This is a genomic window from Buttiauxella izardii, from assembly GCF_003601925.1.
Classification (GTDB): Bacteria; Pseudomonadota; Gammaproteobacteria; order Enterobacterales; family Enterobacteriaceae; genus Buttiauxella; species Buttiauxella izardii.
On record NZ_QZWH01000004.1, the window covers coordinates 115343 to 173013 of the forward strand.

A 57671-nucleotide genomic window follows, 5' to 3' on the forward strand; every position below is an offset into this window, starting at 1 on the left:
GTAACACGCTGTTTAGCCGTTTCACACGCTACAGCGGCGAGCAAACTCAGCATGCGGTTGCGGCTTATGTGGATGTGGCGAAGCGTCACAACCTCGACCCGGCACAGATGGCGCTGGCATTTGTCCGCCGTCAGCCGTTCGTTGCCAGCACGCTATTAGGCGCGACCACGCTTGAGCAGTTGAAGACTAACCTTGAGAGCCTGCATCTGGACTTAAGTGAAGACGTGCTTGAGGAGTTGGAAGCGGTGAACCGGATTTATACTTATCCGGCACCGTGATTTGAAAATCTCCTCTCCGATGGAGAGGAGAAAAAACTATTTCTGGCGAATCTGCCAAATCCACAACCCGCCAATAGCCAGTGCGAACACGGCACCAAAACCAATACCAATGCCGACGATCGACGCACCCGTTTTTACCGCCAGCGAGTAAAGCCCAAGCATCAGCAACATCGCAGTATTTTCACCGAGATTTTGCACCGCAATCGCATTCCCCGCACCGACTGAATGCTTGCCGCGTTCCTGAAGCAGCGCATTGAGCGGCACCACAAAGAACCCGCCCATAATCCCGATCAACACCAGGATCATGTACGACGGTAGCAACGAATGTTGTATCGAGAAGAACAACACGCCGACGCCAATCAAGATGCCTGCGGGCATACAACGCGCCACAGTTTTGAGCGTCACCAGTTTCGCTGCCGCACCGGCTCCCACTACGATTCCAACCGCGACCATCGCGTTTAAATAGGTTGGTGTCGCGTTATCGGTAATCCCCAGCGCCACCGGCACCCACAACACCAATAAGAAACGTAGCGTGACGCCCGCCCCCCAGAACAAACTGGTGCCGACTAACGAGAAGCGCGTTTCACCGTTGTGCCAGAGCATGCGGCAAGCATTGAAGAAGCTGCGCGTCATTGGCGTAAAGCGCCATGACTGACCAGGGCGAGCAGGTGCAAGTTTTGGAATAAAGATATTGGCGACAATCGCCCCGGCATACATCAAAACGCACACGCCAAGTGCGGCAAGAAGGTGCCAGTCAGCCAGCACGCCACCCGCCATCGAGCCAAGTAGAATGGCGGCAATGGTCGAGGATTCCATCAGGCCGTTGGCTTTCACCAGGCGGTCGCCGGTTGTCAGTTCGCCCAGAATCCCGTATTTAGCTGGCGAATAAGACGCCGCACCAATGCCCACCAGCGTGTAACCCACAAAAGGATTAAGACCGAAACAGATCGTCGCCGCACCAATCAGCTTGAGGCTGTTGGCAAACATCATCACGCGCCCTTTGGAAAAACTGTCAGCCACCTGGCCGACAAAAGGAGCAAACAAGATGTAAGCGCCAACAAATACCATCTGTAAAACCGGCTGGCTCCAGTCGGGATAAAACTGTTGTTTCAGCACCGCCAGCGTGGCAAACAGCAACGCATTATCACCGAACGCCGATAAAAATTGCGCGCAGGTTACTGCCATCATACCTCTGGACCAAATCGAGGTATCGTTTACGGCATTATCACGCATGCTCTGTCTCCGGTTGGTCTACCAGCGCTTTTAAGCTGACGAAATCAGGTTTACCGCTGCCTAAAAGCGGCAACTGCTTCATAAAGCGAATGTCACGCGGCACCGCCAATTCTGGGATCCCATTAGCGCGAGCGTATTGCAGCAGTTTTTCGCGGTTGAGTTCGCTATCAGTCGTGAACATCACCAGCGCTTCGCCTTTTGCCGCATCACTTTTAATCGTCGTGGCATGCATTTTTTCTGGCGAAACGCCGAGCGCCAGTTGCTCCACCATTTCCAGCGAGACCATTTCACCGGCAATTTTCGCAAAGCGTTTCGCTCGACCCTGAATCACACAAAAACCGTGTTCATCAAAACGCACGATATCGCCGGTGTCGTACCAGCCTTGCTCCATTTCGCCGTCCGCATTTTCAGCACTCGGGGTTTCCAGAACACCTGGGTTTTCTACTCGCAGATAACCCTTCATGATGTTCGGCCCTTTCAGTTGCAGCCGTCCGCCCTCTTCAATCCCTGGAACCGCCATCAGACGGGCATCCATCGCAGGGAGAATACGCCCCACAGTGCCGACTTTTGCCGCCATCGGAACGTTAATGGAAACCACTGGCGCACATTCAGTGACGCCATAACCTTCCAGCACGCGCAGGCCAAATTTATCCTGCCAAAGCTGCTTAGTGTTTTCCTGGAGTTTTTCGGCACCCGCCACCACATAACGCAGGCGGAAGAAGTCGTAAGGATTGGCAAAACGGGCGTAGTTACCCAGGAAAGTAGAAGTGCCAAACAGCACGGTACAGTTCCGGTCGTAAACCAGTTCAGGCACGATGCGGTAATGTAGCGGGCTTGGGTAAAGGAACACTTCGGCACCTGTCAGCAGCGGTGTAAATAACCCCACCGTCAGACCGAAGGAGTGGAACAACGGCAGCGCCGACATAAAGCGGTCGTTCGCCGTGAAGTCCGCAATGGTGCGAATTTGCTCGACGTTCGCCAGCAAACTTTTATGGCTGTGAACCACGCCTTTTGGATTGCCTTCGGAACCCGACGTAAACAGCACCATTGCGGCATCTTCCGGCTGCTGTTTTACCTGAGCCAAATGCGGCATCAGCAAGTGAGCGAAAATCCACAACTTATCCGCCAGAGTCACGTCGGCTTTTAAATCTTCCAGGAACACCCAACGCACCTGCGTGAGTTGCTCTGGCAGATGCCATAATTTGCCTTTATCGAGGAACTGGCGCGAGGTGAAAATGGTTTTGAGTTGTGCGGCAGTAATCGCGCTGGTGAGTCCTTTGACGCCCGCGGTGTAGTTCATCATCGCCGGAATTCGCCCACGGGACGACGCACCAAAAATCACCGCCGCGCTGATTGCCGCATTCGGCAGCATCAGGCCAATGGTTTCGCCCGGCGTGCTGTATTTATTGAGAATACGCCCGACAAACAGAGTTTTGGTGAGCAAACTACGATAGGTATCGGGTTTAAAATTAATGTCTTCGATGCAGTTTTTGCGCTCGCCGTAACGATGTTGTGCGGACAGCAACGCTTCATACAAAGTTTCACGCGGACGCACCGCCATACGCGCTTCCATCATGATCTGATGCAGCATTTCACCGGCCATTTTACGGCGGTCACGCGCTCGCGGAGCATCTGGCATTGGAATTGAGGTCGGCGGCAGAATATGCAAACGAATGCGCGGGAATAAACGGCGTTTGACCAGGCCTTTCAGGCGGCTGAAGAAAGTGAATTCAGCACCATCAATACGAATCGGGATCACCGTTGCATTGGCCTTCGCGGCAACAAATCCGGCACCTTCATAGATTTTCATCAACGAACCGGTCACCGAAATACGCCCTTCCGGGAAGATAACCACCGGACGCCCCTGCTCCACCAGCCGCACCAGGTGTTTAATTGACATCGGTTTGGTCGGGTCAAGCGGCACGAAATCAATCAGCGACTTCAGCCAACGCATATACCACTGCTGACTGATAGAGGAGTAAACAGCAAATACCGGGCGACCGGGTAAAAACAGCGCCAGCAAAATACCGTCAATAAAGGAGACGTGGTTTGGAACAATCAGCACGCGTGATTGAGTGAGCGTTTGCTGGTCGCCATAAAGACGAACCCGAAACAGGATTCGAAACAGCGCTCGAAAAAAACCAAAAAGCATAGCAACTCCCTTTGTCATTAATAAGCCGCAGGTATTTAAGTGTAGTGGCAGCAGATTACATGACTAGCGAAAAAGGAGCGATAGTTTGGCAGGAAGCAATATCTGAAAAAAAGGCAAAAAAAACCTGCGCATCTGCGCAGGTCGGTGCAAAGAATTGTACTCAACAACGTAACTAGAATTCTCACCAATCAATACCTCTGGGATTTCAAATGTAGCAGTGCCGGGTGACTTTTCGCCATGGCGAAATAGCAACAGCGCGCTGCAAACTGTAAGCAAAGATTTACTCTGAAATCTTTAAAAATCCAGAACATGCTACCTTCTGCCGCTACGCTTCATTTTCCCGACGCCAGACGTGTAACGATTACACTCAAATTGGTTTTATTTTAGAAAGGTTTGCGACGCTGCCAACAGTTGCGCCCTTGAAGTAACGCGGCTTTTCCGTAACACTTAAAACTGTGTAAACGCTTACCCACTCAGGAAAACTTCAATGGCGACAATAAAGGATGTAGCAAAACTGGCAGGCGTTTCTGTCGCCACGGTGTCTCGCGTCATAAATGACTCACCAAAAGCCAGTGATGCCTCACGCCAGGCGGTTACCAGTGCGATGGAAGAGTTAAACTACCATCCGAACGCAAATGCTCGCGCGCTCGCTCAGCAAACCACTGAAACTATTGGTTTAATTGTCGGGGATGTATCGGACCCATTTTTTGGCGCGATGGTTAAAGCCGTCGAGCAAGTCGCTTATCGTACCGGTAACTTTTTGCTCATTGGTAACGGTTATCACAACGAACAAAAAGAGCGCCAGGCCATTGAACAACTTATTCGCCACCGCTGTGCTGCGCTGGTGGTTCATGCGAAAAAAATCCCTGACGACGAACTCATTTCATTAATGAAGCAGATGCCTGGCATGGTGGTAATCAACCGTATTTTGCCGGGTTTCGAGCAGCGTTGTGTGGCGCTTGATGACCGCTACGGTGCGTGGCTGGCGACCCGTCATCTGATTCAGCAAGGCCATACCAAAATTGGCTACTTGTGTTCCAACCACCAGATTTCGGATGCCGAGGATCGTTTGCAAGGATATTACGACGCGCTGACGGAGCACGGTTTGCCGATTAATGACCGCTTAGTCACATACGGGGAACCGGACGAAAGTGGCGGCGAACAGGCGATGACCGAACTGCTGGGTCGCGGGAAGAATTTCAGCGCGGTGGCCTGTTACAACGATTCAATGGCGGCGGGCGCACTGGGCGTTCTCAACGATAACGGAATTGATGTGCCAAAAGAAATCTCGCTGATTGGTTTTGATGACGTGCTGATTTCACGCTATGTTCGCCCACGTCTGACAACCGTTCGTTACCCCATTATTACCATGGCGGAACAGGCGGCAGAACTGGCTCTGGCGCTGGCCGAAAAACGTGAGCTGCCAGAAATCACCCATATGTTTAGCCCTACGCTTGTGCGCCGCCATTCGGTTATTGCGTACGTGGGTGAGTAAAACTGTCGAACAAGCCAGATATCAGTATCTGGCTGAAAAGAACAAGCGCAATAATTCACACCACAAATAACAATCAAATAAATTAATTATTAAAACTTATAATACAAATAAATAAAGTAACAAAACCCTCAAAAATATTATTATTGCATTTGATTTATATTAAGGCCAAAGTTCCGGGTTAATAACATTAACACGTTCTTATTATATAACTCAGGCCAATAATATTAAGGGAGTAATATGTCAAACTTAGCTTATCTCACGATTAATGGAAAAACACAGGGGTTGATCTCTGCCGGATGCTCATCACTAGATTCTATTGGTAACAAAGCACAAATCGCTCATCTTGACCAAATTATGGTTTATGCCGTCACTCATTCTATGTCACGAGCACAAAACGTGAATCATCATGAAATGGTGATCATCAAACCCATTGATAAATCCTCACCTTTACTAGCCAAAGCAATAAATGATAATGAAATGCTGGTTTGTGACCTCGACTTGTACCGCACCAATCGAGTGGGAATGAATAATCTTTATTACACAGTCAAACTTACCGGTGCCAGAATTGTGAACACTGAATTCATTGTGCCTCATAACCTGCTGGATAACGGTGCAGAGCCTCAGGAAAAAATAACATTCAGCTATGAGACAATAACCTGGGAGCATTGCGATGCAGGAACAAGTGCGTATAGCCTGTGGAATGAGCGTGTATTTTAATTCTCAATATTGATAAACAAGGAGGTTGCTATGTCTGAATTAAGAGATCCAAATCAGAAACCACAGGATTACTTGCGTGACGGGCATCAGTTTCAAACCTATCCGAGCATGAACCCTGTGTTACGTGATATGGCGGCTATCAATGGAAATTTTATTACTGAAAATCGATACATACTGTTGCTAACTGTCGAAGAGGCTCAGGAGATAACGGATGAACTACTTGGCGGGTTAGATAACTTTTTCTCCTACAAACTTGGGCCAGGTAACATTAAAGATGGCCTGGATGGATTTCGTACCCTCAGCAAATTAACCACTTATACAAACCCTGTAGGACAGTTGATATTTAGTTTCAAATCTTTAAAAATCAAAGCTATTGAATATAAATACAACGGCAAGTCGTATATCAAAATAACGGGTTATGCCGGTATGCGCCGTATCTTAAATGGGACTCGTTATGGAGCGACAAACCCACAAATGCTGGAAATGGCTATTGGCATGCGTGGCTTTGGTGGAGCCATTATAAAAGGAGTTAAGTTCTGTATCTATTGTTCACTAGGATTACGTGTTATAGAATTAATATTTAAATCAGACTATGACCTTGTTGATTTTATGGTTGATATTCCAATGGATATAGCAAAGATAATTGTCTCGAGTATTTTAATTGGCATTGTCGGCGGAGTGATGACATTTTTCAGTTTTCCAATTATTATTACAGCTGGATTTATCATTGGATTAGGCATAATATTAAACAATAAATTAAATGATCTTGATAAAGAAACGGGGCTATCTTCAGATCTAAAAAATAAAATTCGCGATGCTATCGTTGCGCAGCAAAAAATGAGTGAATGGGATTATCAAAGGTTGACTTCATTTTCAAAACCCCTACATGAAAGAGGTTTTTGAAATGAGGATATATACTAAACTACAATGGATAGGTTTTAAATTGGCCGGTGTTTTTTTGATGGTAGTATCTGTAGTACTAATATATTACTCTATTTTTTTCATTGAAGAATATCAGCTCTACTCTCTGGTCACACTGGGTAATACTATTGTATATGACGGAAGAATCATTACCGCCATTGGTGCGACACCAACTTTCATTTATGTATTCTTTTTCGCATTCCGCACAATTCTGCAAAAAGGTGTTGAACGACTAAAAAAGGGAACGCTGATTGGTACTGTATGGGGATTGTTCAGTCTTGCATGTTTTATTTTTTGCATGGGCATATCTTGGGTAATCCCTTTGGGATTAATAGCGCTAGATTATACGTTATGTGACGAGGAAGGCGATGTTCCTGGACTTTATTACGTTACTAAACCAGAACTCTGTAAAACAATTATTGAGAATCATTAATTTGTTAAAGCGCAATTTTATACAAATGCACAGCCTTATTCGGGTAATCCAACCCTTCGCCAATATATTCCCAGCCAAAACGCTCGTAGTAATCTTTGCAGGCTGAATAAAGATAAAGCTGGGGATAACCCAAAGCACGGGCGTGTTCGATAACGTGCCGTTGCAGTTTTTCTCCAAGCCCGCGACCACGCTGGTTTTCATCGATATACAATGCCGCCAGCCACGGGTATAAATCCTGGCGGCTGATTAAATCACAGCGCCATAATCCGACCGTTCCTACCAGTTTTTCACCTTCGATGGCTACGAACGTCAGTGGTAATTCCCCTTCCCGCTGGCTGGTTGCGACTATCGAGGCGAAGAAGTCGCGGCTGTCGGATATGCCGAACGCTTGCCATATCCAGTCGGTGACCTGCTCTGCGTATTGAGGCGCGGCGTACAACGGCAAGATTTTCACATCAACTTCCCCTGGAAGATGGGAACCGACTCGAACAGATAGCCGTCGAAATCCGGCGCATCGGAATCAGATTGTTCGAGCAGGCTGTTTTTGACGTTTTCTAAATGCTGCCACATCGCCTGCCATGAGCCCATCACATCGCGGCGACGCAGCGCGGCCAGAATGGTTTGCAGGTCGCCGAGCCATTTCAGACGATAGCTGCGGGTATCAATATGCGCACGCAGTTGCTGCCACATCGGGCTGCTGTCTAAATGACGCCAGATACTTTCCACCGTCGCCAGCAGCATCTGGTTTTGCGAAGCGCCTGCCAGAACCAGGTGGAACATTTTGCAGTTGTCCTGGCTCAGGTCGTTTATCGCAATCGCGCGTTGCTCCTGTTCGAGGATACGCTTGAGATTGTCGATATCGGCTTTCGTCGCCATTTTTGCGGCAAAGGCCGCAATGTTACTTTCCAGCAACTGACGCGCTTGCAACATTTCAAACGGGCCAATATCGCTACTGAAAAAAGCTTCTTCTTCCGCTTCGTGTTCCGCCGGGATCCGTGAGACATACACTCCAGAACCCTGGCGAATATCCACCGTGCCTTGCAACTCCAGCATCAGCAGCGCTTCACGAACGATGGTGCGGCTGACGCCATACTTCTCAGCAATATTACGTTCAGGCGGTAAACGCGAACCGACCGGATACATCCCCTGCATGATTTGCGCGCGCAGATCCTCACCAATTTCCTGGTATTGTTTTTTTTCTGGCGAAAGCACTACCTTGTCCACAATATCACCCGCATGTGTTGATTCTCAGTGGCACACTTTGCTGCCGCTGATTTATACCCGCTAGCTTATCAAATTAATCCACTGAGTAGGTCGGATAAGCGCAGCGACATCCGACATCACTGACGCAAATGGTGGATGGCGCTAACGCTTACCCCCCTACAAAACCGGCTTAGCGACGTTATCAGTGATTATTTCCATTCATCGTCAACGTTGAGCTGCAAGGTGCGCGTTTCCCCCAGCGTCCGATACCAGTGGGCTGATTTTTTCGCCCGCCGCTCGCGGTTGTTTTGCAGGTTGATTTCAATTAAACCATAGCGGTTTTTGAAGGCGTTCATTGGCGACACATTATCGGTGAAGGCCCATAACATATAGCCCTGGCAGTTAGCGCCATCTTCGCGAGCGCGTAGCGTCTGATACAAATGCTCGCTGATAAACGCGATGCGATAATCATCTTCAATCACGCCATCGGCGTTACGGAATTGCGCTTCGTTTTCCGTTCCCATTCCGCTTTCTGCGACAAACCACGGAATATTGCGATATTCCGTTTTTATCCGCATCGCCATGTCATAAACAATGCGCGGGTAGATTTCCCAGCCGCGCGACTTATTCATCCGCCGCCCAGGCAATTCAAACGGTTCGTAATAATAAGCCGGATGGAATGGCGTTTCTGGGTTCCAGGCGCGTGACGGCGCTTTGACGCGGTGCGGATAATATAGATTGATACCCAGTTCATCGACGGTGTTTTCACGGATAATCGCCAGCTCTTCTGCTGTGTAATCCCACTGCACATCATGTTTTTCCAGCAGTTCGATTAGCTGTGGCGGATATTCCCCGTGCACCAGCGGGTCTAAAAACACGCGGTTATAGAACAAGTCATAAATCTGCGCGGCTTTCTGGTCATGAGCCGCACTGGAACGCGCATAAGTCACTTCAGGATTGAGAATACAACCCACGGTTCCGCTATAACCTTTTTCACGGAACAGCTTCACCACTTTTGCCGTGGCGAGGTTTTTGTGATGATTCCACTGCATCCACTTGTGCGTGTTTTGCTCATAAGGCCAGCGTAACGCATCAAGATAAACGCGGGTTTGCACCACAATTGGCTCGTTAAAGGTAAACCAGCGATTCACTTTGTGAGCATATCGGGCAAAGACTTTTTCAGCGTACAACACATACAGCTCGACCACCTTTTTCGATGCCCAGCCGCCATAAGTTTCAAACAGCGTGGCGGGCAATTCGTAATGCTCGAGGCAGATCATCGGTTCAATGCCGGTACGGCGCATCTCATCAATGAGATTGTCGTAATATTGCGCGTACTCTTCATCAACCACGCCGGTTTCATAATCGATGAAAAAGCGCGACCAGTTGATTGAGGTGCGGTAGTGCGTCAAACCCGCCTGTTTCATCAACGCCACGTCTTCGCGGTAGCGGTTGATGAAATCTGTCGCAACCGCCGGGCCGTAGCCTTCGTGCCAGACGTGGCGGTCGTTTTTATACCAGGCGTCGAGCCAGGAATCTTGCCCTTCTTTCTTGCCGCTCCAGCCTTCGGTTTGCCACGCCGAGGCCGCCGCGCCAAGGATAAAGTCTTTTGGGATTGTGATTTTTACGTTGCTCATGCCTTCCTCACGCGTTGTTGGCAATTTGCTGCTGTTCGGCCTGCAACTGCGCCTGTTCAGCTCGGCGAGAGGCAATTTTCACAAACGGCAGGTAAATCAGAATGGAAACCAGAATGCAGCCCAGTTGGGTAACCACCGCGCCCATGGACCCTGCGGTAGAAAGCCAGGCGTTAATCAACGGCGGCGTAGTCCACGGCACCATCACCACTGCTTTCCCGGCAAAGCCCATTGCCGTGGCGAAGTAGCCAATGGAGCCTGTCACCAGCGGCGTAATGATGAAAGGAATGGCCAAAATTGGGTTGAGCATAATCGGCATACCAAAAATCACCGGCTCGTTAATATTGAAGATCCCCGGGCCAAAAGAGAGTTTGGCTATCTCTTTCATTTCTTTGCGCTTAGTGGCGATCATCACCGCAATCAGCAGGCCAATCGTTAAACCGGAGCCGCCGATACTCATATACACATCCCAGAACGGCATGGTGATGATATTCGGGATCTCCTTGCCCTGCTCAAACGCGCTCATGTTGACAGTAATCGCCCCGAGCAAAAGCGGCTCGCGGATAGGTTTAATCATCTGATTACCGTGAATGCCAATCACCCAGAACAGCTGGGCGACAAACATCAGCAGCAAAATTCCCGGCAGGCTCTGCACCACTTTTTCCAGCGGTTGCTGCACCACCTGATACACCGCGTCATACAGATACATGCCGGTGGTCTGGTGGAAAACAAAGCCGAAAGTGGCGATGGCGGTCACGGTAATAATTGACGGGATCAATGCGGAGAACGAAGCAGAAACGTTAGGCGGAACGGTATCGGGCATTTTGATCTTCAGCCCTTCACGTTTTTCCAGCCAGCAGTAAATTTCCACCGACAAAATAGCGATAAACATGCCGAGGAACAGGCTGCGGGTGTCAGAAAACTGGCGCGCCAGAATGTCTTTCACCATATGCATTTGCCCATCGACCATCATTTCGATGGTGGTTGGCGTGACGCAAATAAAGCAGATCACCGCCAGCAAACCGGGGAACAGGCTTTTTATGCCGTTGATTCGTCCGAGCTCAATACCAATCAGAAACACCGCGCCAATGTTCAAAAAGTTAAGCGTGGCGTAGTTAATAGCCGCGGTAATCGGCTTTAACTGAGCGAGAAATGACAGTGCAGAAAAACTGGCGAGACCGTTTTTCGGGTCGAGAACCATATTCGAGATTAAAACTGAAAACGCCCCGACGATGATCACCGGCATCAGGGTAATAAAAGAAGCTTTGATCGCCATAATATAGCGGTAGCTATTGAATTTAGTAGCGAAACTTCCCAGAGAGTCGATTAACTTTTCCTGCAAAGCCATAGGGTATACCTCAGTGTTGTCGTTTTTTTATTATTCAAAGCGATGGAAGACGACCGATTTGGTATACCAAAAATAGAAGCAACTCCGTAGCATTTCCGTGATAAACGTCTCACAACGTTATATTGGAATTCCAATAAAATTGTTTTGGTATACCAAATAAAGATAAGTGGTCTGAATTATTCAAAAGCGTGATCCGTGGCATAACGAACCCGCAAGCCCGATGTTTCATATTCTCAGCGTGATAAACTAGCGAAATTATGCGATCACGCGGCAAGCGTCTTACTCAGGAATGAATTGATGGTAACAATGCTGGATGTCGCGCTACGCGCAGGCGTTTCCAAAGCAACGGTATCGCGCGTGCTTAATGGGATTGGGCAAGTAAAAGAGAGCACCCGCGAACAGGTGTTTACCGCCATGGAAGAGTTGGGCTATCGGCCTAATTTTCTGGCGCGCTCGCTGGCAAACCGCAGCAGTAATAGCGTGGGTCTGGTGGTATCGACTTTCGATGGGTTTTACTTTGGCCGCCTGCTTCAACAAGCCTCGCGTCAAACTGAAGCCTGGGGCAAGCAGCTAATTGTCACCGACGGGCACGATACACCGCAAAAAGAGTTGGAAGCGGTGCAAATGCTGGTTGATCGCCATTGCGACGCCATCGTGCTGTACACGCGCTTTATGAACGAGCGAACGTTATTGTCGCTGATGAACTCCATCAAAGTGCCGCTGGTGGTGATTAACCGCGACGTCAGCCAGGCGCGTGACCGCTGCGTTTTCTTCGAGCAGCAAGATGCTGCTTTTCAGGCAACCGAGTATCTCATTGAGCAAGGCCACCGCGAAATCGCCTGCATTACCGTGCCGATTTCCACACCAACCGGCCAGGCCCGCCTGATGGGGTATCGCAAAGCATTGCAGAAACATGGCATCACTTTTAATGAGGATCGCGTTAAATACGGCGATTCCAGCATGATGCTCGGCCATAAGTTGTGTCAGGAATTACTCGAAAGCCAGGTGCCGTTTAGCGCGCTGTTTGCCTGTAACGATGATATGGCGCTGGGCGCTTCAAAAGCGCTGCATCAGGCGGGTGTGCGTATTCCGCAGGATATTTCGTTGTTTGGTTTTGATGATGCGCCGAGTGCGCAATGGTTGGAACCTGCCTTATCCAGCGTTTACTTGCCTATCGACAGCATGATTACCACAGCCATCGACCAGGCGATAAAACTGGCAAACGGCGAGTTGCTTAAAGCCATCCCGCCGTTTGTCGGCAAACTGGTGTTGCGTGAGTCCGTCGGCCCAGGGCCGTATTACAACTCTAAATCCAGCAATTCCTGAATGGTCTGGCGGCGACGAATCAGTCGCGCCTCGCCATTATCAAACAATACTTCCGGCAACAACGGGCGGCTGTTGTAATTCGATGACATCGACGCACCGTACGCACCGGTATCGTGCAGCACTAAATAATCACCGACCTGCACCGGCGGCAGCGCACGGGTTTCCACTTTGCCGCCCTCTTGCTGAGTAAACACATCGCCCGATTCGCACAACGGCCCGGCCACGACGGTTTCTACTGTTGGAACTGAAGCGAGTTCACGCCCGTCGCCTGCCAGCGCAGAAATATGGTGATAACTGCCGTACATGGACGGACGCATCAGGTCGTTAAAACCTGCGTCAATCAGCACGAAGTGGCGCGAGCCCATGTTTTTAACCGAGCGCACCTGCGCCACCAGCACGCCGGATTCCGCCACCAGGAAACGACCCGGTTCGATTTCCAGCTTCACCGGATGCCCCAGACGCTGAGCAATTTTCTCACGCGCCGCATTCCATAAACCGTAATAGTGACTGGTATCGATGGTTTCTTCGCCTTCGCGATACGGAATAGACAAACCGCCGCCTGCGGAAATCGCCTCCAGATCCTGACCAAAATCAATCACCTGCTGCACCATCGCACCACAAACACGCTCAAGATGGCCGTAATCCACGCCGGAACCAATGTGCATATGAATGCCGACCAGTTGCAGTTTATAACGTTGAATGACTTCTAACGCCTGCGGCAAATCCGCATGCCAGATACCGTGCTTGCTGTTTTCGCCGCCGGTATTCGTTTTCTGGCTGTGACCGTGCCCGAAACCAGGGTTCACACGCAGCCAGACGCGATGGCCCGGCGACACTTCGCCCAGCTGTTGCAGCATATCCACAGAACCGGCGTTAACCGGAATTTGTTGCTCCGCCACCAGCGCCAACGTGGCCTGGTCAATCATATCGGCGGTGAATACGATGTCGTCTTTGTTTTCCAGCGGGTTATAGCCCGCAGCCAAAGCACGCACAATTTCACCCTGCGAAACCGAATCCACCTTCACGCCCTGCTCGCGCATCAGGCGCAGAATATGAATATTCGAACAGGCTTTTTGCGCAAAACGAATCACATCAAACTGGCGCAGTTGGGCAATTTGCTGGCGAATAATTTCGGCATCATAAACCCAGACCGGGCAGCCAAATTCCGCAGGCAACGCCAGCAGGTTTTGCGCATTCAGCGCGGTGTCAGTGTTATTGAGTGGGCGTGGCATGTTTGGCTCCGGCAACAATTCATTTTTTGTATTACGCCACAGTGTGAAGTGAAGAAAAAATATCGTTTTCTCTCTAGTCTATGCAAAACTGATATGGATTAAGGAGAACGCTATGCCATCAATAACCCTACGCCATATCGAAATTTTCCACGCGGTGATGACCGCCGGGAACCTCACTGAAGCCGCCGGATTGCTGCATACCTCGCAGCCCACCGTCAGCCGCGAGCTGGCACGCTTTGAGAAACTGATTGGCCTGCAATTATTCGAACGTAGCCGTGGGCGATTGCACCCTACAGTGCAGGGTTTACGATTATTTGAGGAAGTGCAGCGTTCCTGGTACGGGCTGGACAGGATCCTCAGTGCCGCCGAAAGCCTGCGTGAATTCCGCCAGGGCGAGCTGTCGATTGCCTGCCTGCCGGTATTTTCACAATCTTTTTTGCCGGTGTTAGTGCAGCCGTTTCTGGCGCGTTACCCGGAACTCAGCCTGAATATCGTGCCGCAGGAATCCCCGCTGTTAGAGGAATGGCTTTCCGCCCAGCGCCACGATTTAGGGCTAACCGAAAACACCGTCACGCCCGCCGGAACCGAGCGCCAGACGTTACTGACGCTCAACGAAGTTTGTGTATTACCCGCAGGCCATCGCCTCGCGCATAAAAAAGTGCTCACGCCGCAGGATTTCGCCGGGGAAAACTACATCAGCCTTTCGCGCACCGACAGCTATCGCCAGCTTCTGGATTCACTGTTCCAGGAGCATGACGTTAAGCGGCGAATGGTGATGGAAACGCACAGCGCGGCATCGGTTTGTGCGATGGTGCGGGCGGGAGTGGGCGTGTCGGTAGTCAATCCGTTGACCGCGCTGGATTACGCTTCGAGTGGTGTTGTTGCGCGGCGCTTTAGCGTGGCGGTGCCGTTTACCGTCAGCCTGATTCGCCCCCTGCACCGCCCTGCTTCCGCCCTCGTCAGCGCGTTTAGCGAGCACCTGCAAAACAGTATGCAGATTTATATTGAGCCGCTAAACGCCCTGCTGGACGCGTGATTATTGTTCGGTGACCGGGTGATGATGCCCGGTGCCATTGCTGAAGTTAATCAGGCAGATAACCAACCCAATCGCGGCAAGCCCTGCCGCCGCAACCGGCACCGTCGTCAGGCCATAACCGTGAGCTATCACAGAACCGCCGACCCACGCGCCTAAAGCATTGCCAACGTTAAACGCGGCAATGTTCAGCGTTGAAACTAAATTCGGCGCATCTTTGCCGTGAAGAACCACATTGATTTGCAGCGCAGGAACCGTGGCAAACGCCGCCATCGCCCAGAGAAATAGCGTGATTTCAGCCAGCCACAGGCCGTGACTGGTCCAGCGGAATAGCAACGAGAAAATGGCAATCAGGCTAAAACTCAAGATCAAACTAAAAGAGACTTTCCAGTCTGCCAGACGTCCGCCGAGAATATTCCCCACCGTTAAACCCGCGCCAATCAGGAACAGCGTCCAGCTCACGCCCTGGTGCGTCACCCCCGTCACCTGCAAAAGCATTGGCGCAATATAACTAAACAGCGCAAACATCGCGGCGGCGAAAAAGACCGTCATTGCCAGCGAAAGCCAAAGTTTGCCATTCGCCAGCGCGCTGACTTCGCGTTTGAGATCGGTCGGCGTTTCCTCTTTTTGCGAGGGCAAACTGACAATCAGCGCGATAAACGCCACCACGCCAATAATCGCGACTCCCCAAAACGTTGAGCGCCAGCCATATAGTTGACCGAACCAGGTGCCAATCGGCACGCCAAGCACGTTGGCTAACGTCAGGCCGGTGAACATCAACGCCACCGCCGAGGCTTTACGATTAGGGGCCACCAGGCTTGCCGCCACAACCGCGCCAATACCGAAGAAAGCTCCGTGACAAAGTGCGGTAATAATGCGAGCCAGCATCAGGAATTGGTAATTGAGCGCCAGCGCACACAGGATGTTGCCGACGATAAAAATCACCATCAACAAAACCAACGACAGTTTGCGCGGCAAGCGAGCAGTCAGTAACGCCATGATCGGCGCACCAATCGCCACGCCGAGCGCATAACCGCTAATCAGCCAGCCCGCAGTGGGAATCGATATCGACAGATCCCCGGCGACATCGGGCAGCAGCCCCATAATGACGAATTCCGTCGTGCCGATGGCAAACGCACTCATCGCCAGCGCGAGTAAGGAAATTGGCATGGAAAAACTCCAGATGCAGAAATAACAAAAGGCGGAGAACCAGGTTCAGCCGCCAGATTTCGGGGATGTCAGAGGTGCAGCTTGTTTGAAAAACCGTGCGCTGCTTAACAAATTAATAACACAAAAAACGCCGGGGGTGACCCGGCGTGAGGTAAGGATACTCTTTTTTACCGCTTAACTTTTTGAAATTAAGAATAAAAAAATTATTGCTCGGTCAGCATGAAATTAACCGCATCTTCTGCGTGAATCGCCGCGGTATCAAACACCGGTAGTGGGCAATCTTGTTGGTTGAGCAACAGGCCGATTTCGGTACAGCCGAAAATCACGCCCTGCGCGCCTTGCGCCTGTAGCTCCGCAATCACTTGTTGGTAATACTGCTTCGATTCGGCGGTGATTTTGCCGAGGCACAGTTCTTCAAAAATGATCTGATTGATACGCAAACGCTGCGGTTCATCAGGGATCAGCGACTCGATTCCAAATTCCGACGTCAGGCGGCCACGGTAGAAATCCTGTTCCATGGTGTATTTGGTGCCGAGCAGCGCCACACGGTTAACGCCCTGCGCGGTAATGGCGCGGCCGGTAGCGTCGGCGATATGCAGGAACGGTAATTCGCAACGCGATTCAATATGATGCGCCACTTTGTGCATGGTATTGGTACACAGCACGATGCCTTCCGCGCCCGCTTTTTGCAGGCCGAGCGCGGCTTGCGCCAGCATGTCGCCTGCGCGATCCCATTCACCGCTTGCCTGGCAGGCTTCGATTTCATGGAAATCAACGCTGTGCAGCACGATTTTTGCCGAATGCAGGCCGCCTAAACGATGCTTAACCCCTTCATTAATCAAACGATAATAAGGGATAGTCGATTCCCAACTCATCCCGCCCAGCAAGCCAATTGTTTTCATTTTTATCACCCGTTCGTATTTATTCCATTGGTTATATCAGAGAGATGACAGAATACGAAAGCGTGATCGGCCTTACAAAACACGGGGGCGAACTATCGCAAATGGGATTTTCAGGATACGATTATTTAAATGAAACAACGTTTCACATAAAAAGGATCCGAGAAATGTTCACTTTTATTAAAGATACCCAACTGGAAGATTTAGGTGCTGGCGTGAGCCGCCGCATTCTGGCGCATGACGGCAAAATGATGGGCGTGCAGGTTAACTTTGAAAAGGGTGCGATTGGCCCGATGCACAACCATCCACATGAGCAGCTGACCTATGTTTTATCCGGTGAATTTGAATTCACCATTGGCGAAGAAACTCACCGCGTGACCGCTGGCGACACACTCTATAAAGAGCCGCATGTGATGCACGGCTGCGTTTGCCTGGAAGCGGGCACTCTGCTCGATACTTTCACGCCAGTGCGTGAAGATTTCCTGAAGTAAATTTCTGATAAATGAACTGCTTCTGATCGAGTCCGGTGCTCGGGAGCGGTTCATTCATTTACAGGATTAATGTGTGCGTGACAAACGTCGTGGTGAAACCTGGACGAAAATGCAGACAAATAGCTTTATCAACGCTATCCGTTTAATTCCCAACTTAAGTTAAATTCCCCACGCGTTAATATTCCATCCTGAAACAAATAACATTTCCTCATCATTCAGGTTAAATATAACCGACTGATAAATATCATAATCCTCATAAAAAAGTTCCGTAAACCTCGCCTAAAACTGCTCATACATAAGAAATATCTTTGTGGTTTACATCTGCCCAACTCACTCCATTTTTAAGTCCACATTTTCCATAGAGCCTTAAAAACGCCACACACATCAAACAATCGAAACAGCGTTTCGACTTTGATCACATTTCCGCTATTAATCGAATGACTCAGTTACAAATCGTAATAAGATTATTTAAAACGCCGTTTTACTAATCAGGAACCACGGTTCGCATGTTTCTGAAATCCGTAAATGAATACGGTTCAAGAAAAACCAAAACAGCGATTTATCTTAAATTTATCAATCAATTATCAGGGAATGAATATGCCGAACACGCCCACCGCTTTCCGACCCATCCGTTTCCAGTGCGGGTGAGGCAATGAGTTTCAAGAACGATTTTGTAAAACTTTTTTTAAACCATTGATCGCCAGGTAGGTATGTATGAATGAAAACAGAATGCTGGGATTGGCATGGATATCGCCCTACATAATAGGGTTGATAGTCTTTACTGCCTTCCCGTTTGTTTCATCTTTCTTCCTCAGTTTTACTGAGTACGATTTGATGAACCCACCGGTATTTAACGGTATCGAGAACTATCGCTACATGTTGACCGAAGATTCACTCTTCTGGAAATCCATGGGCGTGACGTTCGCTTACGTGTTTTTAACCATCCCGTTAAAACTCGCTTTTGCGCTCGGCATCGCATTTGTTCTGAACTTTAAACTGCGCGGCATCGGCTTCTTCCGTACTGCGTATTACATCCCGTCAATTTTGGGTAGCTCCGTTGCCATCGCCGTTTTATGGCGTGCGCTGTTTGCTATCGACGGCCTGCTGAACAGCTTTATCGGCGTGTTTGGTTTAGACCCGGTGAACTGGCTGGGCGAGCCTTCTCTGGCGCTGATGTCCGTCACGCTGCTGCGTGTCTGGCAGTTCGGTTCGGCGATGGTTATCTTCCTCGCGGCACTGCAAAACGTTCCGCAATCGCAGTATGAAGCGGCAATGATCGACGGCGCGTCTAAATGGCAGATGTTCATGAAAGTGACCGTGCCTTTGATTACGCCAGTTATCTTCTTCAACTTCATTATGCAGACCACGCAGGCGTTCCAGGAGTTTACCGCGCCATACATCATTACCGGCGGCGGCCCGACTCACTACACCTACTTGTTCTCGCTCTACATCTACGACACCGCGTTCAAATACTTCGATATGGGTTATGGCGCAGCGTTAGCGTGGGTTCTGTTCCTGGTCGTGGCGGTCTTTGCCTCCATCGCCTTTAAGTCATCGAAATACTGGGTGTTCTACTCCGCAGATAAGGGAGGCAAAAATGGCTGATATCCCAACAAACCAGCTCGGTTCACCAAGCCAGACGGATCTGGCCGAGCAGGAAATCGCACGCACGTTACGCCGTGAAAAAATTAGCCGCACCATTCGTTATATCGTGCTGGTTATTGTCGGCCTGTTGATGCTCTACCCGCTGGTGTGGATGTTCTCTGCGGCGTTTAAACCGAACCATGAGATCTTCACCACCCTCGGTCTGTGGCCGTCAAACCCAACCAGCGACGGTTTCGTCAACGGCTGGAAAACCGGTACTGAGTACACCTTTGGTCACTACATGTGGAACACCATGCAGTACGTGATTCCAAAAGTGCTGCTGACCATTATCTCTTCAACGATTGTTGCTTACGGCTTCGCCCGTTTTGACATCCCGTTCAAGAAGTTTTGGTTCGCAACGTTGATTACCACCATGCTGCTGCCAAGCACCGTGCTGTTAATCCCGCAATACCTGATGTTCCGTGAAATGGGCATGTTGAACAGTTACCTGCCGCTGTGGCTGCCGATGGCATTCGCAACCCAAGGGTTCTTTGTCTTCATGTTGATCCAGTTCCTGCGTGGCGTGCCGCGTGATATGGAAGAAGCCGCGCAAATTGATGGCTGCAACTCCTTCCAGGTGCTGTGGTATGTGGTGGTGCCGATTCTGAAACCGGCCATTATCTCTGTCGCCCTGTTCCAGTTCATGTGGTCAATGAACGACTTTATCGGGCCGCTGATTTATGTGTACAGCGTAGACAAATACCCAATTGCACTGGCGCTCAAAATGTCTATCGACGTGACGGAAGGCGCTCCATGGAACGAAATTCTGGCAATGGCGAGCATCTCCATTCTGCCATCGATCATCATCTTCTTCCTGGCTCAACGCTACTTCGTACAAGGCGTGACCAGCAGCGGAATTAAAGGTTAAGTGAGGGAATATCATGGCTGAAGTTATTTTCAACAAATTGCAAAAAGTTTACTCCAACGGCTTCCAGGCGGTTCATGGTATCGACCTGAAGATTGAAGACGGTGAGTTTATGGTTATCGTCGGCCCGTCTGGCTGCGCGAAATCAACCACCCTGCGCATGCTGGCTGGCCTCGAAACCATCAGCGGTGGCGAAGTCAGAATCGGCGACCGCGTGGTGAATAACCTGGCACCGAAATCTCGCGGCATCGCGATGGTGTTCCAGAACTACGCGCTGTATCCGCACATGACAGTACGTGAAAACCTGGCGTTCGGCCTGAAGCTGAGCAAACTGCCAAAACAGCAAATCGAATCGCAAGTGAATGAAGCTGCGAAAATCCTTGAGCTGGATGAACTGATGGATCGCCTGCCGCGTCAGCTGTCTGGCGGCCAGGCACAACGTGTGGCCGTAGGCCGTGCGATTGTGAAAAAACCGGACGTGTTCTTGTTTGATGAACCGTTATCAAACCTTGATGCCAAGCTGCGCGCCTCGATGCGTATTCGTATCTCCGATTTGCACAAACAGCTCAAGAAAAGCGGCAAACCAGCGACCACCGTTTACGTTACCCACGATCAGACCGAAGCGATGACCATGGGCGACCGTATTTGCGTGATGAAACTGGGCCACATCATGCAGGTGGATACGCCAGATAACCTTTATCACTATCCGAAAAACATGTTCGTGGCGGGCTTTATCGGCGCGCCAGAAATGAACATTCGCCCGAGCAAGCTGATTGAGAAAGAGGGCCGTCTGCAAATTAGCGTCGGCAACGATACGTTGGCATTGAACGAGCGTCAGCAATCGCGCTGTGCGCAGTACAAAGATCAGGACATTTTCTTCGGCATCCGTCCTGAGTTTATTTCGATCTCTGATGAACCGTTCGCTGAAAGCCATTCAAGCGGTGAAATGGTGCGTGTAGAGAATATGGGCCATGAATTCTTCATCTACCTGAAAGTAGCTGATTTTGAAATGACCTGCCGCATCCCTTCCGATGAAGCTAAGCCAATGATTGAAAAGGGCCTTCACCGTAAGGTGTATTTCAAGTTTGACATGGAAAAATGTCATATTTTCGACGCTAAAACAGAACAAAACATCTCACTCTGACAGGAGTCTATGATAATGAAAAAAGTGCTGTTAAGTACCCTGATTGCCTCTACCTTAGCAATGGCTGCCGGCTCGGCGTTTGCGGCAGATGATGTTGATTTACGTATGTCCTGGTGGGGCGGCAATGGCCGCCATCAGGTCACACTGAAAGCTGTGGAAGAGTTCCAGAAACAACATCCGAACATCAAAGTGAAGTCGGAATACACCGGTTGGGATGGGCACTTGTCCCGTCTGACCACGCAAATTGCGGGCGGCACTGAGCCGGACGTGATGCAAACCAACTGGAACTGGCTGCCAATTTTCTCCAAAAATGGCACCGGCTTCTACGACCTGAATACCGTGAAGGGCGATTTGGATCTGACGCAATTTGATCCAAAGGAACTGCAATCCACCACGGTTGACGGCAAGCTGAACGGCATCCCAATTTCCGTCACCGCGCGCGTGTTCTATTTTAACGACGAAACCTGGAAAAAAGCCGGCATCGAATACCCAAAAACCTGGGATGATTTGATGGCGGCAGGTAAAACCTTTGAAAGCAAACTGGGCAAGCAATACTTCCCGGTCATTTTAGAGCACCAGGATACGCTGTCTTTGCTGCGCTCTTACATGGTGCAGAAATACAATATTCCAGAAATCGACACCACGAAAAAACAGTTCGGCTACAGCAAAGAGCAGTGGGTTGAGTTCTTTGGCATGTACAAAAAACTCATCGACAGCCACGTAATGCCTGACACCAAATATTATGCGTCATTTGGTAAGAGCAATATGTATGAGATGAAGCCGTGGATTGAGGGCGAATGGGCCGGGACTTATATGTGGAACTCCACCATTAAAAAGTATTCCGACAACCTGAAGCCACCAGCAAAACTTGAGCTGGGCTCTTACCCAATGCTGCCAGGGGCAACTGATGCCGGTATGTTCTTCAAACCAGCACAGATGTTCTCTATCAGTAAAACGACCAAGCATCCGAAAGAAGCCGCGATGCTGATTAACTTCCTGCTGAACGAAAAAGCAGGCGTGGAAGCGCTGGGTCTGGAGCGTGGCGTGCCGTTGAGTCAAGCGGCGGTCACTCAGCTCACGGCTGATGGCGTAATCAAAGATAACGATCCGGCGGTTGCTGGCCTGAAACTGGCGCAATCTTTGCCAAACAAACTGCCAACGTCACCGTACTTTGACGACCCGCAGATTGTTTCCCTGTTCGGCACATCTTTGCAGTACATCGACTATGGCCAGAAAACCGTAGAAGAAACCGCTGCTGAATTTGAACGCCAGGGTAACCGTATTCTGAAACGCGCAATGCGTTAATTAGCCTAAGTTTTTGGATAGATACCCTGCCCCGCTTGCGGTGCGGGGTATTTTTTTAACGATTAGGGAGCTTCGTGATGGCTAAAGGTAAAAAAATCCAACTCTCCTTCCGCGCCCGACGCGACAAGGAAACCGGTGCAGAAGTGCTGCGTTTGACGCCGCCGCATATTATTTGTCACCGCAATTACTTCTATCAAAAATGTTTTAGCAACGACGGCCAGCGGCTGATTTTCGGTGGCGCATTTGAAGGGCACTGGAATTACTACTCGCTGGATTTAGAGAAGCAAATCGCCACGCAACTGACTGAAGGCGTTGGCGATAATACCTTCGGCGGATTTTTGTCGTCAGACGACCAGTCGCTTTGGTATGTGAAAAACACCCGCGAATTACGCCGCGTCGATCTCGAGTCGCTGGAAGAGTATGTAGTTTATGAAGTCGATGACGAATGGGTGGCTTACGGCACCTGGGTGGCAAATTCTGATTGCAGCCAACTGGTGGGGATTGAAATCAAAAAGAGCGACTGGTCGCCGCTCGACACCTGGCAAAAATTCCGCGAGTTCTATTTCACTAACCCTGAATGCCGCCTGATTCGTATTGATTTACACAGCGGCGAGCAGCAAGTCATCCTGCAAGAAAAGCGCTGGCTGGGGCATCCGATTTACCGCCCGTTCGACGACGAAACCGTGGCGTTTTGCCACGAAGGCCCACGCGATGCTATCGACGCGCGTATGTGGTTGATTAATCAGGACGGCAGCAATCTACGCAAAGTTCGTCAGCATCAGGAAGGCGAAAGTTTTACCCATGAATTTTGGGTGCCGGACGGTTCCGCACTCTATTACGTGGCGCACAAAGAGGGCGATGCGCACCGTTATTTATGCTCGGCTGACCCGCAAACGCTGGAGAATCGTCAGCTTCGCACCATTCCGCCGTGTTCGCATTTGATGAGCAACGCCGATGGTTCGTTGGTAGTAGGTGACGGCGCGCCGCACAAGACCGGGAATATCGATCTAAACGATCCGTTTATTTGGGTATTTGATCTGAAGAACGGGACGCAGAAAGCGGTTTGCAGCCATAACACATCGTGGAAAGTGGTCGATGGCGACCGCCAGGTGACGCATCCGCATCCGTCGTTTAGCCCGGATAACCAGTGGGTGTTGTACACGTCTGACGAAGAAGGGATGCCAGCGTTGTATCTTGCAAAGGTATAGATATAAAAAAACCTCCTGGTTTCAGGAGGTTTCTTTTTCGCCTGGTGTCGGGGGCGCTACGCTTGCCCGACCGACAAACAGAACAGGTTTTGTAGGGTAGATAACCCGAATTAACGCGCTAACCAGCCGCCATCAACGGCAACGGTGTAACCGTTGATGTAATCAGAAGCCGGGGAAGCCAGGAATACGATTGGCCCTTTCAGATCTTCTGGCAGACCCCAACGACCCGCTGGAATACGCTCAAGAATTGCCGCGCTACGCTCTTCGTCCGCACGCAGTTGCTGAGTATTGTTGGTCGCCATGTAGCCCGGTGCGATAGCGTTCACGTTGATACCGTGCTGCGCCCACTCGTTCGCCAGCAGACGGGTCACGCCCATAACTGCGCTTTTTGAAGCGGTATAAGAAGGAACGCGGATGCCGCCCTGGTAAGAAAGCATGGAAGCGATGTTGATGATTTTGCCGCCTTTGCCCTGCGCAATGAACTGGCGAGCCACAGCCTGAGACATAAAGAACACGCTCTTAATGTTCAGGTTCATTACGTCGTCCCAGTCTTTTTCGCTGAAGTTGATGGCGTCTTCACGACGAATCAGACCTGCGTTGTTAACCAGAATGTCGATTTGGCCGAACTCAGCAACCGCACGCTCCAGCAGAGCAGGAATACCATCAATCTGGCGTAGGTCAGCAGTCAGGCTCAGGAAGCGACGACCCATCGCTGTCACACGTTCGATGGTTTCTGCTGGTTCAACGATGTTGATACCGACGATGTCACAACCCGCTTCTGCCAGGCCGATAGCCATACCCTGGCCCAGGCCAGTATCACAACCGGTAACAACAGCGACTTTACCTTCCAGGGAGAACGAATCCAAAATCATGTAGGTTTCCTTTTTTATACGGGCTTGCTGTTAGCGCAAGCATCTTGGGGAAAATTGTCTGCGCTAACTGCGCCATTCTTAAAATCACTTACGGTAAAAACACTGTTCCGTAATCTTTGATGCAGTAATAGTAATCGGGTTGAAACCGCTTTTCAATTATAAATGAAACGTTGTTTCAACTTTCAGAGAATACTTTCCAAATTTGATATTTCGATCACGGTTACTCGGAGTTTTCCCTGCCGCATCCATAAATTTCTCATAAGAGTTGTGTTCGTTCTCACCGTTTAGTGAATGCAATCACACACATTGAAACAATGTTTTGATAAATTAACACCAGAAGTTCGAACATTAATTTTCGGCAGAGGCAAGTTGCCACTTAAAGGAGAGCGAAATGGCTAAAGGTATGCGGGTTAAGCTGGTTTACGAAGTGAGTCAGGACCCAGACACAGGCGTCGAAGTCACCCGCTTAACGCCACCAGAGGTAACGTGTCATCGTAATTACTTCTATCAAAAATGCTTTACCCACGATGGCAGCAAGTTGCTGTTTGCTGGCGAGTTTGACGGCAACTGGAACTACTATCTGCTGGATATCGCCGCTGCCGAAGCCGTGCAATTAACGGAAGGAAACGGCGACAACACCTTTGGCGGCTTCCTCTCACCTGATGACAAATCTCTTTATTATGTGAAGAACGAGCGCACGCTGCTGGAAGTCAATCTTGAGACTTTGGTGGAGCGCGAAGTGTATCGCGTTCCGGCTGACTGGGTCGGTTACGGTACCTGGGTGGCGAACAGCGATTGCACCAAATTAGTCGGTATCGAAATTTCCAAAGACGATTGGGTTCCGTTGAACGACTGGAAAATCTTCCATGACTTCTTCCACAAAGGGCCAAATTGCCGCTTGCTGCGCGTTGATTTGCAAACCGGCGAAAGCGCGGTTATCCATCAGGAAAAAAACTGGCTCGGCCACCCGATTTACCGCCCGTTCGATGACAACACTGTCGCGTTCTGCCACGAAGGCCCGCATGATTTAGTCGATGCGCGCATGTGGATGGTTAACGAAGACGGCAGCAACGTGCGCAAAGTGAAAGAACATGCAGAAGGCGAAAGTTGCACGCACGAGTTCTGGGTGCCAAACGGTTCGTCGCTGATGTACGTTTCTTATTTGAAAGGCCAGCAAGGTCGCACCATTTATAGCTACAACCCGGACAGCGGAATTAACGAAGAAGTGATGCAAATGCCGGCATGTTCCCATTTGATGAGCAACTTCGATGGCACGCTTTTAGTCGGTGACGGTTCCGGGACGCCAGTGGATGTTAAAGACACCAGCGGTTATACCATTGATAACGATCCGTATTTGTACGCATTCGACGTGGCGAAGAAAGCTTATTTCCGCGTCGCTCGCCACGATACATCCTGGGCGACATTTGCTAATAGCCGCCAGGTAACGCATCCGCATCCTTCATTTACACCAGACGACAGCGCAATTCTGTTTAGCTCAGATAAAGACGGCAAACCGGCGCTGTATATTGCGAAAATGCCTGCGAACCCGGAATTAATTCCTGCCTGATATTCCCAAATATAGTGTGTGCCCTGTGTAGGCCTTGCCCTCTCATTATGAGAGGGCTTTTTTATATATCCCTACAAAACCAATATATTAATTGCGGGTCGAAAAAGCGACAGCACTACCCGACAACACTGACGGAATAATAATATATAAAAAAGCCCCCGCTATTTGCGGAGGCCTAAATTGAGGGTATTAGATACAGTTTAGATAATCAGAAAGAATAAGCTACACCGACACGGAAACGAGTCTGACGTTCATCGGTACTTTTACTGCCCGCAACGTTACCCACTTCACCATACGGCGACCAGTTTTTATCAAGTTTATATGCCAGTTTTACGTTGTACTCATCTGAATCTTTATTGTTGTTAGAACGAATTTGGTGGTCGCTCTTCGCATACACATAGTTCAGCTCGGTACGCCAGTCACCCAGCGCAAAGCCTGCCCAGACGTCACCACGGTTGACTTTGTCGTCTTCATTTTTGGTGTTGTCATTTGGATAACGGGTATATTCAAAGCGATAACGCGCAGCCACATAGAAACCACTGTCGAAGCTATATTGCGCATGCAGATAAGGCTTCCAGGTTGTTTTGCTATCGTTACTGTCAATATTTAAACCCGGTGTGATAGCGATATTATCTGTCGCTTTCCAGCGCCAGTTAATCGATTCTTCATGGCCGCTGCCAACGATGTCAGTAAACGGCTGATCCTTATCTGTACCGCCAGACTTCCATTTTGCTTCAACGCCAAAACCAAGACCATTAGCAAACCGGTGGGATACCGCTACACGGTCGCCATTTGAACCAGCATCAACATATTCGTGACGTAAATCCACAGTGACGGCTTGCGCTGCGACACTTACACCACAAAGAACAACTACACCCAGAGCTTTCTTCAACATAATCGCATTCCCTTCATTGAAATATCGTTTCATTATTATGAAACTGGATTTTATTTTTAAATGAACATTATTTTAGTGATCGGGATCGTAAATGTTTATGTCAAAATTCACATGTGGCAATATTCGTGATGGTTATCAACAAAACAAACTACAACACTCAACATTTGGCGACAGACATCACATTAAAAAATCCAAAAACATCATTGAAACAACTTTTCAACAGCGTTTAATCTTATTTACATAAGAATGAACTGAGAACTTAAATGAAATTTAAACGGCATTGTGGAGAGTCATTAAATTGAGAAATGAGGTGAATTATGTGACGCAGTTAAATAAAACGGGGTGAAAGTGTGACGGAGATAATAAAAAAGCACCTCCCGTGGGAAGTGCTTTTTTATTGATAAGAAACTCAATGTGGGAAATTAATCTCTTTCTATTGCCAGCGCCACACCCTGCCCGCCGCCAATACACAACGTCGCCAGCCCTTTTTTGGCATCGCGCTTGATCATTTCATGCACCAGTGACACCAGAATACGGCAGCCGGACGCGCCAATCGGATGGCCTAACGCCAGCGCCCCGCCGTTAACATTCACTTTGCGCTCGTCCCATTCCAGCATTTTGCCCACTGAAAGCGCCTGTGCGGCAAAGGCTTCATTGGCTTCGATAAGATCCAGCTCCTCAAGCTTCCAGCCTGCACGTTCAAGGCAACGCTGAGTCGCGGTGACTGGCGCAATGCCCATATAAGCGGGATCGACGCCGACGCTGGCGAATGCCCGAATACGCGCCAGCACCGGCAAATTTAACTCTTCGGCTTTGCTGGCGCTCATCATTAACACGGCGGCGGCACCGTCATTAATAGAAGACGCATTTCCGGCGGTTACGCTACCGGCGATATCAAAAGTTGGCCGCAATTGAGCTAACGCTTCCGCGCTGGCATCGGTGCGCGGCTGTTCGTCGGTATCAACTACCACCGACTTTCCGGCATTATTCTCAACCGTGATCGGGACGATTTCATCTTTAAAACGCCCGGCATCAATGGCCGCCCGCGCTTTATGTTGCGACGCCAGCGCGTAAGCATCCTGGCTTTCGCGGCTGATACCGTATTCGCGGGCCAGGTTTTCGGCAGTGACGCCCATATGGTAGTCGTTGAACGCATCCCACAAGCCATCGTGAACCAGGCTGTCGATAAGCTGCGAATTGCCTAATCCCGCGCCGTTACGGCTGTCCGCCAAAACGTGTGGCGCACGGCTCATGTTTTCCTGGCCGCCCGCAATCACTACGTCCGCTTCACCGCATTGAATGGCCTGCGTCGCAAGATGCAGTGCTTTCAGGCCCGATCCGCAGACGTCATTAATGGTGATGGCGGAAACAGACCACGGTAAACCGCTGTTAAGCGCCGTTTGTCGCGCCGGGTTTTGCCCGGCACCTGCCGTCAAAACTTGCCCAAGGATCACTTCATCCACTTCTTGCTCGCTCACGCCGCTGCGTTCGAGCAACGCTTTCACGACCGCACTTCCCAACTCCGAGGCGCTGCGCGGGGAAAGCGCCCCCTGAAAGCAGCCAATAGGGGTGCGTGCTGCCCCCACGATGACGACATCTTTCATCACTTACTCCACGTTCGACTGCTATTCAGGAATGGTTTAATCGCCGATATTCGGCCTGAGTCATTAATCACACTGGAATGTAGCTTAAACTCGCCGGTCGGCAAGTTCGTGAGGCGTATTTTGAAGGTCTGCGCAGCATGTTGTGCTTCATCGCAGTGGTAGGTCGGATAAGCGACAGCGTCATCCGACAAAACCGGCGCACACGGTGGATGACGCTATCGCTTATCCGCCAACTACCGCGCCCAGCTTAATAACGGGACAATACTTTCATCCCACACCAAAGCCCTGAGCGCCGGTAACTGGCAGCATTGCGTTAATAAGTCAGGCAAAGGGTAAATATCGCTCTGCGTTAATATGACGTTTTCCAGTTTGCCCCACAAATACCAGCCCTGTTGTACACCGCTCGCCGGAACAATTAAGTGCAGATGCAGATCTTGCTCGGGTTCAGCCGGCAAGCCCAGCCAATGGCTGAATCGCCCAATACCATCGGTTTCATAATCCACCAGCGAACAGCGCTGCACCTGCGTGGCAGGAATATAAAAGCGCTGTCTCCCGAGCGTAATGCGTACCGCCGAAAGATTAAGCTTGTGAGTCATAGCCGCTGATTTCCAGGTATCGCGCGAAGACTAAGTCTAAGTCCAGTAACGCGAAATAGTCCGACCCGACCGGCACAATCCCCACCACCACTTTCTGCATATTGGCTGATAAATTATCCGCTGCCGGGTGAATCTGGCTTTCGGCCACATCCAGTACATCAACGAGTTTATCGACCAGAATCCCGCTTTGCATTTTCTTGCCACGGCCAATCAGGATGGTGCGCTTGCCGGTTTCTTGTGAAGGCGTGTCGAGCAGATGATTAATATTAATCACCGATTCCACGCGCCCACGGTGGTTGATCACCCCTTCGAGAGATGCCGGGCAACCCGGCACCCAGGAAATCGGGCGCTCGGCCAAAATCTCTTTAATTTGCGAACCGTAAAATGCGAACTTTTTCTCCGCCAGCTTGAACAACACCAGGCTGCGCTGCGGCTCATCCACGTTGGCGATTTCGCGGTTTTCGTCTTGATAGTGACTTAAGATTTGTTCCAGTTGCTCGCTCATGCGACATCCTTATCATCGGCGAGGCAATAGCGGTTGCGACCATGTTGTTTCGCGCAATACAGCGCCTGGTCCGCACGCTCACGAATAGATTCGATTTTGTCGCCCGGCTGCCACGAGGCAATTCCCGCACTGAAGGTGTTACTAAAACGAGTCTGATTCACCGAGAAGTAAATCTTTTCAAAGCCCTGACGCAGCCTTTCCACCACTGCCGCCGCCTGTTCTTTGGTGGTCGCGGGCATGATAATCGCGAACTCTTCGCCGCCGTAACGCCCGACGATATCGGTGCTGCGCAAGCGGTGAGAGAAGAGCTGCGAAATCCCCAGAATCACCTGGTCGCCCGCCACATGCCCGTAGGTGTCATTGATATTTTTGAAGTGATCCAAATCGACCATCACCAGGCTGAATGGAATGCCGCTGTAATTGGATTCGGTAATCGCACTTTCCAGATAATGCGTAGTGGTCGAGTGGTTATACAACCCGGTCAGGCTGTCCTGCGACATACGCGCCCGCAAAGTACGCATTCTTTCCGCGCGAATCGACACCGCATTAATCAGCTCCTGCGGGTCAGCCTGCTTAATAATAAAGTCTTCAGCGCCGGTGCTCATCGCCCCAAACTGGGTCTTTTTATTGGTTTCGCTGGAGAGATACGCAATCGGCAAACCGATGTGCTGCGGGATCTGACGGATCAGTTTCGTCAGCTCTTCGCCGCTGTAATCCGGCATGTGGAAGTCCATCAGCACGATATCAATCGGATGGGTGTTCAGCACGTTTAGCAAATGAGGAACTTGCGTCAAAACATGAACTTCCATGCCCGCCATGCGCAGCATTTCCGCGTTGTATTGCGCGACTTCCGGCTCATCGTCAATCAACAAAACCTGATACGGTTTTTTCAGCGAAGGCTGCGTTAAACGGTGCAGTTCCTGAACCAAATCCGTTGTCGATGCCGGTTTCACGTAATAACCGTCGCACCCGGCTTTAATCGCGTTGATGCGGGCGTGGAAATGGCTGTGGCAGGAAAGATAGAGCACCGGAAACGGCGTGCCGACTTTCTTTTTCAGGTCGGACATCGCCAGCGGGCCGCCGTAGGCGTGCTCCGGGAAACTCACATCCATAATCACGACCGACGGCGGCTGCGAAATAACTGCCTTGGTGAAATCGGCGGTGTTGGTAAACACGTAGCAAATAAAGCCAAAACAGCGCAACTGCGTCGCCAGTAGTTCGGCCTGTTCACTTTCATCGTCACACAGGTAAACCGGCTTGATGGTGCGATTGATCGCCACTTCTTCCTGGCTCGAGGCGGCAATCGGGAATTTCACCAGCGAATCACCGCCACGGCGCGCGCTTTCTGCCTGCTCTTCGGTTAAGACGTAAAGTTGCTGCACTAACGCTTCCAGCTTTTGGTAGAGCGAGTCGGGAAGCGTATTGCTCACCAACATATGCTCACCTTCCGCCGCCAGGCTGGCGATTTTAGTAAAGCCAAACGAGGCGCTGGTGCCATGAATGCTGTGCAATAAAAGGTGCAATTGCTTGCTGTCAGCTTCCGTCGGTTCAACCGTCAATTTCGCCAGCAGGCCGTCCGCTTGCTTGAGCATTTCAGGAATGCGTTGCAAAAAGCGCTGGCGTAAACGAGCGATTTTATCCTGCGCGGTGTTCATCGTATTTTGCGTCAATTGTTGATTCATCATGATTACTTAATTTATTGAGCAGCAACGTCTGGGTTAAGAATCTCGTTCACTACGGCCACTAATCTTTCAGCCATATTCTCGTCTTTCTTCACCCAGCAATCCGGGATGATAGTGATGTCGGTCATCTCACTGGCGCTGAGTAACACAAACGGTTTTTTCCAGCCGTTAGCCCGCAGCATCTCTAACAAATCCAGGCCGGTAATGTCCGGCATATGGAAATCGCTGATCACCAGATTTATCTCGGGATCAGAGTCCAGATGGGCCAATGCGGTCATGGCGCTTTCGGCGATAATCACTTCATAGCCGCTCATTTCCAGAAATACCGAAGCCAGTTCAGCCGAAAACAGATCGTCATCTACTAATAAAACACGCATTTTTTTCTCACTTAGAGCTGTCAGCACAACAGCATCTTTAAAGTTTCTATAAGACTATCTTGCTCGAAATCACCCTTGGCGATGTAAGCATCCGCACCGACTTGAATGCCTCGGCGGCGGTCTTCTTCTTTTGCCCGGGAAGTGACGATAATTATCGGAATATGTTGATAATTTTCTTCTGCGCGTAGTGCTTTAGTCAGTGAGAATCCATCCATTACTGGCATTTCGACATCCGTCAGAACGGCGTCAAACTGCGTTAATCGCGCTTTTTGTAAACCTGAGAATCCATCTTCGGCGAGCGTGACTTGATAGCCGTGCGCTTCCAGCACGTTCTTCTCAATTTCACGGGTGTTCAGGGAGTCATCGACGACCAGCACATGCCAGGCATTTTGTTTCACTGCGGGTTTATGTGCCGCAGCCCGTGGCTGGCCCTGGTTTTGTGCCATTTCCATCAACACCGGCACCTGCAACACGCTCACCAGTTGGTTATCTGGCGTCAGCACCATGCCGGAGACTAAAGCCTGGTGCTGCATATGTTTCGGCAGCGGCTTTATCATCATGTTGCGTTCATCGAGCAGGTTATCCACCAGCATCGCCATCTTGCCGTACTGGTTCTGAATAATGATCAGCAGCAAGCTGGTCGCGACCGGCGCAGGCGTTTGATTACCATGTCGGTCGTTAATCCGCAGGATTTCCGCAGCGGAAATCACCGGGATAAATTCGTTATGCAAAATGATCGCCGGGCGATCGGCAATATCACGAATCTCATCGGGAGAGCATTTCACCACTTCCACCACATACTGCGCGGCGAGGCCAAACAGATGGTTTTGCTGTTCAAACTGCAAAATACGCATCATGGCGAGGGAAATGGGCAAACGGATAATAAAGGTGGTGCCCTGCCCCGGACGGCTGTGAATCTGAAGCGTGCCCTGCAAATCAGAGACAATTGTTTTGCGCACGATATCCAGCCCCACGCCGCGCCCGGAGAGTTCGGTGACGATTTTGCTGGTCGAGAAACCCGGATGGAAAATCAGCTCGTTGCATTCCAGCTCGGAAAGCTGATCTACCACGGCGGCGTCCACCAGCCCGCGTGCCACCGCTTTGGCGCGAATCGCCGGGTAATCTAAACCACGGCCATCGTCCTCAACGCGCAGCAAAATACCGCGCCCGTCTTGTTGCGTGGTTAACGTGATAATGCCGCGTGCCGATTTCCCCAGCGCCACACGCTCGGCTGCCTCGCCAATTCCGTGGTCGATGGCGTTACGCAGCAAGTGAGTTAACGGCTCGGAAAGACGGTCGATAAGCTGCCGGTCGATTTCCACATCGCCGCCCAAAATCCGGCAATCCACCTGCTTATTGAGCGAGCTGGCAAGTTCGCGCACCTGCTGAGAAACCGGCTCAAACAGCATGGAAACCGGCAGCATACGAATGGTGGTGGCGACGTCATACAGTTCGTACATCTGGAGATGCTGAACCTGGAAATCTTCTTTTAGCTGGCGGCTAAATTGCAGGATTTGCTGGCGTAGTTGGTCGGCATCCATTTGCGCGAGACGCGGCCCGAGGTTCGACAGGCTCTGAACCTGCTGCTCGAGGCGGTCATGGCTGGCGACCACTTCACCAAGAATGTTAATCAGGTCATCGAGTTTTTCGAGTTTAACCCGCACCGAATCGGCTTGTTTTATGCCGCTTTCGGCGATATCCAGCACAGCCACGGCACGCGGTTTTTCCGCTGGCGCGGTTTCTGCTATTGGGCCAGTATCGGCTTCGCCACGGCTGGCGCGTGCCAGACGCTCGCAAAATTGCACATCCGCTGGAGGCAGTTGGTTATTGCCTTCGCTGGCGGTCAACTGGTCGAGCTGAGTCGAGATGTAATCCGTAGCCTGGAGAATCAGCGTGCCGAGGTTTTGGTCGGGCTGGAGTTTTTTGTCGCGCAGCTCGCTTAAGATTTCTTCAAGCTGATGGGTAACATCGGCGATGCTTTGTAATTTCAGCATGCGCGCGCCCCCTTTCAGGGTATGTGCCGCACGGAACATCTCGCCGATTTGCGCATCAACGTTTTCGCCAGACGAGAGGGAAAATGCCCCCTCTTTAACTACCTGTAAATGGCCTCTGGCTTCATCAATAAAGCGCAGCACAAATTTTTTAAGATCGATAGCCATACGGTTCTCTAGTTCCCATCCTGACTGGTGAACTGCGCCAACTGATGTTCACAAAGAAAACGAAACGAATTACTCGGGAATGACAATGGCAGCCGCAATGGGCTGGCGTTGGCCGTCGAATTATTCATTTCCGCGTTGAGTAATTGCAGCGTGATGCGGTAAGTGCGCTGCGCCGGGCGATGCAGCTCGCTCTGGCGGTACATTTCTGCCAGGTAATAATGCGCAGGCCAGTAGCCAGGCTGTTGATAAACCACCTGTTTAAACCAGGCAATCGCCTGCTGCGTATGGTGCTGCCACATCATCGCCAACCCGAGCAGCATTTTGGCTTCCGCCGACCATTCATCGAGTTCCAGCACGTGTTGCGCGCTCTCGGCGGTTTGCTCGAACTCGCATTTTTCCAGCGCAATCGCCCCTTTGATCACCAACGCTTCCTGGTTATCAATATCGCTATTGAGCACCTGGCTTATCCACTCTTCGGCTTCGACAAAACGTTTGTCCGCCACACAGGCGAGGGCTTTTTTAATCCAGCTATCGCACTGCTGCGCAGAAGGAACAGACGCTGCAACAAAGGGCGCTTCGGCAGGAATAATCGGCGTGATAATGCGCGGTGATTTGGTTTCCGCTGGCGCCTGAAGGCGCGAGGTTTTCGGCTGGCAGAAGTAAAAATGCCCGCTCTCTTGCTTGAGTTTCAGAATGCCGAAGTTATTGGCCAGCGTTTCCGCATTGCCAAAGAACAACGCGCCGTCCGGTTGCAGCATATCGAGCAAATTAAAGTGCAGCAGACGCCGGGTTTCGACATCAAAGTAAATCGAGACATTACGCAGCAAGATAATGTCGAACTGCGGTTGTAGCTGTTCTTTAACAATATTTGAGCGATGGAACGTCACTTTGCTGCGGATCAGCTCATGCAACTGGAACTGGTTGCCGTTGCGGGTGAAATACGTTTGCTGTAATAGCGGATCAACGCCGCGAAACGAGTAGCTGGAATAGCTCGCCGCGCGGGCTTTCTCGAGAATTTTCACGTCGATATCGCAGCCGTGGATTTCCACGCTGCGGGAAAACTTATCGTGATATTTCTGATGGAGTTTAATGGCGAGCGAATAAGCTTCTTCGCCGGATGAACAGCCCGCGCTGAGAATGCGCACCGGGCCATCCTTCTGCGCTAACAGGCGCGGCACCAGTTTATCGCAGACGATATCCAGCACTTCCGGCTCGCGGAAAAAGTAAGTTTCGTTAATCGTCAGCAGGCTTAACAGCTTGTCAAACTCGGTGCTCGACACCCGCAGCTTGTCGAAATACTCTTCGCTGCTCTCTTTTCCGCGCTCGGAAATTCGCTGAAGCAGTGCCGTATTTAATAATCCTTCCATGCCGTTATAAAAATGCAGGCCAACGCGATCTTTAATCAGATCTTTAAAGGCGGCAATATTCGCTATCATGGCCGTTTGCCCTCGTGAGCCATTGCCAGCAACGTCGCGGCAACGTGTTCCAAAGGCAGGATTTTGTGAATGATATTTTTATCAATGGCGAATTTGTTCATGCCAAAAACCACTGATGACCCTTCATCTTGCGCCAGGGTTTTACCGCCTTTCTGGAAGATAGCTTCAATTCCCCGGCAGCCATCGCTGCCCATGCCGGTCATAATCAGCCCTACCGCTTGTTCGCGAAACACCTCGGCGACGGACTCCAGCAGCAGGTTACAGCTCGGGTGATAAACATCACTGGGCTGGCGGGCCACCGCCGCAAGACGATGGTTTTTCTTCACCACTAAATGCTGTTCAGGTGGCAAGATATACACGCGCCCGGCGGTTAACACGTCATTCTCCTGGGCGAGTTGCACCTGAAGATCGGTAATGCCATCGAGCCACTGCACCATGCTTTTCGCAAAGCCGTCGGCAATATGTTGGGCAATAAGAATCGGGCACGGGAAATAACCCGGCAGCGCCTGCAACAATTTGCTTAACGCCTGCGGCCCGCCGGTTGAGCAGGCAATCGCCAGCACATACGGCCATTCGCGATGTTGCAACGGGGGGGATTTTGGCAGCGGAACGCTTTTCGGCGGGGTTTCCGCATAGTTCCGCAGCCCCTGAATATGGCGAATCACCTTCACGCCCACCAGCATTTCGACCTGGCTATGCAATGATTTGGTCGCCGCCGCCGACTCGCCCTGATTATTGACCACCGCCAGCGCCCCACGGGTGATGTATTCCGCATCCTGCTGCGCATCCGGGTAGTAACGCATCACCATGATAGGAATGGCACAGGTCGCCATGATCGTTTCCACGGTTTCCACGTTTTCACGACCAGGCTTGCCCAGCGTCAGCACCAGCAAGTCCGGAACCATCTTTTGCACCAGGCTTGCCGCCTGTTCGCGATGCACCGCCTGGCCCACCACCTCGATGTTTTTATTTATCTCGAGCTGTCTGATCAGGTCATTGCGGGACGTCCCGCCATGATCCACGATCAAGACGCGGATTTTAGGCCTGTTCATCAAGGTCATCCGTCAATTTAAACGACTTTGAAGCCTGGTTTAACTCGTTGGAGAGTTGAGTCATATCCTGGCTGATGGACAGAATGTCTTTAATGGATTGCGAGGTGTAGTTGCTGGCAACCACAATTTCACGCAGCGCCATCACCACCTGATTGCTGGCGGTTTTCTGCTGCTGGGTCGACAGTGAAATCTGCATCGCCGCAGTAGACGTTTGTTCGGCGGTGGCGACGATGTCATGCAGACGGTCGGCGCTGACTTTACAGGCTTTGGTGCCCGCTTTAATGCTTTTACTGCCTTTCTCGGCGTTGAGAACCAGACGGTTAATCGAGTTCTGAATCTCGCTGATTTTGTTTTCAATCTCGAAGGTCGATTCAGTAACAGAATCCGCCAGGCGACGAATTTCTGCGGCAACCACCGAGAAACGTTTACCGGAATCGCCCGCACTCGCCGCTTCAAGCGCTGCGTTAAAGGCGATGAGTTTGGTCTGGTCGGCGACGTTATTGATGATAATCATCACGCGGCTGATCTCTTTCGACTTGTTACCCAACATCATGATTTCACGCATGCTTTGCTGGTTGTCGCTGTCGATGTCTGACATACGCGTGAGCAACTCACCCATCGAATCAGAGCCTTTGTTGCAGTCTTCGAGCGTGACGTTAGCAATGTCTACCACCGCGCGAGAATGCTCAGCAATTTGGGTTGAAGACGCAGACAACTCTTCCATAGTCGAGGTGATTTCCGCCACGGAAGACGAGGTTTCAACGCTGGTAGAAGCCTGGCCGTCGACCGCTTCGGTGATGTTTAACGCCGCTTCATGAACATGACGAGCATGGGAAACGACGCCGCCCACCAGCGAGTGCAGCGACTGGCGCATCTTCTCATTGGCACTGAGCAAATCGCCGATTTCGTCATTGTGGTCGACATGCACATCCACGGTAAGGTCGCCCTGGGCAATCGCCTTGGAAATTTTCAGCACGTTATTCAAACGTTTTGAAATCAGGATGCGGCTGGTAAAAGCAATCACCAGCAAAATCACCGGCAGTAACAGCAGGCTGAACAGCAGCAGACTGTTACGCACAAGGTTGCTGCTTTGCGCGATATCATCGACATAACTGGTGGTGGCGATGATCCAGTTGATGCCTTCAATATGTTCGAAGACCGCCACGCGCTTACGAGGTGCCGCGCCATATCCGCTGACGGTTTCGTAATAAATGGTGCCGGTTTTGCGCGCCATAATATCGGCAAAGCGCTTGTAGCCGTGGGCGTCGGTAATGTTTTCAACGTGTTGATTCACCAGCACCGGGTGAGCAATCATGGTGCCTGGGCTAAAGCCGGCGTCCAGCACGTAGGCGTAGCCGCCGTCGCCGATATGCACGTTTAACAGCTCTTTTATTACCGGTTGCAGCGCCTGTTTTACGTCAAAACCAATCGCCACGGCACCCACCACCTGGCCATCTTTATCGGCAATCGGTTCGTAATGTCCGATAAATTGTCTGCCGTACAGCACAACCACGCCGGAGAAAGGCTTGTTTTTGATTAACTGAACCAGCGCCGGGTTGTCATTACTCAGGACGGTCGCGGTCGCAATTCTGCCTTCCTTGCCCTGAAGCGAAGTAGAAACCCGAACAAATTGCTCGCCCTGGCGAACAAAGGTGGAAGCAAACACACTGGTTAATTCGGTGAAGTGGGAATTAATACTGGTGTTACTTAATAAAGCTTTTAATTGCTCCGCATCCATTGAATGCAAAGGAACCGGAGACATATTCTGGTAATTGTTAATATAAACGTTGCTAAAACGTTCCGCGTCGCGCGTCACTCGCTTATATTCTGTAGTGATATTGTTATGGAATATGCGGGTATTTGAGCGCAACACTTCCAGCGCATTATTTTGCAGCTGAGTCGCTAAATAAGATGAGAGCAGGAACGATGCGCCAATCAGCAGTACGCCAATGCAGGTCACCAGCATCAGACCCAGTTTCATCGCCACACCAACATGCAGTCTATGCAACATGAATGTCAGAATGTTAGCGCTGTCCCTTGGTTCTTCCACATCAGAGGGGCGCTGTAATGCTAAAAATTTACGCATGGGTTTCCAGTTATATTAATAATGTGAAATGAATGCTGAATAAATGAAATTTATTAATGACGAAAAACTTAAACTAGCGAAAGTAACGGCACCGGTTTACCGATGTGATAACCCTGAAGCCAGTCGACATTCATTCTTTCAAGGCAGCGCTGAATATTTTCGTTCTCAACATATTCGGCAACCACCTGCATATTTTTCATTTTTGCAACATGGCAAAATGACTCAACAATGTAATGACTGACTTCGTTATCGGTAATGACACGAATAAACGAGCCGTCTATTTTCAAAATATCGGCACTGACATCCATCAAGCGAGCGTGGCTCGAGAAGCCGGTGCCAAAGTCATCAATCGCCACGCGGCAACCGAGGCTTTTGAGCGATCGCACCGTGTTCTGCGACTGTTCGGTATCGGACAGCGCATCCGCTTCGGTGATTTCAAAGATGATGCGGTGCGGATCAACGCCAAATTCCGTCAACAGCAATTGAACGTGATGCACAAAGCTGGCGCGGCAAACGGTGACCGGTGCCAGGTTAATCGAAAACGAATGTTCCAGGTGCTGCTGCATGGTTTTCAGCGTGTTGCGAATCACCCATAAATCGATATCAGGTGCCAGTCCGGCTTCGGTGGCAACCGGCAGGAATCTGTCCGGCGGAATAAACCGCCCTTCTTCATCAAGCATACGCAGCAGAATTTCGTGGTAACGCGGCTCGCCACGGGTGCTGACAATAGGCTGCGCCATTAACACAAAGGCGTCGTTATCGAGGGTTTTCTGCAACACGGTGCGAATGTCGGTGCGCCCAACAATATTGCTTTCATGCACACGACTGGACTGCGCCTCAAGGTTTTCCGGCTTGCCGTTCACCAGCGACAGCCCGGAAACGATGCCGAGCTTCCCGGTCAAGCTGTAAACGTCGTTACAGAACTGCGTGGCCTTGCAATAACCGAGGCCGCTACGAAAGCCAAGCTGCTGATTATTGTGCAAATAACGAAAACTATTGGCGGATTTGTACAGCAGGCTCAGTCTGCCCCAGCTCGGATTTTCCAGCTTGAGCAGCAGGCCGTAACCGGCGTGGTAATACACCTTTTCATCGCAATTGAGTTTTAGACGCAGATGTTCGGCCAGTTTTTTCTGGTAGCGGGCGCGGAAGTGCAGCCCGTAACGGCGAGAAAACAGTTCCATTTCCGGCACCTGAATCAGGCAAACGGTGGAATCTGGCGAGGCCTGGATATCAGCTTTTAAGGCCCGCAAATTGGGCATGTTCGTCATCGGGTCGGTGAACCCCATGTGCAGCAGTTGCTCAAACCGTAAGGTATTGAAGCGCGCCAACACGCCCATGATGACAATCGTAAGCGTGAAGATAAAAATCGCCGTGGAAACCAGCACCTGATGCAGCATGAAATCATCATTTAGCGCGATGTAGTTTTCATTGTTTTTCGCCAGCACGATCATCATGACCGTCCAGACCGGCGTGGTAAACGCATAACCAATGCGCACCGAACTCCACAGCATCAGCGGGAAGATCAACACCAGGCTATAAAACGTGAAGAAGATATTGTCTTTGAAGGGAATGTTGAGACAAACCATCAGGAAAGCGACTGCTGCGAACCACGCCGTAAAGCGGTAAATGCCGACATTTGAGGAGAGCTGAGTTTTTACCGCTCGCATGCAAGTGAGCCAGTAATGCGGGCGATAAATAATCCTCAGTACCGTGTAGAACAAAGGAATACCGGTGACGCACCCGTTCATTACCCCTTGTATTCTCACCAGCGTTTCAGCCGTTAATAAATGAATAAATGACTTGCCAGAATTAAGGTCGACCTGAGTCAGCCAGCAAACCGTTTCGTTAAACACCACGCTTAACAAAGCGTTGCACAGACACAGCCAGATGATTCGCTTGGTGGTGAGCTGAATGCGGCCAAAACTTGCCGCGCTGCGCCAGCCAGCGCTTTTGCAGTAGAAGTAATGGCTAATTAATGCCGCGGCGGCGTAACACAGCAGCTCAAAGAACTCCGCCTCCGGGCGCACTAACAGCGTGCAGACCGCCAGGAAAACAAATCCCACAATCGCCCGATAGCCAAACAGCAGCAACACGGCTGATAACGCCGCAAGCTTCAGGTCATAGACCACCAGAGTCTGTTGATCGAAGATGCGATAACTGCTGAGCATTTGAGCCAGTGAATAAAGCAGATACGGGAGGACCAACGGTAAACCCCACCGTTTATTGGTATACGCTGTGCTGTTTCTGGCTGTAGAGTCCAAGTATTTAACCCGTTGTGTATGCTTTAGTGTGCTATTTTTTGGTTTGATGAGTGTATTGCTTATTGGATAAAAATCTTGCAGCAGACATTATGAAATAAAACAAACGCTATCATTAATTAACATTCACTGCCTTAACGCAAATTGCAGATAAACGGTTTAAATTAGCGCAGATACAAACAAGTGATTAACAAATAGTGTTGGTTATTTTTAATGATTTAGATTGTTAATCATTTAAAAAACTCATGAACATTCTCAAATCATTTTTAAGTGTATTCATTTTGCGCTCAAAAAAGAACTGTCACTTATAGGTAAAAATGGACATTCAAGAATATATCCGAGCCACATTAAAGCAAAACCACGCAAGACATAAAACACTGAAAATATTCATATTTTTATTAAAAAATAGTTCTGTGCAATTGTTTTAAATTGTTGATTGAAAGGTAATCCAGGGGAGTATCTAACGTCTTTATTTAATGAGAATGTTGCATTGAATCAATCAATGACCCAATTAGCGTTTAATGTACATTTTTTGTCGTTGACTTGGCTAGCGTGGTTATCTATAGTCCCGCCGCGTGTTTTTGCCTTTATTTATTTTCGCATCAGTAATGTTACAGGATAGTTCATTATTGTTGACGCAACGTCTGACACACTTCATAAAAAACTCACATAACAGCAACAGCCAGACAATATTTAGTCGTGAATTAAACTCAACGTTTTAATTCATGAGTCATTTGTATGCATAGGAAACCGACACTCTGTGGCTAAAAATTTTTTCTCGCTTAAAAGCGTAAAAGGTTGGCACCATTCTATTGCAGGGAAAATAACCCAGTTTTTGCTGGCGGGTATTCTCATTGCGTTTGGGGCGGGTGCTTGCGCGGGTTGGGGTCTGATTGACAGCTTCTCATATCAACAATGGGTGCATCAGGCTGAAGCGAATGCTCAGATCATTACCTATATTGTCCGCAATGTTTATACCAACGTCGCGGTCGGCACCAGTTCGACAGGGCAAATTACCCGCATTGTCTCTGAACACAAATTGGGTGACCCGGATTCAGTGATTCAAACCGGCTATAACCCGGTCGATGTACTGGCACTGGCCTCAGTGCAAACTCGCAATCCCACCTGGCTTTTCCTTTATACGCCTGAAAAAGGTTTCCAGGGCATCAGCAATAATTCCGAAGCGCCGGAAGCCAAAATCACCTTTAAAGGGCAAAGAGCCAGTGATGTTCTGGTGAATTACTACATTGGTTTCGCGACGATTAACGGCACCGAATCTTTTGTCAGCGCCGTGCCTATCCTTGCCCCATCGGGCGAAATTCTTGGCAGTTTGATCAGCAGCATCGGTAACAAAAAGCAGCTCTATGCGGCGTATGACGCAATGCTGAAGAAAACCCTGATGATTCTGGCGCTGATTTTGCTGGGGACGCTGGCATTAGTAACGCTGTTTATGCGCCGCCTGTTCCGCCCGGTGCCGCTGCTTATCAACTCGTTGACGCGCATCGCCCATGAACAAACAGATCTCATTACCCCTTATTTAGATCAGGATGACGAAATCGGCAGATTAGCCGCAGCAATTGAAAAACTCCGTATTGCGATGGTGGAACGAGATTACCTGCAACGAATGCAGGATATGTCGCAAAAAATGGAGTACATGGCGCACCATGACTCGCTAACCGGCTTCCCGAACCGCGCTTCCTTTAGCCAGGCGCTGGATAAAAGCATCCGTGAGATGAATCAGAACGGGCAACTGTTCAACCTTCTGCTTATCGATCTTGATAACTTCAAACCGGTGAATGACACCTTCGGCCATAGCGCCGGGGATGAAGTGCTGATTGGCGTGGCACAGCGCCTGTCGCTACTGTTAGGGCCATTGGATTTTGCCGCACGTTTGGGCGGTGATGAATTTGCGATTTTGCAGAATGTCAGAGAAGACAATTGCCACGAAGCGGGAGCACTGTCGCAAAAAATTGTCCGCGCGTTGAGCATTCCTTTTACCTACGGCTCACACTCTTTTGCTATCAGTTGTAGCGTCGGTATTGTTACCGCGCCGACCCAGGGCAATAGCGCGACTACGTTGATGATCAATGCTGACCTCGCGTTGTACGCCTCAAAACATAGCGGGCGCGGCTGCTACCACTTCTTTGAAGATGGCATGATGATGAAACACACCAACAGTGTGTTCGTGAATCAGGAAATCATTAACGGTATTGATAACAACGAGTTTGTGCTGCATTACCAGCCGATTATCGACCTTGAAAACGAAACGGTGTGCGGTTATGAATCTCTGATTCGCTGGAATCACCCAACCAAAGGGCTGATCTTCCCGGACTACTTTATTAATATCGCTGAAGAATCCGGGCTGATTGTTCGTTTAGGCGAATGGATTATTCGCCAGTCTTGTATGGCGGCGGCGAAATGGCCGGAGTCCACAAAAGTGGCCGTTAACATGTCGGCGTATCAATTACATAGCCCTGGCCTGATTGATATTATTGTCGATGCGCTAAAACAAAGTGGCCTCGCCCCTACGCGCCTGGAAATAGAAGTCACTGAATCTGAAAAACTGGATCAATCCATCGCATTGCCTGTATTCAAGAAGATCCGCGAAATGGGTATTTCCATTGCGATGGACGACCTCGGCACAGGTTATGCGGCGCTGGATTACCTGCTTATTTATCCGTTCACGCGCATTAAAATTGCCCGCACTCTGATAATGAAACTCGAGCAAGAGAGTGCCAGCCAGTATCTGGTGGTGATGCTGATTCAGTTTGCCCAGAAATATGGTATGAGCGTCACGGCGGAAGGGGTTGAAACCGAGCAACAGCGGACTATTTTGCGCCGAATTTCTTGCCAGAACGTGCAGGGTTATTATTACAGCCGCCCATTGCCAGAGAAAGATCTTGAGCCAACGTTTGGCAATCGAGTGATAGATGGGGAAGTTTGCCATGCATAGTAACTCATTGTTTTTTAATGCAGCCTTTGTCGTCATCTCGCTGTTTGTTTTCATTAGCCCGCCCTGTTTGGCTCATGGCACACATAGCAAAAAAACCCTTGAGAGAATAGCCGAAACCAAAACCATTACACTCGGCTATCAGGATGACGCATTTCCCTTCTCTTACATTGAGTCGCAACAACCCGCTGGCTATTCCATCGATATTTGCAATAAGGTTGTTGATGCACTAAAGGTCAAATTAAGAATTAAAGACCTTAAAGTTCGCTGGGTAAAAAGCAGCACCGCTTCACAGTTTGTGTTAATTAAAAACCATGTGACCGATATCATGTGCATTCCGGCTTTTTATTCGGAGTTACGACATCAGAAAGCCGAATTTTCAGTCCCATTTTTCTTCTCCCGCACGCGCTTTATTACCCGCAAGAATAACCACACCGATACCATTGAAGACTTAGCCGGGCACAGCGTCTTAGTCAAAAGCGGCACGATTTATGTTGAGCAAATCCATAACATCAACAGAACCAACGATCTTAATTTAAATATTGAGCTTGATAACAATAACAGAGGTGCATTTGAGGAAATTCAATCAGGTGAGTTACCGGCATTGATATCAAGTACCGCACTCCTCAAAGGTATGGTCGCCCTCTCTCCCACCCCTGATGAGTTTGAAATATCCGATCAGACGTTAAGCCCTCCGATTCCTGCCGGATTTTTACTTCCGCTGGATGACAATGATTTCAAATATTTTCTCGATACCACGCTGAAATCTTTTATTACCAGTAAAGATTTCAAGTCGCTGTATGAACGATGGTTCCAGTCTCCGATCACGCCGAAAGCGATTAATCTAAATATACCCATGTCGGCGGATCTTAAAGCATTAACAACATCAACATCACTTTATGCGTACTAACATGAAAAAGTCATTTAATATCAAGCTCAGGGAGATTATTAGAGCGTTGGCGTTGTTTCCATTAGTTATGGTATCTCATTACCTCTACGCCCAAACTCCTTCCAACACGCTTGAACATATCCAATCAAGCAACACTTTGAACATTGGTTATCGTCAACTCGAACCTTTCTCTTTTCAGGATAATGACGGCAAAATAACCGGCTACACGATTTCGCTTTGTAATATGATTGCCGATGAATTGCGCCTCTCTTTAGGGCTAAAAAATCTGGCCGTCCATTATATTCCGACGCTGTTTACTAACCGCGTTAATGCACTGAACAGCCATAAAATTGATTTGGATTGCAGTGTGAATACTGATGCGGCGGAAAGAAGGAACAGTGTCTCTTTCTCCATTGATTATTTCGTCGCCAATATGCGTATTATTTCGCTGCGTAAGAATAATATTCATACACTCGATGACTTAAAAGGCAGGACATCAGCGTACCACGCGGATCAAAAGATTTACTGGAGATCAACCGGGTTAACCGTGAGAAACATCTGAGCATCTCGATCGTGACTTCAGATACAGTGCAAGATGCCTTCGATATGATGGCGCAAAAACGCACAGCCGCAATTATTCTGGACGATATTCTGGCGTATCCGATTATCAATCAAAATGAGCACCCGGAAGATTTCTCAGTTTCACAAGAAGTAGTGGGTGAAAAAATGAAATATGCCATTATGATGAGGAAGCAAGATCCTCAGTTTGTGGCGTTTGTTGATAAGACGCTGGGTCGTATTTTTGAGTCTCCCGCCAATGCTCAACTCACGCACAAGTGGCTAACGCAGAAAGTGATTCCTAAAAGCGAACAGAAAAACTAGACAGTTATTCAGGCTGCTGACAAAGGCCAATGAACGGGTTTGTAGGGTGGATAAGCGCCAGCGTCATCCGACCTGCGAACAGGTTTGTCATCAGTCTCTTATTGCCTTTATGCGGATGTGTAATTGAACTCACTCAGGCATTTTTTTCACACCAGATTAGCGGCGTATTTGATTTTTACTGGTGTGCTGTTGTCGTTATTGTTGGGTGGCTCATTACGAGCGGCCTGGGATTTCACGACTATTCAACAGCAAGCTGACAGACTCTATGGCCGCGCCACCGCTGACGGTGAGCAACGTATTACCGCCTGGCAGCAATTGTTATTGCAGCAACGTAACCAAAGTGAGCAGGCACAATTAAACGCGGTAAATCTTTTTTTTAACAAAAAGCTGCATTACCGCGAAGATATTGATATCTGGGGCGCCATTGATTACTGGGCAACACCGGTTGAATCGCTACGCAAAGGGGAAGCGGACTGCGAAGATTACGCACTCGCTAAATATTTCACATTACGTCATTTAGGTGTTTCAGGGGAAAAGTTACGTATTACCTACGTTAAAGCATTACGCCAGGACAGGGCGCACATGGTATTAACCTGGTATGCGACGCCGGATGCGATTCCATTAGTTCTGGATAGCCTGACGGATAATATTTTACCTGCAACACAGCGCTCAGATTTATTACCTGTCTATTCCTTTAATGATAGCGGGCTATGGTTACCGGGAAGTCAGAATAATAAACGTGTCGGGGATAGTAAGCGTCTTTCTCGATGGCAGGATGTGTTGAAAAAAATGCGGGAAGAAGGATTCCCGATTGATGAATAGGATAAACCTGTGTCACTTTTCAAACAGCTTCTTATAGCTATCTTTCTATTTATGCTGATTATCTTCAGCGGCAGTTTTATTGTGAATCTCGAAAGTTCCCGGGATCAATACAATAACCAACTGCTTTCTCACGCGCAGGATGCCGCGACCGCACTGGGCCTTTCGCTAACCCCGCACGTTGACGATCCCGCCATGATTGAATTAATGGTCAGTTCGATTTTCGATAGCGGCTATTACGATGCTATTCGCGTTATCGACCAGACCAACGGCAAAATCCTGCTTGAGCGTAGCGAGCCTTCGACGATCCCGGACGTTCCAGGCTGGTTTGTTAGCCTGGTGAATGTGAAACCGCAGCCCGGTGAAGCGACGATTATGCGTGGCTGGCAGCAGGCGGCACGCGTAGAAGTGCTGAGTAACCCGGTGTTTGCCATCAAGCGATTGTGGCAAAGCACGCTGGCAAATCTGTTGTGGATGCTGGCTTGTAGCACGGTGTGTATTCTGGCCGGTGCCGCATTATTACGCCGCCAGTTGCGCCCGCTCAACTATATGGTGAAACAGTCGCAGGCGATTACCCGCCGCGAATATCTCACCCAGCTCGACCTGCCGAAAACGCCGGAATTGCGCCGCGTGGTTGAAGCGATGAACCTGATGGTCACCAAGCTTAAATCGCTGTTTGAAGACCAGGCCGAGCACAGCGAGCGTCTGCACAATGAAGCCTATCTCGACAGCCAGACGGGTATCGCCAACCGCCGCGCCTTCGACTTGCAAATGCAGACCCGTTTAAGCGATGAAGAAACCGCATCGGGATATTTGCTGTTGCTGCGTATTCAGGATCTCGGCGGCTTAAACCAGCGTTTTGGCGGCCCGCATACCGATAACCTGCTTAAGCATGTTGCCGATATGATGAATGTGGTGAAAAGCCAACACGCCAATAACGACAGTATTCTGGCGCGTATTCGCGGTGGCGAATTTGCCCTGCTTTGCCCAGGCGTTACGCATAATGAAATGTTGAATCTGCAAAATTCGCTCAATCAACAACTCGCCGCCTTCTACGCCACCGGGATGTCCGATATTAACCCAGTCGCGCATACCGGAATGGTGCCGTTTAGCGCGGGCGAATCTCCGCAGTCGCTGATTGTTCAGGCTGACCGTGCGCTGATGGAAGCCGAAACGCATACGACACATCAGACTAACCTGCTGCCGGTGGTTCAAACCGATGCCGCGCTAGAAGACCAGCACTTGTGGTTTACACGCCTGGAAAATGCGCTGAGCAATGAGCAGTTCCAGCTCTTCTTCCAGCCGGTGGTCGACTGTCAAAATACGCAAAAAGTGATTCACTACAAAGTGTTGTCACGTATCGTTGATGAGAAAGGCAATAGCATTACGGCAGGCCGTTTCCTGCCGTGGATTCATAGATTTGGCTGGAGCCAGCGCCTTGATCAGGTGATGTTGAGCCTGACACTCAAGCAGTTGAAAAGCTATCCAGGTTCGCTGGCACTCAGCCTGTCGGGCAATTCGCTGGCGAGCGAAGCCACGATTAAGCAGTTACTGAATCCCCTGAAATCTAACCCGCAGCTTGCAGGCCGCTTAATTCTGGAACTGGACGAAAACCAACTGCCAGAACCTGAGCAGATGGAAGTATTTATCAAGTCGCTGAACCAGTTTGGTTGCCGCCTCGGCCTGCAACACTTCGGCAGTCGTTTCGACATGATTGGACACCTGTCGCAATGGGGCCTGGCGTATCTGAAAATCGACTCCAGCTACATTCGCCATATTGATATCGAAAGCGATAAGCGCCTGTTTATCGACGTGTTGCACAGTGCGACCCATAACATTGATTTGCCATTGATTGCCGAGCGAGTAGAAACCGAAGGGGAACTACGCGTGCTGCAAGAAGTGGGGATTTATGGCGCGATGGGGCAGTTGCTCGGCGAACCCGCACCGTTTTAACCTGTAAAAAAATGGTGGATGACGCTTCGCTTATCCACCCTACGAAACCCAGCGCGTAGGGCGGGCAAGCATAGCGCCCCCGCCAACACAACTCGAAATATGACGGCTATTTAAAAAATACCCTGATCATCACTGTTTAAAAGATCTTCCAACCCACCTAATCCCTGGCGCGCTTGCGCACGATTCATCAGCTTCACCTGCGCCATTGGCGGCAGGTCGGTAATCGTAATCACCCCTTTCTGAATCAGCAGGAAAATCAGGTCGTCGAGAACACGGACCATTTCCAGGTCGCTGCGTTGCAGTAATTCTTTATGTTGCAGACTCTCGTCCACCACGCTGCGGGCGTTATTCCACGCAATAATTTCTGGCGTATCCGAGAAAACTTCTCCCGTCATGCCGCTAAACGGCGCTTGCTCAACGCGCGTGAGTTGCCCTTCTTCATTACGTTGAACGTAATACATGTTAGATACCTTTAAATTGCACCGCCCGGTGAAGGGCGGCGGCTATTTTTAATGTGAAGTTTTTTTAATGAGAATTTTTTTTTAATGCGAATAGTGCTCAGGCTTAGCAATCAAGTGATCCAGCGAATAGCTTGCTGAGCCGTGTGAGTCATGACCCAGCGCGATATGCGATGCATCACCCGCAGGCGGCGCTGCCGCTGGCACATGGGCAGCATGAGTGCCCGCATCCGCTTTTCCGTGGTCGTCGCCGCCTTTGATGTAATGCGTGATATCCGTGCCTTCATGCAGCTCTTTCGCGAGATCGCTCAGATCCACTTTCCCGTATTCCCCACCCTCTTTGGCACCAAAGATCTTATGGCTTTCGTCGCCACGATGACCTTTCGCATCCTGATGAAGATTGAAGGAAAGTGAATCATCGCCGTCGTCGAACAGGTTGCTTAAGCCGTGATCGTGAGCGTGTGCCGCATGATGCGATTTATCCGCCACTTCAACGTCGTGTTTACCATGATGGAATGGCCCATCCACCGTGACATCCACAGCCTGCTTAATCAGCGTGTTATTGCCGTGAGCATCGTGCGCCGCCACTGAGACATTCACGGTGTTAGTGCCGATATTAAGATCGGCGGTATCCACTGGAATGTCGTAACTTAAATGACCTTTGTGGTCATGCACCACCGCATCGTAATGCTTGTCGCCGATAGTCGCCGTAACGTGATCGCCTCTGTGCACATCCCCTTCAATCTGGCCGGTGATATGAGTCACATCATGTTGCGCTTCACGCGCAGAGATATGGTTGTCACCCGCGATTTTGTTGACGGTCAGTGTGGCGTCGGCGTGGGTATCCACCTGGAAAGTCTCTTTGTGATGAGCCGTTGTCGTATTACCCGCCGCATCAGTCACTTTCACCCCGACTTTCAGGTCGTTGTGGCCTTCATGCACCCATGATTTGCTAATGTTTACGTCATAACCCAGGTGGCCGTCGATCATCTTAACGTCGGTGGTCATCGTGTGATGGTTAATGTCCAGCGTGACTTTATCGCCTTCTTTAGCATCACCGCCCACCTGCCCCGTCAGGGAAATATGCTTCATTTCTGACGCGTTGATGACGTTGTCGCCAGCCACCGGATTGACGGAAATCGAAGCATCCGCATGGGTATCAAGCACCACCACCTGGTTGAACGCCGGAGTGACTCGGTTACCGGCATCGTCCGTCACGCGGACATTAACCGTTACGTTGTTCTCACCTTCGTGCAGCCAGGTTTTATCCATGCGAACGTCATAACCAAGATGGTCGCCAACCGGCACGACTTTCGTCTCGATGGTATGACCGTTGACATGCAGCGTGACTAAATCGCCGTCATGCGCGTCGCCATCAACTTTGCCCGTCACATGAATCATGTGCTGAGACTCTTTAGCGTTGATCACGTTGTCTGCCGCGACGGGATCAATGGTTATCGTGGCGTCGGCATGGGTATCCAGCTGGAATTTCTGAGTCTGTTCAGCGGAGGTAATATTACCTGCGTGGTCCTCAGTCGTGACTTTCACGTGCAGGTCATTATCACCCTCGTTCAGCCACGCTCTGTTCATTTGAGCTTCGTAACCCAAATGGCCGTTGATCATTCTCACTTGCGTGGTGAAGGTGTGGTTATTGACTTCAAGCTCCACCAAATCACCGGCTTTCACGTCCGCGCCGACCTTGCCATTGACCGTGATATTTTCGGCTTCCCGGTCGTTGACGACGTTATCAGCCGTCACTGAATTGATGGTGACAACCGCATCAATTTTGGTGTCGACGTAAACAGGATGAACGACTGGCGGCGTCATCAGATGGTTGCCCGCTGCATCGGTCACGCTGACGCTAACATTCACGTCGTTATGGCCTTGATGCATCCATGATTTATCGACGTGAGCCTCATAACCCAGATGGTTACCGATCATTCTCACGTCAGTGCTGACCGTGTGACCGTTAATTTCCAGCGTCACTTTATCGCCTTCTTTGGCGTCACCCTCAACCTGCCCGGTCACCGAAATATGCTTCGATTCTTTGGCGTTGATGGTGTTATCGGCAGTGATCGGATCTACGGTAATACTCGCGTCTGCATGGCTGTCGACCACAACTCTGTGAAGCACATCGACTGTCAGTTTGTTGCCTGCATCGTCCGAGACATCCACACTGACTTTGACCTTGTTCTCACCTTCGTGCAGCCAGGATTCTTTCACCGGAACGTTGTAGACCAGTTCACCATTCACCAGGTCTACTGTCCCGTGGCCGATGTGCCCATTAATCTCCAGCGTGACCAAATCGCCTTTTTGGGCGTCGCCATCAACCTTACCCGTCACTTCGACATGTCGGGATTCTTTGCCGTTGATGACGTTGTCGGTTGCTACAGGATCAATAGTGATGGATCCATGAATCTGAGTGTCGAGAGTGAAATCGTGCGTAGCGGTCGAAGTGGCTTCGTTACCCGCCGCATCCTGCCCGGTAACGCTGACGTCTACCGTGTTCTTCCCTTCTTTCAGGTCACTGTTTTTGACAGCAATGTCGTAGGTCAGATTGCCGTCATGGTCGGAGAGCGTGCCGTGGTAAATCTGACCATTAATGTGGAGCGTAACGGTGTCGCCGGCATGAGCATCTTTATCAACCACGCCACTAATATTGGTGGAAGGCCCGCTATGTTCGACAATATTCACCTTATCGTCACCGGCGACAGTGTCGATATGAATTTGGTTTTCCGCGATCTGATCGATAGTGATGGTGTTGGTTTCGGTGATCGTCAGGGTGTTGCCGTATTGATCGACACCCGTCACCGTATAAGTGATTTTCTGATCCGCCAGCAGATCGGAAGTATTCACATCAAGGCTGAAGGTAAACTGTCCATCAGCCTGCTGGTGAAGCGTCGCCGGGAGATCGTTGCCATTAACGTGAATAGTGACTTTGTCACCCTCATGAACATCGCCATTCACCGTGCCGGTAATCGTCGTTTTACCCTTCTGGCTTTCCACCAGGTTCAGCACGTTGTCGCCCGATACATCATTGACGTTCATCGTCACGTCAGCGTGATCGTCGATGAGTACGGTTTTACTCATCTCAGCGCTGAAGCTATTGCCGACATCGTCTGTGCCGATGACCTTCACATGGATTTCAGGATTCGCATACAGATCACTGGTATTGACATCCGCCACATAGCCCAACAGCCCATTCATATGAGGCAATTCAACGACTTTCACAGGGGTTGCATGATTGTTGATGGTGATAATCACATCGTCGTTGATCCGCGCATCTTCCCCCACCGTGCCGCTGATCCGGGTCGTCTGTGACTGCAAATCGTGGTGGCTAAGAACATTGTCTCCCGACACCGTGTTCATGGTAATGGTGGCGTGAGCCGTAGTATCAACCGTCACATTCTGAGTTGCGCTGGCCGGAAGGGTGTTACCCGCCGCGTCGTGCCCGGTGACTTGAGCGGTAATCGTGCCGCCACTTGCCAATTCACTGGTTAACACATCAACGCTGTAACCGTGGTTGCCGTCGATTTTGATATGGTCATAGACTGTGCCATTGACAGTCACTTTCACTTCATCGCCAGGATTCACATCGCCATCTACTTTGCCGCTGATGGTGGTGTGAAGCTGATTGGTATCGTCCAGGTTCAGCACGTTATGATGCCCAATCGGATCGATGGTCACCGAGGCTTTAATCTCGGTGTCGACACTAATGGTTTTATCGTCAGATACGGTGACCGTGTTGCCCTGATCGTCATGCCCGGTCACGCTAACTTTGATGGCAGGATCCTGACGCAAGTCGTTAGTACTCACGTCTTTAGTGAATTTCAATTCACCCGTTGCCGGATCTCGGTAGACCTGCGTCGTTATCGAATTGCCATTGATCAGCAAAGTGACATTATCGCCTTCTTTGACGTCACCCGTGACGGTGCCGCTGACCGGGGTAGTGGCATTATTGGATTCGTCAATATTGATGACGTTGTCGCCCGCGACATCGTCCAGCGTGATGGTGGCGTGAACGTCAGTGTCGAACGTGACCGTTTTACTGGTGGAAGCGGTCACGCTGCTATCACTATGTGCGGCGACCGTAGCGGTAATCACGGGGTGATTAGCCAGAACATCAGTATCAACATCATTAACGACATAGCCATACTCGCCCGGCAGATTCGGTAGCTCGTAGACCTGGCCGGTGTAGGTATGAGTATCGTTTGCCAGGTGCACAATAACGGTGTCGCCAACGTGAACATCACCAGAAACCGTTCCGCGTATAATGGTCTTACCCGACTGGGACTCCTGCTGGTTAATCACATCGTTACCCGCAACCGGGCTGACGGTGATATGCACATCCGGCGGCGTGTGTTGAGGCGGAGTTACGGTGCCACCGCCGTGAGAGGGATCAACGCCTGGGTGCGTATGAGCACTTACCGTCACGGTATTACCATGTGAATCCGTGCTGGTAACATCGACGACGATATCGGTTTTATCATTGACTACATCTTTATTAAAATAAATCGGATAAGGGTTAAGCGGCTCATATATTGTGCTGAAATTATTATTATTAGGATCGTTGGTGCTATAACCCAAATGACCATCAGGGTACGCGATAACTTCAGTTATATAAGTTTTCCCCAGGACATGGATTTTCACCACATCACCCACTTTTGCATCCCCACCCACCTCTCCACTGATGATATAGAAATCAGGGGTAACATGATCATCAACTGGCTTAGTACCCACAGTTATTGTCGCTTCAGCGCGAGTATCCACATCAACAGGATGATCGGCTGTCGCGAGCACGGTATTGCCCGCCGCATCGTGACCGGTTACTGATGCATGAAGCTCTGGATTTTTGACGGACAACAGATCGTCAGTGCTGACGTCAATTTTGTAACCTAAGTTTTTGTCGACGGTGCCGTAATAATGCTGTCCGTTGACATTCAGATCGACCAGGTCACCAGGATTCACGTCCCCTATAACGTGGCCAGTCACGGGAGTAATCGGGTTATGCGCTTCCGCATTGTTGATCGTATTGTCGTCAGTCACCGGATCAATCGTGATGGTCGCTTGTGCGCCGTCATCTCTGCCGACGTTGTGCGTTGCACTCGCCGAAGCCTTGTTACCCGCCGCATCGGTTGCATCGACAGTTGCCACAATTGTCGGATCGGCCAACAGGTCTGAGGTATTAACGGCAATGGAATACCCTAAACCTAAACCATGCCCTTGATCGGCAACGGTCGCTTGGTGATCAGTGCCATTAATCAACAAGTGAACGGTATCGCCCGCTTTCACATCACCGCCGACTTTGCCGTTGATAATCGTGGTCGGAGACTGCTGATCGTTGGCGTTCAACACATCATCGCCCGAGACGATGTTAATAGTGACGGAAGCGTCAGCGTGGTCGTCTTTGCCAACATGGTGATTGGCAGTGGCGACAGTATGGTTTTTTGCAGTATCGGTCACATCGATACTGGCGTGGATATTCGGATTGGCCTGGATATCCGCCGTGCTCACCGGAATGTGGTAACCCATAATGATATTGCCCTGAGCATCGACGCCCTGGTTTTCCACAAAACCATTATAAGTGTGACCATTCACCGTCAGAGTCAACGGGTCGCCAGGATTCATTTCCCCGGTCACTTTACCGCTCACCAGCGTGTAACCTTGCTTGAGTTCCGCCCCGTTCAGCACGTTATCATTCGTCACACTATCGACACTGATTGTGGCTTCAACTTTGGTATCGACAGTAATGTCTTGAGTGGCATCCACCGTGATCACGTTATTGGCGTTATCCGTTGCCGTCACCGTGGCGGTGATCTTCGGATCGGTCATCAGGTCATAAGTGCTGACGTCGATTTTGTATTCCAGCTGGCTGGAATGCGGATCTTTGAACACCTGCGTGGTCATATCGATCCCATTGACCTCCAGATGAACCACATCGCCGACTTTCACATCGCCATCCACTTTCCCGGTGATGGTGGTGAATTCATTGTGCGACTCTTCACCGTTGATCATGTTGTCTTTATTACCGGTCACCGGATCGATGGTGATTGTCGCCTCCGCCAGCAAATCAATACCCACGTTTTGCGTCGCATGAGCCAACTGAATGTTACCGTTCGCGTCATAACCCACAATGTAGGCATCGGGGGTTGGATCGGCCAACAGGTCAGAGGTCGCAACGTCCACGCTGTAACCTAATGCGCCGTTTTGATGCGGCAGCTCTTGTACTGTCGCCTCATAGAGTTGGTGATTCACCACCACCAGGACTTCATCACCTTTATGCACGTCACCATTCACGGTGCCGCTAATTTTGGTCGTTGCCTGGCCTGATTCCACGGCATTGATAGTGCCATCGCCCGTCACTGGACTAATGGTGATACCCGCCTCGGCATGGTTATCCAGGTGAACGGTATGATTGGCCTTAACGGTCACTTCATTCCCGGCGGCGTCATGGGACGTGACGCTGGCAATGATTTTGACATTCGTATCCAAATGCTGCTGATTATTACCGAACGCCGAAGAATCCACCGGGATCTGGTAACCGAGATGGCCGTTGCCTAAATCAATGACTTTGCCGCCGAAAAACTTCCCGTTAATTTCGAGGGAAACCTTGTCGCCAATCTGTGCATCGCGGCCGACATCACCGGTAATCAACTGCTTCGGCGTAGCCAGTTCGTCGTAATTCAGAACCGGGCCTGCGGTGAGTTCGTGAATATTGATCGTGGCATTGGCATGGGTGTCGAGCGTGACGTTGGTCGTTTCTGTTGAAACCGCTTCGTTCCCTGCCGCATCGTGGCTGGTGATCGTCACCGAAACACCATTTTTGCCTTCTTTCAGCGCGCCGGTCGGGATTTTCGCTTCGTAATACAGGTGGCCTTGCGGGTCCGCAAAAATAGTACCGGGATAAGTTTTGGTCCCGATAAGCACTTCCACCTGATCGCCGATGTGCGCGTCTTTACCGCTGACTCTGCCCGTTACCAGGGTTTCATGTTTTGACTCACCATGGTTAACCACGTTGTCGCCCGCCACGGTATTGATGGTCAGCCCGTTGTAAGCATGGTTATCAACATGAATGGTGTGCTCACTGACAGCGATCGCTTCGTTGCCCGCAGCGTCATGGGAAACAAGAGTGGCTTTAACAGAAACATCTTTATTCAGGATGGTGTTGTTATCGCCAAATTCTGACGAAAGCACCGGGATTTTGTAGCCCAGCGTACCTTTCCCGTCATGCATATCCTCAACGAGACCACGATAATAATTGCCGTTAATCTCCAGCGTCACTTCATCGCCAATCTTCGCATCACCGCCGACAACGCCGGTGATGGTCTGCTCTTCGTTGCCCAACTCAGTTTTGTTGAGAATATTGTCACTGGTGGCGTCATTAATGGTGACGGTATTTTCAGCGTGCGTATCCACCGTGACCGTTCTATGTTCTGTGGCAACAGCTTCGTTCCCCAGGCTGTCGTGGCTGGTCAATTTCACCTGCACATTATTGGTGCCTTCATGGAACTGGCTGGATGGTACCGGTACATTGTAGTGCCAATGGCCCGTCGTCCCGACCACTTCGCCTTTATAGGTCTGGCCATTTACGCTGACCTCAACCAGATCGCCCGCTTTCGCATCGCCACTGGCCACACCGCTGATAAACGTCGGCATACGGGATTCATGCATGTTGATGATGTTGTCGCCCGCAACTTTGGTAATCGTCACCTTATTTTCGGCGAAGTTATCAACGTGAACAGTATGCGTGGTAGGCACAGTGACTTCGTTGTTTACCGCATCATGCGATGTCACTGACACCGTATATGTCACATCCTTATTGATGTGGGTGTTATTGTTGCCGAATGCAGAGGAATCCACCGGAATCTGATAGCCCAGCTTGCCGCCACCTAAATCGATAACTTCTCCACCAAAATGTTTGCTATTGATTTCTATAGACACTTTGTCGCCAATACGCGCATCACCGCCCACTTCTCCAGTGATCAATTGCTTTGGCGTTTCCAGCTCAACATGGCTCAGTTTGTTATCGGTGGTGACGTCGTTAGTCGTAATCGTTGCGTCAGCATGCAAGTCGACGGAGAAGTCATGTGTCTCAGTCGCCACCGCTTCGTTGCCCGCTTTATCGTGGCTGGTAATCGTCACCTTCGCGGTGGCATCACCGTGTACCAATTTGTCGCGTGGAATGGAAACGTCATAGTAAAGATGGCCCTGGGAATCAGCGAAGACCTTACCGTCATAATGCTGCCCCTGAACCCACACATCGACAACGTCACCAGACTGCGCATCTTTTCCACTCACATGCCCCGTGATATGCACATTTCGCTCTGATTCAGCGTGGTTGACAATATTGTCGGGCGTCACGGTATCTATGGTCAGACCGTTGTAGGCGTGCGTGTCGACAATAACGTTGTGGTGCTCCGTCGCCACCGCAACATTCCCCGCCGCATCGTGGCTGGTGATCGACACCTGAACGTCATTTTCACCTTCGTTCAGCGCATCTTTGGCAACCGCCACTTCATAGCGGAACTTACCGTTAACACTGACGACTTCGCCGGTAAACGTCTGATTGTTAACGGTGACGGTGACTGGGTCGTGCAACTTCGCATCGCCGGTGGCCTCACCGGTGATCAACGTGTCTTGCTGGGATTCCTTCAGGTTGACAATATCGTCCTGCGCCACCGTTTCTATCGTCAGCCCGTTGTTGGCGTGGTTATCGATAGTGACCGTTTTGGTGGTTTCTGCCGTGGTTTCATTTCCAGCGACATCACGGGTGGTGACCGACACCGTGTATGTGACTTTCGCGTCGATTTCGCCCTGATTATTGCTGAATGCGGACGAATCCACCGGGATCTGGTAGCCCAGCTTGCCATTGCCCAGATCGATAACCTGGCCGGAGAAAT

At 50.2% G+C, this 57671-nt stretch carries 43 protein-coding genes (2 of these 43 running past the window's edge); 20 read left to right on the plus strand and 23 right to left on the minus strand.

What is annotated here, in order from left to right; genetic code table 11:
* Positions 1–278, plus strand: partial view of an NADP(H)-dependent aldo-keto reductase gene (locus D6029_RS02435; protein WP_120063234.1) — the 3' end only. Its footprint begins 763 nt before the window's first position; only the last 278 of its 1041 coding nucleotides appear in the window; its start codon lies off the left edge, out of view; the stop codon is at positions 276–278.
* 36 nt (positions 279–314) lie between these two features.
* Here the strand turns inward: D6029_RS02435 and lplT are convergent, their stop codons facing one another.
* Together lplT and aas are read right to left on the minus strand one after the other, a co-directional pair.
* Positions 315–1511: a lysophospholipid transporter LplT gene (lplT, locus tag D6029_RS02440; RefSeq protein ID WP_120063235.1), complete on the minus strand. Its 1197-nt coding sequence runs from the start codon at positions 1509–1511 to the stop codon at positions 315–317.
* On the minus strand, positions 1504–3663 hold the full coding sequence (gene aas, locus D6029_RS02445; protein WP_120063236.1) for a bifunctional acyl-ACP--phospholipid O-acyltransferase/long-chain-fatty-acid--ACP ligase: 2160 nt from the start codon (positions 3661–3663) through the stop codon (positions 1504–1506). Before aas ends, lplT begins: the two co-directional genes overlap by 8 nt.
* Before the next feature lie 487 nt (positions 3664–4150).
* Between aas and galR the strand changes: the two genes are divergently transcribed.
* From galR to D6029_RS02470, 4 genes are all read left to right on the plus strand, one after another.
* Positions 4151–5158 carry an HTH-type transcriptional regulator GalR gene (gene galR / locus D6029_RS02455; RefSeq protein WP_120063238.1) on the plus strand — a complete coding sequence of 336 codons (1008 nt, stop codon included), beginning with the start codon at positions 4151–4153 and terminating at the stop codon, positions 5156–5158.
* 237 nt (positions 5159–5395) lie between these two features.
* Positions 5396–5875 (plus strand): Hcp family type VI secretion system effector, encoded by a 480-nt coding sequence (locus tag D6029_RS02460; RefSeq protein WP_120063239.1) that lies wholly within the window; start codon positions 5396–5398, stop codon positions 5873–5875.
* Between the two features lie 30 nt (positions 5876–5905).
* Positions 5906–6778 carry a hypothetical protein gene (locus tag D6029_RS02465; RefSeq protein WP_120063240.1) on the plus strand — a complete coding sequence of 291 codons (873 nt, stop codon included), beginning with the start codon at positions 5906–5908 and terminating at the stop codon, positions 6776–6778.
* The gene (locus tag D6029_RS02470; protein WP_147365214.1) at positions 6762–7229 is read left to right on the plus strand and encodes a hypothetical protein; all 468 of its coding nucleotides are present in this window, start codon (positions 6762–6764) and stop codon (positions 7227–7229) included. The genes D6029_RS02465 and D6029_RS02470 overlap by 17 nt, the downstream gene beginning before the upstream one ends.
* 4 nt (positions 7230–7233) lie before the next feature.
* Here D6029_RS02470 and D6029_RS02475 read toward each other — a convergent pair whose 3' ends face one another.
* The 4 genes from D6029_RS02475 to D6029_RS02490 form a co-directional block, all read right to left on the minus strand.
* Positions 7234–7683: a GNAT family N-acetyltransferase gene (locus D6029_RS02475; protein WP_120063242.1), complete on the minus strand. Its 450-nt coding sequence runs from the start codon at positions 7681–7683 to the stop codon at positions 7234–7236.
* Complete coding sequence (locus D6029_RS02480; RefSeq protein ID WP_120063243.1) at positions 7680–8453, minus strand: GntR family transcriptional regulator; 774 nt, start codon at positions 8451–8453, stop codon at positions 7680–7682. The genes D6029_RS02475 and D6029_RS02480 overlap by 4 nt, the downstream gene beginning before the upstream one ends.
* A 188-nt stretch (positions 8454–8641) precedes the next feature.
* Positions 8642–10069 (minus strand): glycoside hydrolase family 1 protein, encoded by a 1428-nt coding sequence (locus D6029_RS02485; RefSeq protein WP_120063244.1) that lies wholly within the window; start codon positions 10067–10069, stop codon positions 8642–8644.
* A gap of 7 nt (positions 10070–10076) precedes the next feature.
* Positions 10077–11414 carry a PTS sugar transporter subunit IIC gene (locus D6029_RS02490; protein ID WP_120063245.1) on the minus strand — a complete coding sequence of 446 codons (1338 nt, stop codon included), beginning with the start codon at positions 11412–11414 and terminating at the stop codon, positions 10077–10079.
* Between the two features lie 297 nt (positions 11415–11711).
* On the opposite strand from D6029_RS02490, the gene D6029_RS02495 reads away from it, so the two are divergent.
* Complete coding sequence (locus D6029_RS02495) at positions 11712–12740, plus strand: LacI family DNA-binding transcriptional regulator (protein WP_120063246.1); 1029 nt, start codon at positions 11712–11714, stop codon at positions 12738–12740.
* Here D6029_RS02495 and lysA read toward each other — a convergent pair.
* A complete protein-coding gene (lysA, locus tag D6029_RS02500; RefSeq protein ID WP_120063247.1) occupies positions 12713–13972 on the minus strand; it encodes a diaminopimelate decarboxylase in 1260 nt (419 codons plus the stop codon). The two genes, D6029_RS02495 and lysA, sit on opposite strands and share 28 nt — an antisense overlap.
* A gap of 112 nt (positions 13973–14084) precedes the next feature.
* Between lysA and D6029_RS02510 the strand changes: the two genes are divergently transcribed.
* On the plus strand, positions 14085–15008 hold the full coding sequence (locus tag D6029_RS02510) for a LysR family transcriptional regulator (RefSeq protein WP_120063249.1): 924 nt from the start codon (positions 14085–14087) through the stop codon (positions 15006–15008).
* Here the strand turns inward: D6029_RS02510 and D6029_RS02515 are convergent, their stop codons facing one another.
* The gene (locus tag D6029_RS02515) at positions 15009–16175 is read right to left on the minus strand and encodes an MFS transporter (RefSeq protein ID WP_120063250.1); all 1167 of its coding nucleotides are present in this window, start codon (positions 16173–16175) and stop codon (positions 15009–15011) included. It abuts the gene before it with no gap.
* 203 nt (positions 16176–16378) lie between these two features.
* Positions 16379–17077, minus strand: coding sequence for an aspartate/glutamate racemase (locus D6029_RS02520; RefSeq protein ID WP_120063251.1), 699 nt, complete (start codon positions 17075–17077; stop codon positions 16379–16381).
* Positions 17078–17241: 164 nt separating this feature from the next.
* Between D6029_RS02520 and D6029_RS02525 the strand changes: the two genes are divergently transcribed.
* From D6029_RS02525 to D6029_RS02550, 6 genes are all read left to right on the plus strand, one after another.
* Positions 17242–17565, plus strand: a complete 324-nt coding sequence (locus D6029_RS02525; RefSeq protein ID WP_120063252.1) for a cupin domain-containing protein — start codon at positions 17242–17244, stop codon at positions 17563–17565.
* Between the two features lie 714 nt (positions 17566–18279).
* Positions 18280–19170 carry a carbohydrate ABC transporter permease gene (locus D6029_RS02530; protein ID WP_120063253.1) on the plus strand — a complete coding sequence of 297 codons (891 nt, stop codon included), beginning with the start codon at positions 18280–18282 and terminating at the stop codon, positions 19168–19170.
* Entirely contained in the window at positions 19163–20077 is a 915-nt protein-coding gene (locus D6029_RS02535; RefSeq protein WP_120063254.1) for a carbohydrate ABC transporter permease, read from the plus strand. The genes D6029_RS02530 and D6029_RS02535 overlap by 8 nt, the downstream gene beginning before the upstream one ends.
* 13 nt (positions 20078–20090) lie before the next feature.
* Positions 20091–21218 carry an ABC transporter ATP-binding protein gene (locus D6029_RS02540; protein WP_120063255.1) on the plus strand — a complete coding sequence of 376 codons (1128 nt, stop codon included), beginning with the start codon at positions 20091–20093 and terminating at the stop codon, positions 21216–21218.
* A 15-nt stretch (positions 21219–21233) separates the two neighbouring features.
* Complete coding sequence (locus D6029_RS02545) at positions 21234–22523, plus strand: ABC transporter substrate-binding protein (protein ID WP_120063256.1); 1290 nt, start codon at positions 21234–21236, stop codon at positions 22521–22523.
* A gap of 77 nt (positions 22524–22600) precedes the next feature.
* Complete coding sequence (locus D6029_RS02550; RefSeq protein WP_120063257.1) at positions 22601–23731, plus strand: oligogalacturonate lyase family protein; 1131 nt, start codon at positions 22601–22603, stop codon at positions 23729–23731.
* 110 nt (positions 23732–23841) lie between these two features.
* Here D6029_RS02550 and kduD read toward each other — a convergent pair whose 3' ends face one another.
* Entirely contained in the window at positions 23842–24603 is a 762-nt protein-coding gene (gene kduD, locus D6029_RS02555) for a 2-dehydro-3-deoxy-D-gluconate 5-dehydrogenase KduD (RefSeq protein ID WP_120063258.1), read from the minus strand.
* 391 nt (positions 24604–24994) lie between these two features.
* Between kduD and D6029_RS02560 the strand changes: the two genes are divergently transcribed.
* Positions 24995–26170, plus strand: coding sequence for an oligogalacturonate lyase family protein (locus tag D6029_RS02560; protein WP_120063259.1), 1176 nt, complete (start codon positions 24995–24997; stop codon positions 26168–26170).
* 208 nt (positions 26171–26378) lie between these two features.
* Here D6029_RS02560 and D6029_RS02565 read toward each other — a convergent pair whose 3' ends face one another.
* The 11 genes from D6029_RS02565 to D6029_RS02615 form a co-directional block, all read right to left on the minus strand.
* A complete protein-coding gene (locus D6029_RS02565; protein WP_120063260.1) occupies positions 26379–27065 on the minus strand; it encodes a porin in 687 nt (228 codons plus the stop codon).
* 422 nt (positions 27066–27487) lie between these two features.
* On the minus strand, positions 27488–28669 hold the full coding sequence (locus D6029_RS02570; RefSeq protein WP_120063261.1) for an acetyl-CoA C-acetyltransferase: 1182 nt from the start codon (positions 28667–28669) through the stop codon (positions 27488–27490).
* 233 nt (positions 28670–28902) lie between these two features.
* Positions 28903–29265 carry a hypothetical protein gene (locus D6029_RS02575; RefSeq protein WP_120063262.1) on the minus strand — a complete coding sequence of 121 codons (363 nt, stop codon included), beginning with the start codon at positions 29263–29265 and terminating at the stop codon, positions 28903–28905.
* A complete protein-coding gene (locus tag D6029_RS02580) occupies positions 29249–29770 on the minus strand; it encodes a chemotaxis protein CheW (RefSeq protein WP_120063263.1) in 522 nt (173 codons plus the stop codon). The genes D6029_RS02575 and D6029_RS02580 overlap by 17 nt, the downstream gene beginning before the upstream one ends.
* Complete coding sequence (locus D6029_RS02585) at positions 29767–31455, minus strand: diguanylate cyclase (RefSeq protein WP_244212363.1); 1689 nt, start codon at positions 31453–31455, stop codon at positions 29767–29769. Before D6029_RS02585 ends, D6029_RS02580 begins: the two co-directional genes overlap by 4 nt.
* Positions 31456–31466: 11 nt before the next feature.
* Entirely contained in the window at positions 31467–31829 is a 363-nt protein-coding gene (locus D6029_RS02590; protein WP_120063265.1) for a response regulator, read from the minus strand.
* Between the two features lie 20 nt (positions 31830–31849).
* The gene (locus tag D6029_RS02595) at positions 31850–33988 is read right to left on the minus strand and encodes a hybrid sensor histidine kinase/response regulator (protein ID WP_120063266.1); all 2139 of its coding nucleotides are present in this window, start codon (positions 33986–33988) and stop codon (positions 31850–31852) included.
* Positions 33989–33996: 8 nt separating this feature from the next.
* Positions 33997–35424 carry a CheR family methyltransferase gene (locus tag D6029_RS02600; protein ID WP_120063267.1) on the minus strand — a complete coding sequence of 476 codons (1428 nt, stop codon included), beginning with the start codon at positions 35422–35424 and terminating at the stop codon, positions 33997–33999.
* Positions 35421–36476 carry a chemotaxis protein CheB gene (locus D6029_RS02605; RefSeq protein ID WP_120063268.1) on the minus strand — a complete coding sequence of 352 codons (1056 nt, stop codon included), beginning with the start codon at positions 36474–36476 and terminating at the stop codon, positions 35421–35423. Before D6029_RS02605 ends, D6029_RS02600 begins: the two co-directional genes overlap by 4 nt.
* Positions 36463–38562 carry a methyl-accepting chemotaxis protein gene (locus D6029_RS02610; protein ID WP_120063269.1) on the minus strand — a complete coding sequence of 700 codons (2100 nt, stop codon included), beginning with the start codon at positions 38560–38562 and terminating at the stop codon, positions 36463–36465. Before D6029_RS02610 ends, D6029_RS02605 begins: the two co-directional genes overlap by 14 nt.
* A 68-nt stretch (positions 38563–38630) precedes the next feature.
* Positions 38631–40766, minus strand: coding sequence for a sensor domain-containing phosphodiesterase (locus tag D6029_RS02615; protein ID WP_244212364.1), 2136 nt, complete (start codon positions 40764–40766; stop codon positions 38631–38633).
* Positions 40767–41580: 814 nt separating this feature from the next.
* Here D6029_RS02615 and D6029_RS02620 point away from each other — a divergent pair.
* The 6 genes from D6029_RS02620 (at position 41581) to lapD (ending at position 48313) form a co-directional block, all read left to right on the plus strand.
* A complete protein-coding gene (locus tag D6029_RS02620; RefSeq protein WP_120063270.1) occupies positions 41581–43773 on the plus strand; it encodes a putative bifunctional diguanylate cyclase/phosphodiesterase in 2193 nt (730 codons plus the stop codon).
* Positions 43766–44680 carry an amino acid ABC transporter substrate-binding protein gene (locus D6029_RS02625; RefSeq protein ID WP_120063271.1) on the plus strand — a complete coding sequence of 305 codons (915 nt, stop codon included), beginning with the start codon at positions 43766–43768 and terminating at the stop codon, positions 44678–44680. The genes D6029_RS02620 and D6029_RS02625 overlap by 8 nt, the downstream gene beginning before the upstream one ends.
* 1 nt (position 44681) lies before the next feature.
* Positions 44682–45221 (plus strand): transporter substrate-binding domain-containing protein, encoded by a 540-nt coding sequence (locus tag D6029_RS22815; RefSeq protein WP_418230237.1) that lies wholly within the window; start codon positions 44682–44684, stop codon positions 45219–45221.
* 11 nt (positions 45222–45232) lie between these two features.
* Positions 45233–45541, plus strand: coding sequence for a substrate-binding periplasmic protein (locus D6029_RS22820; RefSeq protein WP_418230238.1), 309 nt, complete (start codon positions 45233–45235; stop codon positions 45539–45541).
* Between the two features lie 123 nt (positions 45542–45664).
* Positions 45665–46363 carry a cysteine protease LapG gene (gene lapG / locus D6029_RS02635; RefSeq protein WP_418230239.1) on the plus strand — a complete coding sequence of 233 codons (699 nt, stop codon included), beginning with the start codon at positions 45665–45667 and terminating at the stop codon, positions 46361–46363.
* A gap of 9 nt (positions 46364–46372) precedes the next feature.
* Entirely contained in the window at positions 46373–48313 is a 1941-nt protein-coding gene (lapD, locus tag D6029_RS02640) for a cyclic di-GMP receptor LapD (protein ID WP_120063272.1), read from the plus strand.
* Between the two features lie 110 nt (positions 48314–48423).
* On the opposite strand, the gene D6029_RS02645 is transcribed toward lapD, so the two are convergent.
* Complete coding sequence (locus D6029_RS02645) at positions 48424–48774, minus strand: tryptophan synthase subunit beta (RefSeq protein WP_120063273.1); 351 nt, start codon at positions 48772–48774, stop codon at positions 48424–48426.
* 81 nt (positions 48775–48855) lie between these two features.
* Positions 48856–57671 carry part of the coding region annotated (locus D6029_RS02650) for an Ig-like domain-containing protein (protein WP_147365215.1) on the minus strand (this coding region is incomplete at its 5' end). 4071 nt of the annotated region lie beyond the right edge of the window, so 8816 of the 12887 annotated nt are shown.

Coding starts and splice junctions, on each gene's coding strand:
- lplT (WP_120063235.1), bottom strand. CDS start 1,511: ATGCGTGATAATGCCGTAAACGATACCTCGATTTGGTCCAGAGGTATG.
- aas (WP_120063236.1), bottom strand. CDS start 3,663: ATGCTTTTTGGTTTTTTTCGAGCGCTGTTTCGAATCCTGTTTCGGGTT.
- galR (WP_120063238.1), top strand. CDS start 4,151: ATGGCGACAATAAAGGATGTAGCAAAACTGGCAGGCGTTTCTGTCGCC.
- D6029_RS02460 (WP_120063239.1), top strand. CDS start 5,396: ATGTCAAACTTAGCTTATCTCACGATTAATGGAAAAACACAGGGGTTG.
- D6029_RS02465 (WP_120063240.1), top strand. CDS start 5,906: ATGTCTGAATTAAGAGATCCAAATCAGAAACCACAGGATTACTTGCGT.
- D6029_RS02470 (WP_147365214.1), top strand. CDS start 6,762: ATGAAAGAGGTTTTTGAAATGAGGATATATACTAAACTACAATGGATA.
- D6029_RS02485 (WP_120063244.1), bottom strand. CDS start 10,069: ATGAGCAACGTAAAAATCACAATCCCAAAAGACTTTATCCTTGGCGCG.
- D6029_RS02490 (WP_120063245.1), bottom strand. CDS start 11,414: ATGGCTTTGCAGGAAAAGTTAATCGACTCTCTGGGAAGTTTCGCTACT.
- D6029_RS02495 (WP_120063246.1), top strand. CDS start 11,712: ATGGTAACAATGCTGGATGTCGCGCTACGCGCAGGCGTTTCCAAAGCA.
- lysA (WP_120063247.1), bottom strand. CDS start 13,972: ATGCCACGCCCACTCAATAACACTGACACCGCGCTGAATGCGCAAAAC.
- D6029_RS02510 (WP_120063249.1), top strand. CDS start 14,085: ATGCCATCAATAACCCTACGCCATATCGAAATTTTCCACGCGGTGATG.
- D6029_RS02515 (WP_120063250.1), bottom strand. CDS start 16,175: ATGCCAATTTCCTTACTCGCGCTGGCGATGAGTGCGTTTGCCATCGGC.
- D6029_RS02520 (WP_120063251.1), bottom strand. CDS start 17,077: ATGAAAACAATTGGCTTGCTGGGCGGGATGAGTTGGGAATCGACTATC.
- D6029_RS02525 (WP_120063252.1), top strand. CDS start 17,242: ATGTTCACTTTTATTAAAGATACCCAACTGGAAGATTTAGGTGCTGGC.
- D6029_RS02530 (WP_120063253.1), top strand. CDS start 18,280: ATGAATGAAAACAGAATGCTGGGATTGGCATGGATATCGCCCTACATA.
- D6029_RS02535 (WP_120063254.1), top strand. CDS start 19,163: ATGGCTGATATCCCAACAAACCAGCTCGGTTCACCAAGCCAGACGGAT.
- D6029_RS02540 (WP_120063255.1), top strand. CDS start 20,091: ATGGCTGAAGTTATTTTCAACAAATTGCAAAAAGTTTACTCCAACGGC.
- D6029_RS02545 (WP_120063256.1), top strand. CDS start 21,234: ATGAAAAAAGTGCTGTTAAGTACCCTGATTGCCTCTACCTTAGCAATG.
- D6029_RS02550 (WP_120063257.1), top strand. CDS start 22,601: ATGGCTAAAGGTAAAAAAATCCAACTCTCCTTCCGCGCCCGACGCGAC.
- kduD (WP_120063258.1), bottom strand. CDS start 24,603: ATGATTTTGGATTCGTTCTCCCTGGAAGGTAAAGTCGCTGTTGTTACC.
- D6029_RS02560 (WP_120063259.1), top strand. CDS start 24,995: ATGGCTAAAGGTATGCGGGTTAAGCTGGTTTACGAAGTGAGTCAGGAC.
- D6029_RS02565 (WP_120063260.1), bottom strand. CDS start 27,065: ATGTTGAAGAAAGCTCTGGGTGTAGTTGTTCTTTGTGGTGTAAGTGTC.
- D6029_RS02570 (WP_120063261.1), bottom strand. CDS start 28,669: ATGAAAGATGTCGTCATCGTGGGGGCAGCACGCACCCCTATTGGCTGC.
- D6029_RS02575 (WP_120063262.1), bottom strand. CDS start 29,265: ATGACTCACAAGCTTAATCTTTCGGCGGTACGCATTACGCTCGGGAGA.
- D6029_RS02580 (WP_120063263.1), bottom strand. CDS start 29,770: ATGAGCGAGCAACTGGAACAAATCTTAAGTCACTATCAAGACGAAAAC.
- D6029_RS02585 (WP_244212363.1), bottom strand. CDS start 31,455: ATGATGAATCAACAATTGACGCAAAATACGATGAACACCGCGCAGGAT.
- D6029_RS02590 (WP_120063265.1), bottom strand. CDS start 31,829: ATGCGTGTTTTATTAGTAGATGACGATCTGTTTTCGGCTGAACTGGCT.
- D6029_RS02595 (WP_120063266.1), bottom strand. CDS start 33,988: ATGGCTATCGATCTTAAAAAATTTGTGCTGCGCTTTATTGATGAAGCC.
- D6029_RS02600 (WP_120063267.1), bottom strand. CDS start 35,424: ATGATAGCGAATATTGCCGCCTTTAAAGATCTGATTAAAGATCGCGTT.
- D6029_RS02605 (WP_120063268.1), bottom strand. CDS start 36,476: ATGAACAGGCCTAAAATCCGCGTCTTGATCGTGGATCATGGCGGGACG.
- D6029_RS02610 (WP_120063269.1), bottom strand. CDS start 38,562: ATGCGTAAATTTTTAGCATTACAGCGCCCCTCTGATGTGGAAGAACCA.
- D6029_RS02625 (WP_120063271.1), top strand. CDS start 43,766: ATGCATAGTAACTCATTGTTTTTTAATGCAGCCTTTGTCGTCATCTCG.
- D6029_RS22815 (WP_418230237.1), top strand. CDS start 44,682: ATGAAAAAGTCATTTAATATCAAGCTCAGGGAGATTATTAGAGCGTTG.
- D6029_RS02645 (WP_120063273.1), bottom strand. CDS start 48,774: ATGTATTACGTTCAACGTAATGAAGAAGGGCAACTCACGCGCGTTGAG.